Annotated in this window: 26 protein-coding genes; all 26 read left to right on the plus strand. The window is 51.1% G+C overall.

The window, feature by feature from the left end; all coding sequences use genetic code 11:
* The coding region (gene porU / locus KOO63_06840) for a type IX secretion system sortase PorU (protein ID MBU8921518.1) at nt 1-3,965 on the plus strand (3,965 nt) is incomplete at its 5' end.
* Between the two features lie 123 nt (nt 3,966-4,088).
* Nucleotides 4,089-5,102 (plus strand): PorV/PorQ family protein, encoded by a 1,014-nt coding sequence (locus tag KOO63_06845; GenBank protein MBU8921519.1) that lies wholly within the window; start codon nt 4,089-4,091, stop codon nt 5,100-5,102.
* A 27-nt stretch (nt 5,103-5,129) separates the two neighbouring features.
* Complete coding sequence (locus tag KOO63_06850) at nt 5,130-8,396, plus strand: immune inhibitor A (GenBank protein ID MBU8921520.1); 3,267 nt, start codon at nt 5,130-5,132, stop codon at nt 8,394-8,396.
* Nucleotides 8,397-8,411: 15 nt separating this feature from the next.
* Nucleotides 8,412-9,359, plus strand: a complete 948-nt coding sequence (locus KOO63_06855) for a hypothetical protein (GenBank protein ID MBU8921521.1) — start codon at nt 8,412-8,414, stop codon at nt 9,357-9,359.
* Between the two features lie 11 nt (nt 9,360-9,370).
* Nucleotides 9,371-10,210 carry a hypothetical protein gene (locus KOO63_06860; protein ID MBU8921522.1) on the plus strand — a complete coding sequence of 280 codons (840 nt, stop codon included), beginning with the start codon at nt 9,371-9,373 and terminating at the stop codon, nt 10,208-10,210.
* Nucleotides 10,195-11,196 carry an NHL repeat-containing protein gene (locus tag KOO63_06865; protein ID MBU8921523.1) on the plus strand — a complete coding sequence of 334 codons (1,002 nt, stop codon included), beginning with the start codon at nt 10,195-10,197 and terminating at the stop codon, nt 11,194-11,196. Before KOO63_06860 ends, KOO63_06865 begins: the two co-directional genes overlap by 16 nt.
* A complete protein-coding gene (locus tag KOO63_06870) occupies nt 11,193-14,621 on the plus strand; it encodes a hypothetical protein (GenBank protein ID MBU8921524.1) in 3,429 nt (1,142 codons plus the stop codon). The genes KOO63_06865 and KOO63_06870 overlap by 4 nt, the downstream gene beginning before the upstream one ends.
* 7 nt (nt 14,622-14,628) lie before the next feature.
* Nucleotides 14,629-16,287 (plus strand): hypothetical protein, encoded by a 1,659-nt coding sequence (locus tag KOO63_06875; GenBank protein MBU8921525.1) that lies wholly within the window; start codon nt 14,629-14,631, stop codon nt 16,285-16,287.
* A gap of 104 nt (nt 16,288-16,391) precedes the next feature.
* Nucleotides 16,392-17,666, plus strand: a complete 1,275-nt coding sequence (gene thiC, locus KOO63_06880; GenBank protein ID MBU8921526.1) for a phosphomethylpyrimidine synthase ThiC — start codon at nt 16,392-16,394, stop codon at nt 17,664-17,666.
* Between the two features lie 20 nt (nt 17,667-17,686).
* Nucleotides 17,687-20,047, plus strand: a complete 2,361-nt coding sequence (locus KOO63_06885; GenBank protein MBU8921527.1) for a hypothetical protein — start codon at nt 17,687-17,689, stop codon at nt 20,045-20,047.
* 183 nt (nt 20,048-20,230) lie between these two features.
* Nucleotides 20,231-21,886: a urocanate hydratase gene (gene hutU, locus KOO63_06890; GenBank protein MBU8921528.1), complete on the plus strand. Its 1,656-nt coding sequence runs from the start codon at nt 20,231-20,233 to the stop codon at nt 21,884-21,886.
* A 122-nt stretch (nt 21,887-22,008) separates the two neighbouring features.
* Complete coding sequence (gene hutI / locus KOO63_06895) at nt 22,009-23,307, plus strand: imidazolonepropionase (GenBank protein ID MBU8921529.1); 1,299 nt, start codon at nt 22,009-22,011, stop codon at nt 23,305-23,307.
* Nucleotides 23,304-24,707 (plus strand): tetratricopeptide repeat protein, encoded by a 1,404-nt coding sequence (locus tag KOO63_06900; protein MBU8921530.1) that lies wholly within the window; start codon nt 23,304-23,306, stop codon nt 24,705-24,707. The genes hutI and KOO63_06900 overlap by 4 nt, the downstream gene beginning before the upstream one ends.
* Nucleotides 24,708-24,718: 11 nt before the next feature.
* Nucleotides 24,719-25,555, plus strand: a complete 837-nt coding sequence (locus tag KOO63_06905; protein MBU8921531.1) for a PHP domain-containing protein — start codon at nt 24,719-24,721, stop codon at nt 25,553-25,555.
* A gap of 36 nt (nt 25,556-25,591) precedes the next feature.
* Nucleotides 25,592-27,460 carry a Plug domain-containing protein gene (locus tag KOO63_06910; GenBank protein MBU8921532.1) on the plus strand — a complete coding sequence of 623 codons (1,869 nt, stop codon included), beginning with the start codon at nt 25,592-25,594 and terminating at the stop codon, nt 27,458-27,460.
* Between the two features lie 414 nt (nt 27,461-27,874).
* Nucleotides 27,875-29,554 carry a type IV-A pilus assembly ATPase PilB gene (gene pilB / locus KOO63_06915; protein MBU8921533.1) on the plus strand — a complete coding sequence of 560 codons (1,680 nt, stop codon included), beginning with the start codon at nt 27,875-27,877 and terminating at the stop codon, nt 29,552-29,554.
* A 36-nt stretch (nt 29,555-29,590) separates the two neighbouring features.
* Complete coding sequence (locus KOO63_06920; protein MBU8921534.1) at nt 29,591-30,673, plus strand: type IV pilus twitching motility protein PilT; 1,083 nt, start codon at nt 29,591-29,593, stop codon at nt 30,671-30,673.
* 29 nt (nt 30,674-30,702) lie between these two features.
* Entirely contained in the window at nt 30,703-31,911 is a 1,209-nt protein-coding gene (locus tag KOO63_06925) for a type II secretion system F family protein (protein ID MBU8921535.1), read from the plus strand.
* Nucleotides 31,912-31,979: 68 nt separating this feature from the next.
* Nucleotides 31,980-33,689 (plus strand): PAS domain S-box protein, encoded by a 1,710-nt coding sequence (locus KOO63_06930; GenBank protein ID MBU8921536.1) that lies wholly within the window; start codon nt 31,980-31,982, stop codon nt 33,687-33,689.
* A gap of 17 nt (nt 33,690-33,706) precedes the next feature.
* Nucleotides 33,707-35,086, plus strand: coding sequence for a sigma-54 dependent transcriptional regulator (locus tag KOO63_06935; protein MBU8921537.1), 1,380 nt, complete (start codon nt 33,707-33,709; stop codon nt 35,084-35,086).
* Nucleotides 35,087-35,375: 289 nt separating this feature from the next.
* Nucleotides 35,376-35,813 (plus strand): type II secretion system GspH family protein, encoded by a 438-nt coding sequence (locus tag KOO63_06940; protein ID MBU8921538.1) that lies wholly within the window; start codon nt 35,376-35,378, stop codon nt 35,811-35,813.
* Nucleotides 35,814-36,082: 269 nt separating this feature from the next.
* A complete protein-coding gene (locus KOO63_06945) occupies nt 36,083-37,084 on the plus strand; it encodes an ABC transporter ATP-binding protein (GenBank protein MBU8921539.1) in 1,002 nt (333 codons plus the stop codon).
* On the plus strand, nt 37,081-37,854 hold the full coding sequence (locus tag KOO63_06950; GenBank protein ID MBU8921540.1) for an ABC transporter permease: 774 nt from the start codon (nt 37,081-37,083) through the stop codon (nt 37,852-37,854). Before KOO63_06945 ends, KOO63_06950 begins: the two co-directional genes overlap by 4 nt.
* The gene (locus KOO63_06955; GenBank protein MBU8921541.1) at nt 37,854-38,570 is read left to right on the plus strand and encodes a hypothetical protein; all 717 of its coding nucleotides are present in this window, start codon (nt 37,854-37,856) and stop codon (nt 38,568-38,570) included. Before KOO63_06950 ends, KOO63_06955 begins: the two co-directional genes overlap by 1 nt.
* Entirely contained in the window at nt 38,567-39,334 is a 768-nt protein-coding gene (locus KOO63_06960) for a prepilin peptidase (GenBank protein ID MBU8921542.1), read from the plus strand. The genes KOO63_06955 and KOO63_06960 overlap by 4 nt, the downstream gene beginning before the upstream one ends.
* 375 nt (nt 39,335-39,709) lie before the next feature.
* Nucleotides 39,710-40,459: type IV pilus assembly protein PilM (pilM, locus tag KOO63_06965; protein MBU8921543.1), on the plus strand; the 750-nt coding region annotated here is incomplete at its 3' end.

Consider the following 40,459-nt stretch of genomic DNA (forward strand, 5'->3'; position numbering starts at 1 on the left):
GCATGAGAAAGATTCAAACGACTCTGTTGTTACTTCTCATCCCAACGATCCTGTCAGCTGGAGAATACAGGATTTTACATGAGGATAACTCCAGCGTCACAGTAGAATTTTCTCCAGCCCGGCCGCTGGTCGAGCAGATGGGGGCCGTAGAGGGTGGATTCCTTGCCAGGATCGCCGTAGAGGGATACATGCCTGAGAGAGTGGAAGGAAGACCGGTCCTTCCCGTTCAGAGATATTTTTTCCAGGTGCCAGCAGTAGAAGGAATCAGGTTTCAGGTATTGGATGTCGATCTGGTCATGCTTGACGGCATCCTGCCTGAAGTCTGGTTTTCCGGGAAAGTCGACATAGATGACCACTTGAGAGCTCTTCGTGACAGGGATGTGATGAAGGGTATCGAGCACGCGATCCTGGCTGGTACCGGCACGATGAGCAGGAGAAAGCTAGCCCTTGTAGATATATACCCGGTCATATGGGATCCTGGTACGTCATCGCTGGGCTACGCGGAGCGTATAGTTGTCAGGCTGTCCTTTGCTCCGCAAGAGATATCAGGGAAGACTACAGGCAGGAGAGGTTTCGGTGACAGTCATATAATCAACGCCGATCAGGCTGCAGGCTGGATAAAGCCAACTACGACCGAATCTTCTGCATTGAGGACCCCGTTTGAATTTTCGCTCGCCGACGACTGGCTCAAATTGAAAATAGCGGATACAGGAGTCTATGTGGTGACCTATACTGATATCCTTTCCGCGGGTCTCGATCCGGGTGAAATAGATCCAGCCACTATCCGTGTCTTCACTGGCGGTCCTCTGCAGCAGCCTGCTGCGGCTGATGATGGTGGGAGTTTTGAGGATGACTACCATCTCGATGAATGCGCGGTGCTCTACAGGGGAGACAACTCAGGTTCATTTTCTCCCGGTGATTCGATCATTTTCTACGCTCCCGGGATCGAGGGATGGATGAACGATCTCGATCCATCCGCCGATGTCATAGAATGGTATGAGCACGATTATGCTGAAAATTCTAACTACTGGCTCTCATGGGGACATGGCTTTGCGGGACAACCTCTCAGGATGGAAGAGCGGGATGTCAGTATTGCCGGTGTAACCCCGGATCTTGATGTAACTACATATGAGGAGAGGATACACAGGGAAGAGGATAATCTCTATGATCCGAAGTACACTGAGGACAGGTGGTACTGGAGATCCCTCGGAGCCGGGAGTTCATCGTTTACCGACAATTTCACTCTGGACAGCGTGGTGGGGAATGGCAGGTTCCGCACCCTCGGTTACGGTCCATACAACTCATATGACATTATCAATCCGACTTACTATATCAACGGGGCGGAGGTAGGGACACTGGCCTGCTCGGTGGCCATCTACTCTTTTGATCCAGAGACGCTCGATGTTGCCATCAACAACCTGGTGAATTCGACAAACACGTTCAGAGTCGTCAAGGAACCGGGCGATATGGTCTATGTCCTCTGGTACGAGATCTATTACGAACGATATCTGAACGCGACAGGTGGGGAGTTGAATTATTTCAGCCCGGATGAGATCGGGCAGGCACGATTCCAGTTGAACGGATTCTCGACGGGTGAGAGGTTCCTCTTTGATGTCACTTCGTTCAAGTCTCCAGTATTATTGACGCATTTCAGCAGCACCGCAGAAAATATAACATACATTGACGGATTATCCGGTTCTCCGGCACATTACTTTGCGATGCAGGCCCATGCTCTCAGACATCCGGAGATAGAGAGATACTCCCGTTTAACGGGCAGCCTGGTCTCTTTGAGAGATGAACCGGCCTGCCCGAATATGGTGATCATCTACAACAGCAGGTTTGAGGCGGCGGCGAGCGAGCTCGCTTTGTACAGGTCATCGCACCTGCCCCTGGTGGAAGACCCGCTGGTAAAAGCCGTGGATGTCCGGCAGATCTATGATAATTTCTCTGGCGGCATGAAAGACCCGGTCGCGATCAGGAACTATCTGAAATTCCTTTACGATAATTTCGATGATGGGATCGAGTCTGAGATAAAGTACGCCCTTCTGATGGGTAACGGTACTTATGATACGAAAGATATCCTGGGAACCGGGATAGACTATGTGCCCCTGTATGTAAAAGATTATGGGCGAGAGATGGTCGAAGACGACGACTTTTTCGCGAGACTCGATGGGGACAACGACAGGCTAATAGATCTCGGCCTTGGCAGGATGACGGTCCTTTCGGCATCTGAGGCTTCTGCATGGGTGAGAAATATCATCGCATACGAAGCGGATGTCGAACCTGGAGCATGGAAGAACAAGGTGATGCTGGTCGCCGATGATGAATTTTCCGCAAACACGAACTGCGACTACAGTTTTATGATAGACACTGAATACATGAGTCAGGGATACACATATTTTCCGGATTTCATCGATTTAAAAAAGATATACCTTCATCATTATCCGTTCAGTGGTGATCTGAAGCCTGAGGCGTCAAACGACCTGCTGGACGGATGGAACGATGGCGCTCTGATCGTAAAATATACCGGGCACGGATCTCCCCAGCAGATGGCCGATGAGCGCGTGATGCAGAAATCCGATGTATATTCCCTGAGAAACGGGGACAGGAGGCCACTCTTCCTGGCATTTTCATGCTCGGTAGGCAATATCGAATCTCCATATCAGAGGAGTATCGCTCAGGAGATGGTCGTACGGGATGACGGTGGCGCGATTGCGACGATCACAGGTACAGGAGGCACTCTTGGAATACCAAACAGGGAACTCTGTTTTTCCCTGTTCAAGACTTTGTTCACATCAGAGGACAGCACCGGAACATGGCCGTTGGGGACTACGATGATGCTGGCCAAGCCCTGCTGCGCGGTTTTCGGGGACGGTATGAATAATTCCCAGTATATTCTTCTCGGTGATCCGGCTATGATGCTGGCTATGCCCGGTTATACGGTCGAACATGAAGTGAGCACCATTGACACGATGCTGACCGGTGCCAGGTATACTCTGGACGGCAGGGTCATGTCAGGAGGAGCCGTACTCACCTCGTTCAATGGTAACGCCGACATCATCGTACAGGAATCATTCGAAAATGTTAATGATGGACCGATCACATGCTATTACGGGTATGAATTGAAATATTACCTGCCCGGCAAGGAGATATTCAGAGGGTCGGTCGATGTAAGCGCGGGACGCTTCAATATCGATTTTGTCATTCCAATCCGATGCAAGACGGGCCCTGAGGCGAGGGTCAGGTCGTATGTGACCACAAATGGTGAGGACGGTGTAGGCGCAGAAGATTCCCTGTTAATAGTGAGCAACCCGGATATTCCCCAGAATTCGGGGCCACCATCGATAAATATCTTTTTCAGCGGACAGGCAACGAAGGTGAAACAGGGTGCCTCGCTGAACGTGGAGATCTCCGACGATGACGGGATCGCGATCCTTGGCAGTGACCCGCAGAGCTCCATCTTTCTCGAGTTCGATCGGAGCGGCTACCCGATATTTGTCACCGATTATTTCACCTATGATCATGGATCTTCGACAACTGGCAGGGTCGAATATCCCCTGCATTCAGGATTCAGCCCGGGCCCCCATTCAGTTATCGTCAGAGCGTTCGACAATCTGGGGGAATCTTCCACCGATACGCTCGCGTTCGATGTGGTCGAGGAGGGGCTCTACACGGTAAGCGATGTGTTTAATATGCCGAATCCCTTTACGGAAACTACGAATTTCGTCTTCCAGCTCAGTAACGACGCGGATGTCGTCCTGCGAGTGTACAATGTCTCTGGAAGAGAGATATGGAGCCGTAAGACCTATGGGGAGGAAGGATTCAACAGTATTTATTGGGATGGAAGGGATTATGGAGGAGACAGGCCCGCGAACGGGACTTATCTCTATCTCCTGGATGTTTCATTCAGAAACTCTTATAACCGCTGTGAAACTGTTTCAGGAAAGGCGGTTTTGCTACGATAAGCTGTTAACGAGCTTTTGATTACGGATGCAGGTATTAGCTTTCCGCGTGTGCCAAAAAGCTTGACCCGGGTCCGTGTGGAATATAGTTTTATAGAAGGAGTCTAATACTAGAAGGAGATAAATATGGTTAAGGTTTTCAGGACAATATCAGCCGTTTTGCTTATTTCCGCCCTATGCGCAGGGCAGGCGCTGGCCCAGGGAGAATCGGGTGCGAGTAGTCTGATCATTCCTCCCAGCGCAAGGGCGAACGCGATGGGGCAAAGTTTTGTTGCTCTGTCCGAGGATGCTACGAGTCTTTGGTGGAACCCGGCCGGAATGGCTTTCCAGAAAAGAGCCGTGGACTTCATGCATACTCAGCTGGTTCCCGACCTCGCTTCGGATGTCTTCTTCGAATACCTTGGAGTGATATACGAGATCGAGGGGCTAGCCGTTATCGGTGCTAATATCCAGTATCTTACATATGGTGAGTGGGAAGCGACAAGCGAGACAGGAGAGGATCTTGGAACTGCCAAGTCTTATGAGTTCGTTCCCACCATCGGTGGAGCCATAAGGATAACAGATAATCTGGCTGTCGGGTTGAATCTTAAATTTATCTATGTGAATCTGGCTCCCGCCTGGGCGACAGTCGAGCAGATCGACGGAACGGGCCATTCTGTCGGAGTCGATTTCGGTGTGCTTTGGAAGGTGCCTGATTTCAGTGTTGCCGGATATAAGATCAGCAGGTTGAGGCTCGGATCCAGTGTAGTGAATATCGGCCCGTCGCTGACATACAAGAACCGTGACCAGGCCGCCCCGCTTCCGAGGAATCTCAGGGTGGGTTTCGCTTATACTCCGGTACAGGACGAGGGTATGGAGATCACTATGGTCGCCGATGTCAACAAGTCTCTCGTCGACTATTTCACAGATGAAGATTACAAGCGATCGAACACTTATCATGTGGGTGCGGAATTTGTTTATGCGGCTCTTCTCGTGATACGCGGTGGGTATATTCAGGACAAGGATGGGGATATCAAGGCTCCAACCTATGGCTTGGGATTTCTCATGCTCGAGAATAAATTGAGGATCGATTTCGCCAGTATTCCCCAGGCGTCAGATCTCGAGAGGGTATATCGCTGGTCGGTCGGATACAATTTCTAGATCCACCCCTGGGAAAGGTTCAGCCACTTGGCAGCGGTTAGCTATAATATGCGGACAGGCCTGGCACTGTTTCTGTTGACCATCTTTGCAGCTTTGTTGTCCGATGCATATGCTTCGGGCAGGAAAGCTCCCGTCCTCAGAAGATCGGATAACGGGACCTTCGTCTATTCAGGCGAGAGGAAAGACGTTCCGGATTACGACAAGCCACCGAGAAAAATATTCGATTACGACGATGTATCCCGTAGACTGGCAAGTCGTGCGATGTTGACTAAGGGGGGCGGCCCCGGAGTGGTTGAAGGGACCATACGTGTTGTCGTACTGAGGATCGCATTCAGAAACAACAGCATGCCCGGACTCACCAGTATATCTACCGATGGAGATTTCGATCTGACTCCCGGCGGCACATCGCTCATCGATCCGACTCCTCATAATTCAGTATATTTCAGCGGACATATGCAGGGCCTCCATAATTATATCGATCTTCAGTCCTGCGGTAAGCTGCAGGTCGAATGGGACATCCTGCCGCAGGAGGAGAACGGTTCCTACAAACTATCTGACATAGCCGATTACGGGCCGGGCAGCGGTGGAGGATGGACGACTCCCCAGCTGGCTCACTTTCTTTATGACGCGGTTGTCACAGCCGACCAGGAACTGGCTGATCAGGGATATCCCGTCAGGCTTTCAGATTACGATGCAGTCATCCTGGTGCATGCGGGCGCCGATCTCCAAAGTGATTATTATTCGGACAGCCCTAACGACATCCCCTCGTTTTTCGCGCGACTTGGTGATGTGGACCAGATACCTATCGAGGGCGGCTCGACGATAATATCGGAAATATCAGTTGTGCCTGAGACAGCTACGCAGGATGGTATCCACGGGAGCCAGGCGTCCGTGCTGGCCCATGAATTCGGACATGTCCTGGGGCTTCCAGACCTCTACGATGTCTATTATGGAATGCCGATCGTGGGAGTATGGGACCAGATGGATTCCGGCAGCCAGGTCGGGGTATACCTGATCGATGGTGATGAGGAGATATATGTCCTCGGTATCCTGCCCGCCGGATTCGGTGCCTGGTCAAAATACATGTTGGGATGGCTCGATGTCGACACGGTCCAGACTTTCGACAATGAGATAGCTCTCAGTGCCCTGGAGAAATGCCCATCGCGAGCTGTCAGGGTCGATATAACCGGTGATGAATACTATCTGATAGAGAACCGTGCCGCGGAGACGGACGACATATATACTCAGCCCGTCTGGGATCCCGTATCAGGAGTCGTGATCGGCTGGGGCAACTGTCTGAATTGTGATGAGGGTGAAGTAGATGAATACGAATGGGAACTTGTCAACACCTACGACATTCTGTTGCCCACCGAATCTGATTATCCTTCGAGCGACGGGGGGCCAGGCTTGCTCGTCTGGCATATAGATGAAAGTTTCATTGCCGACCGGTGGTATGAGAACGAAGTGAACTCCAGATGGCCTTTTGGAGTCTGGCTGGTTGAAGCGGGTGGAGAGACAGACCTCGGCAATCCATATTCCGGTTACAGGATGGGGTGGTTTGACGACGCGTTTTATGCCGGCAACTCCGAGGTGATGTCTGACTCGACTTTTCCTTCGGCGTGGAGTAACTGGGGTGTGCCCTCGGGAGTAAGGCTCGAGAATGTATCGGGTAGAGATACATTGATGACATTCGGCGCGGGGGTAAGGGATATCGATTATTCGGAGCCTTTTGTCCCGGCGACCACGATTCCCGATGGAGGAGCGCTTCACCTTGCGGGCCAGAACAGATCGGTCCTGGTCGACGCTTTCGGTGGAGTATATGTCACGGGCCATGATGAGATGGTGGCTCATGTAGCTGTTCCTGCTATGACACCGATGCTTCTTGCTCCGGGATTCGATTCTTCTGACGGGGCGGATGCGGTTATTATCGTTGGCGCGGATGGGTTGTTTCATGCATTGAGTACTTACGATTGGGAAGCGATCAACGATTCATGGCCAGCTTCGTTCGGAGCGGGACCTGTCACTCATCCTGCGCTGTTTACCGCTGATGAGGATGTAATGATCGCGGCAGTCTTTGATGACGGCAGTATGCGGCTGACAGGCAGATCCGCTGTGGATGAAGTCGATCCGTACTATTTACCTGACGGTATGAGTTTTTCCGGAAACCTTGTCATAGAAGATGATGGGACAGGAAATTCGACACATATGGTGATTCTTGTCACAGGCCAGGTTACAGGGGAGACAAGATTGTCCCGTTTTTCTCCTGTTGATGGCAATATTGTACAATTGTTGGGTTGGGATCCCGTAATCCCGCTATCACAGACCGATATGTCAGGGAGGATCGTTCTGCTCGGTGGAGATCTCGATCCCGCTGCCGATGGATATGAATTCTATGTAGTGGCGATGTCGACCGGCAGGGTGATATGTTGCGGCCAGGACGGAATCATATCGGACAGAAGTCTTGGGAAAGCTGTCATAAGCGTACCCGCCCTTCAGGATATGAACGGAGATTCATATATTGATATCGTAATGACCGACGGGATCAATATCCATGTCAGGGGAACCACAGGATCAAGCATCACGGGATGGCCAAGGAATATCAACGATATGTTCGTGCTTCCGATGGAAATCAGGATAACAGCGGCGTTGACAACCGCATCTTCATCGGAGGGAGCCTGGGTAGCGGTCGGTACAGACGCAGGCATCTTCTTTATCCTGGATCACATGGGCGAACTTGTCCCTGGCTACCCGAAGAGAATAGCCTCCAGTCTGAATCAGCCTGTAGAGCTGACAGTGTCCGGAGAAGAGGGACAATATATTTATCTGGATATGATCTATAATCATGGAATAAATGAATTTTACGATTTCAGGCCTCCAGGCGGCTCAGTCAAGTGGCGCAGGGGTGATTTTGGACCTCCGGACCCTGATATCTCCTGGCCGATGCTTTATGGCGATACAGGACGTACAGGCTTCGCGTCCGGTTCAAGCGGGTTCGATACTGCCATTCCTGCCTGGACCGAACTGGAAGAAGGGATAACCATTTATCCGAATCCTTCGAGGACGGGTAAAGTCTCGGTCCATTTCAGTGCGCCTGAATCCGGCAAAGCCAGTATAAGGATTATGACCCTTACCGGCGAGTTAATCTTTGAAGAGACAAAACAACTCTCCGGGGGAGAAGATGAATTTGAGATTTCGATGTTGGATAAGGCTTCCGGTGTATATATCTGCAGGCTCGAGATAGAGGCTGGCAGCAGAAGCGTGAGTATAAACAGGAAATTCGCAGTTATCAGATGACCGTGGAGGAATCAGATGAGGAGTGATCATAGAATCCTGCTGGTAGTGGCTGTATTATCCCTGATGGCAATAATTCCCCATCCGATATTTGCGATCGATGGTGAAAGGCCCATGGATGCTACTTCATCGATATTCAAAGAGGACAGGGGGTTCGACCTCGAGAGATACAAGAGCAGGGAGACTCTCAGTCTGGGTGGAAGGAAGCTCGACAGGCCAATGGCTTCGAGAGCAGATGTCCTTGCCCCTGCGGGAGTGAGAAGGAGCGCTATGCGGCCCGGAGGCAAGAGGAAGATGGCAATCTCTGTGCTGGCATCCGCTCTTCTTCCCGGACTCGGAGAATTGTATCTTTACCTCGATTCCGGAGAGAAGAAAGCGCTGTACAGGGCCCCCGTGTTCATGGCTCTTGACGCCTATCTCTGGTATGGTTACAAGGATAATTACGACAGGGGCAAGGATTTCAAAAGAGAATACGAGGCATACTGCGATGCCCACTGGAGTGAAGAGAGATTCCTCGCGCAGCATCCCGAATGTATTGGGTACGGAGGGTGCGATGACTGGGAGATGTACAATGAAATCGGGCCTGCGAGTCAGGATTTTTTCTTTATCTATATACCGAGGGACCTGGACAGGGAAGAATATTACGAGAACTGCGGCAAGTATGATGCTTTCGTCTTCGGGTGGGACGACTGGGACGACACTGGATGGGACTATCAATACGAGACTTTCCAGCCATGGACTCCTCACAGGACTGAATACTGGCGCATCAGGGACGAAAGCGATAAGTACCTGGTCAGGGCCGACCAGCATATCATGTTGGCGATAATAAACAGGGTCGTCTCGATGCTCGACTCCGCCTGGCTGGCATATACGATAAACAGGGGCAGCGTCGATGACGGCGGACTGACTCTCGATTTCACGCCTGGACGGGAAATGTCCACTGTGGGAATAAGCTACCGTTTTTAGGGGGTTTCAGTTTGAGAACGATGATCATTATGATGATTCTGTTTACCTGCTCTCTTTCGGCTGCGGAAGCGTCTAATGTTTTTTCCGATCCGGCTTCAGGTGTCGATGAGGGTTTTGATAACAGCGGAGTCAGACTTGAGATTGCCTCTCCGTCGGTGATAGCCTGCGCGGGACCTTTTTCCATGTCAGTGGGGCAGGATCCGAAAGAAAAAAATCAAGGTGGTCTTTCCGGTCTCTACAGATCACCGGCAAAAGAAGCCGGATTGTCATTCCTTCTTCCCGGACTGGGACAGCACAGGATGGGAAACGATCTCAGGGCGAAGGTATATTTCGGACTGGAAGGAGTCGGTTGGGTAGCAGCTGGAGCTTTCTTCTACCAGTCGCTCGTACGCCGTGATGAGTATGAGGAGTATGCCGATGTCTATGCTGGCCTGAATGGGTCGGGGTATGGTGAGAGTTATTACGAGACGATAAGTAACTACATCAGCAACGACGGGCCGGGAGGCTACAACGAATATGTGCTCAGAGAGGCCAGAAACCTATATTACCCGGACAAAGCCGCGATGGATGACTATTATGAGGAAAACGTGATCACTGGAGATATGAGCTGGAGGTGGGAGACAGACAAAGCCTACTATAATTACAGGGAACTCTTCGCTGGTAGTGATACATCCAGGAGGCGTGCCGTATATGCCCTGTTCTTTATCGTCGGGCTAAGGGTCGTCAGTATGGTCGATGCTCTCAAACTTGCAAGGGATTCCAACGAAAGAATGGACAGAGAGCCGGGAATATCGATCCATGTCGAACCGGAGCGTGGCGGGTTCAGGATGTCCTTATGCCGTTCGTTCTGAGAAGGACCCGGACTATCAGACTCTTGTCCGGCTCCTTTATCATCTTTTTAATTCTACTGCTGACATCTGATCAGTCAATGCCCGGGCCCAGGATTGCCTCGACCCGGTCCGATGACGATCCTGAGATAGCCGGGAACGAGTATATATCCGGTGAGATGGAGCTCTTTCTGTATAAAGAGACGATCGTTCTCGGAAAAGGCATTCTTCGAGAACCTCTTGGACTGGATGTCTCACCGACAGGAGAAATCTTTGTAGCCGATGCAATGACTGGAAAGATCTTTATCTTTGCTCCGGATGGTGCCGTGGTAGAATTCGAGGATCCTCCCCTGGGCAGTTCGATTTATCCGATAGACCTTGCTGTCAACGGCACATTCGTATATGTGCTCGACTACTCCGATAACAGGCTTCTGCGTTATGACCGGAACGGTACGTTCCTTGACGTCCTGATCTCATTCGGACTTTACGACAGAATGAGGCCTTCTTCGGTCAGTGGCGGTGGGGGAGGGCGTCTTCTGACTACGGATATGAAGAACCATGGATTGACCATATGGACTCCCCTTCTTGATATCGAATTTTTGTGGAATGAGTTCGGGTTTATGGAGGGGGCTCTCGACAGACCGGCAAAGGCCGTTCTCCTTCTGGATGAAAGAATAGCCGTAGCAGAGACTGGAAACAAAAGGGTGCAGATATTTTCGCCATCAGGCAGATATGAGTCAATACTTGTACTGCCGGATGATACAGGTTTCGAGAAACCCCGTTCCATCTGTGTCGGCAGGGATGGAAATATTCATGTAGCCGATACGGATGCGGGCGCGGTCTTTATCTTTTCCCCGGATCTTTCCTTTCTTGGAAAGATAGACTCCTTTGGCGGAATGAAGATATCTCCATCTGCAGTAGCCGTCGGCTGGAACGGTGGACTGTACATAGCCGATATAAGATCCGGCTCGATCCTCGTCATGAAACGGGTTGATAGCGTCGACGAATGAAGACTCTGATAAATATCAATATATTTATGGCAACCGCCTTGATCCTGATCTGCTCCGGTTCGCAGGCCTTTGCCAGCGATACCGTTCTTTCTACGGACGTTCCCGGAAAACTTGTCAGAATACCACTCAGGTACGCTTACAGGCAGCAGGCTCTGAGAGTCCTCGAGTCTGGGGAGGACAGGATAGACCTTGGCCGGTCATTCCTCATCCCCGGGAGTGATTCTGTATGGGTAGATGGCCGCCTTCTAAAGAGGGAGATCGAATACCGGATCAATATTCTCAGGGGTTCTGTCATCCTCGTTTTGCCCCCGGTCGGTGGAGAAGTTTTCAGGGCGACCTGGTCGAGGTATCCATTTTCATATGCTCCCGTCTTTGCATCGCGTTTTCCAGGGGAGAAGCCTGCATCGGCGGTAGATCTTCCTGATGCGGTCGACTCTGAAAGAGAGAAGAGTCGACAGGCCAACCCTTACAGACTGAACCTTTCAGGAAGCAAGACCGTCGGGTTTTCAGTCGGGTCCAGCAGGGGGTTGGGTATCGACCAGAGCATGAAGGTGACCATGGCCGGCAAACTGGCTCGAGACCTTGAGGTGAAGGCCTTTCTTACAGACGACAATCTTCCCGTACAGCCGGAAGGAAATACCGAAGAACTCAAACATCTCGACAAGATATATGTACAGATCAACAGCAAGCATATGGAGGCAAGGCTTGGTGATTTTCCTACAGGACTCGAGTGGTCCGGATTCTCCAGTTTTAAGAGGGAATTGAGAGGAGCGTCCATAAAGGTGGATGTCGGTGGGCAGGAATTCACGGTCGGTGGAGGAATCGCACAGGGAAGATTCAAAACGGCCGAATTCCGCGGCAGAGATGGCGTTCAGGGGCCATACGAGCTTCTTTCCGCGAGGCGGTTCAACGGGATCATTATCCTTCCTGGTTCTGAGAGTGTCCTGCTGGATGGAAGGGAGATGAAGCGGGGTAATGAAAACGATTTCACAATCGATTATGTGCGGGGGACCATCACATTCACGGAGAGAAATACGATCAGTGTAGATTCCGAGATCATCGTTGATTACCAGATGGGCGAAGATGATTATGAAAGAACCACTGTCACGGCTGGATGGTCCGCTCCGTTCCTCGACGACGCGGTCAGGCTCAGGACCTTCTTCTTCCGTGAAGGAGACAGTTCCGGTAAGCCGATCCGTGGCAGCCTGACAAGAGAAGAGACCGCTGTTCTTGAGGCAGCCGGAGATGACGCGGGGTCTGCTGTCACAAGTGGAGTCGAGGAGGTGGAAGACGCTGAAGATGCCTACATCCTGATTCCGGCCGGCACTCTCCCTGAGCATTATCAATTTATCGAGATCGGTGGGAGATACAGGTTGAGTTTCCACGAGACCCGGCCGGGCGAAGGAGATTATGAACCTGATGGATTTACGAAAAGGGGAGAAGTCAGATACAGATATGTCGGAGCTGGAAACGGAAGTTTTTCGGTCGGCAGGCCTCTTCCCCTGCCAGAGATGAAACAGGTGTTCACCCTGGGGTTTGAAGCCAAAAAGGGAGTCTTATATCTGGATGGAGAGGGAGACGTCAGTCTCTATGACAGGAATACTCTTTCCGGGGTCGATGACGATGATAACACCGGTGGAGCCATGAGGGTCGGAGGAGGCATCAGAGGCCTCTCCATGCCTCTGGGCAAGCTTGACATCAAGGGTGAATATTCGATGCTGGAGGAGAGGTTCGCGCCGGCGGATAAAGCGAGATCATCGTACTTCTATAGAAACTGGAACCTCGAAGATGTTCCCCTGGAAGGAAAGGAAGAGATCAGCGGAGGATCGATCTCCTGGGTGGCCGATTCACTGTGGGACATAAGCGGTAGTTACAAAAGATTGGTGAGAGGCGATTCTCTGTCTGCTGTAAGGAGCGATCTTTCTGCAAATATCGGAGACCTGCGTAGACGAGGGATTTCAATAAATGCCTTTGATTCGAGGACCGGTGATGACAGGGACAGAAAGTCCGCCGAAGTCGATGCATCGTTCTCCTTCTGGCATCTGGCACCTCGGTTCCGGTTCGATACCGAACGATACCGGGCTTTCGATCGGGCGGCGGCGGATACGGGAAGGTACTACTATGAGAATTCATTCGGTCTGGCTGGAAGAGGACTGGGGGGGTACAGGGCAGATCTATCCCTGGTGACAAGACGTACTGACCTGATGTCGACCGCAGGCGAGATATGGTCGCGCGCCAGGGAGACCGATGAAATAAGACTTGATGCCGGATATTCCGGCGGGTCGAGAGTCGTGGACCTGTTTATCTCCCACAGGACCACACGTGACGCCTCTGGAGGCGAAAGCAAGCACGATCTTGCAAGGATCAGATACCGGGAGGTACTGAGATCAGCGGGGATAACGAGCGATATTGGTTACAGGATCAGTTCGGGTGAGGACAGGAGACTGGAGAAGACTGTAATATTCGTGGGAGAGAACGAGGGAGACTATGATGAGGAGGGAAGGGAAGTCGGGCAGAAAAGGGGAGATTATATGGTGCTGTACCTGGCCGGTGGGGAAGTCGAGGCGGTCAGGACCGTAGAGCTTACATGGCGGATGAGTTATGGAAGCGGGATCAGGGGAATTTCTTCAGGGTCGTACGGAAACGGGATCCTCGGTGTTATCAGAAGGAATCTTTCGGTGGATCAATTCGTCTCGGTCCTGGAGAAGTCAGGGACAGACGAGCTGTTGAGACTTTATCTCCTCGATCCTGATATTCTTCAAAGGGACGATCTCACTCTCTACGGAAAAAATAGTTTGAGGCAGGAATGGTCTCTGCTGAACGACGTCAGCAGATACGATCTCAAGTTCGTCTTTTTCCGTGAGGATGAAGAGGATAATCGTTCAGGTGATGTTTCAACCTCAAGGTATAACAGGGAGATCGAGGTGCAGCTTGAAGTCGCAGCCGGTAACGGTCTCTCTTTCACTCTCGAAGCGGGGAAAAGACTGAGAGAGAGAGAATCCGGGGAACAGACATCACAGAGATACAGGGTGGAATCGTTATCAGGCGCTTTGATCACCGGCTACCGGCCACGCCCGTCAGTAAAGATATCCATGGAGCTTGGAAGCGAGAACAGGAAAGACGAGGTCTCGGGAGCCGGGCAGACATCCTGGTCGGTTACTCCTGCAATGAACGCGTCATTAGGGAGGAAGGTCAATCTTACCTCGATGCTCAAGTTTACCTATACGTCGATTGACGTAGGTCAGACCAAGCCTCTTTTCTTTCTTGAAGAAGGGATGAGGGAGGACTGGAACGTGATCGGCCAATACAGGTTCACAAGAAACCTGAGTTTTGGCCTTAACTATAACGGCAGAAGAGAAAAAGATTATGTGGGGGAGGTGAAGACCATCCATGCGCTCAAGATGGAATGCCGAGCATTTTTCTAGGATCATAATGGGACTGGTCTTGACTCTGATCCTTTCGGAACCTCTCCTGGGCAGTGGAATATCAGGGGGGAGGATCGAATGGCATGCCGAAGGAAGGCTGTTGGTCGAAGATATTACGAGTGGCACTCTTCTCTCGCCTGGATCGACATTTTCGGATTCATTACTTCGGGTGGAATTTGCCCGGATCGATTCCATATGTTTTGCCGCTGGATATCTTGACTGTGAGGTCGAGATAGATACGATCCCGGGTTCCGATGGCGACAAGATACGGATCACCCTGTATTCCGGAGAGAAGGCAAGGGTGGGTCGTATCAATGTGACGGGACAGGGCGCGATGAGTGAAGACGCGATTCTTGAAGTCCTGGGAATCACGTCAGGGTCGGAGTTCGATCCTGTCCGGCTGGAAGTGGCGATGGGAAGGTTGGTGCGGACATTGAATGAAGATGGGTATCCGTTCGCCCAGGCATGGATCACTGGAGTCGGCCATGAACCGGGGAGTGGGACCATCGATCTGTCTATCTCCCTGATCGAAGGAAAGTCAGCCTTCGTATCCGATATATATTTCGAGGGTATTTCCAGGACAGACTCTACCATCGCATTAAGAATTTCCAGACTGAAAAAGAATGTCCGTTTCGATGAAAAAGCTCTGAACAGGGCGCGAAAATATCTGGTTTCGTCCCGTCTTTTCGAGAGAGTGGGTAAGGCTCGGGTCACTGGAACCACGGGGAACAGAGTCGATCTTGTTATTCCCGTAGAAGACAGGAAGAGAGCAAACTATTTTTCCGGAGCGTTTGGTTTCTCCAGGAAGGAAAACGGAGATTACCGGATGAACGGTGCCGTGCAACTTGAATTGAAGAACATAGCTGGCACTGGTCGTAATGCCGGGTTCGACTGGCTCAACGACGGCCTCGGGTATTCGAGGACCAAACTGGTCCTGATGGAACCCTTTCTCTTTTCGACTCCCATGAGCCTGGATCTTGAGGTCGGGCAGACGGTAAACGATACGTTGTACGATATGGTCTCTGCCGGTGGGTATATCAGTTTTCCTATAGGGCCAGTCTGGTCTGTGAGTGGTGGCCTGGCTGGTGACAGGACCACCTTCGGTGATGGTTCCGGGCTGGAAAAGAGTTCACGAAAGCGTTACAGGATTGGCCTGACGGGAGAACCAGGGACATGGTGGAGGTTGAGGATCGACCTCGAAGGAGCAATGAAGACGAACAGCTTTGTCGATGGGAACAGCGAGGACGAAACTCAGTTGATCTACTATTTAGAGTCTTCAGTCGAGGCAGGTTTTTCAGATTCACAGGCTTTCTTTGCCAGAATGGCGGCAAGTGGGATCGTCTCATCGGGTGATATCACTCTTTCAGAGATGTTCACGCTTGGTGGGGCAAGGACATTGAGGGGATACAGGGAAAACCAGTTCCGTGCCGAACGGACAGGATTTATAAATCTCGAATACAGATTTGGAGGAGAGAGCCGGATATTTCTGTTTGACGATGTCGGCGGTTTTTTCAGGGAGTCTGAAGGTTGGACAGTAAAGAATGGTTTTGGATTCGGTATCAGGTCGACTTCCAAAGCGGGCACTGTGGAACTGAGTTTCGGCCTCGGAGACAAGATCTCACTGAACGAGACGAAGATACATATCTCGCTGATAGAGGTTTTCTAGCCGGGACCATCCGGTAGTCTGCCCCTTATAAAATGATTCCGCTGTACAGACCAGGTACTGTCGTATATAATGGGCGCCCTGAACACCGAGAGGAGGCCGTGGATTTGACAGAATACGAGATAGCGAAATCGGGCAGGATCAGCGATGCTTTAAAGGCAGTCGCCGAAGAAGAGAATATCGATCGGGAACAGCTCAGAGAGCTTGTGGCGACCGGCAGGGTGATCATCACGGGGATGGCTAGAAAGCATTCCAGGGTCATTGGTATTGGAGAGGGCCTGACGACAAAGGTCAACGCTAATATCGGTACCAGTCCCGACCACACCGATATGGACATAGAATTAGAAAAACTTAAAACGGCCATCGATGCCGGCGCCGACGCGGTGATGGACCTTTCGACCGGAGGCGATATAGGAGCGATCCGTCGACTGGTCCTCAAGGAAAGCACAGTGGCGGTAGGCACAGTGCCGATCTATGAGTCGATCGTGAACGTGACCAGGTCGGGCAGGGAAGTGGCCGACTGCAAGGTAGATGAATTTTTCTCTGTAGTGGAAGATCAGGCCAGGGAAGGCGTCGATTTTATGACCATTCACTGCGGCCTGGTAAAGAGGTTGGCTCATGAAGTAGCCGGCCGGAGAACCGCTGGTGTGGTAAGCCGGGGTGGGTGTTTCCTTCTGCAGTGGATCATGAAGAACAAAATGGAAAATCCGTACTACGAACATTACGACAGGCTACTGGATATAGCTCATGAATACGATTTTGCTCTGAGTCTGGGCGACGGGCTCAGGCCGGGCGCAATAGCTGATTCCACAGACAGGCCCCAGATAGGTGAACTTCTCGTGATAGGCGAGCTTGTCGAGAGAGCCCGCGAGAAAGGTGTCGCAGTCTTTGTCGAGGGCCCGGGACATGTGCCGATCAACGAGATACAGACCAACATGCAGATTCAGAAGAAGGTCTGTAAAGGCGCTCCCTTCTACGTTCTCGGACCTCTTGTGACTGATGTGGCGCCGGGGTATGATCATATAACGGCAGCGATCGGAGGCGCAATGGCTGCATGGCATGGAGCAGATTTCCTCTGCTACGTAACGCCTGCAGAACATCTCAGGCTTCCCTCTGTCGAAGATGTCAGAGATGGGGTCTTCGCGACCCGGATAGCGGCTCACGCCGGTGATATCGGCAAGGGGATAAAAGGTGCGGCTGATTGGGACCGCAGGATCTCCAGGGCAAGGGCTGAGCTTGACTGGGAAAAGGCACATGACGAAAGTATAGATCCTGTAAGGGCCAGGAAGATTTACGACAAAAGCCCTGACGCAAGTGATCAGTTGTGTACGATGTGTGGCGAGTTCTGCGCGATCCGGGGGAACATGCGAAGCAGGGAGTAAATGCCTGTCGGGGTGGGCTGATGACTGTGGGAAAGAATGGGGAAAAGGCAGGAACAGGTCAGGATCTCGAGAGGACGATCGAGGTGTTTCGTCCATTTGTGCCCTCTGCTGATGCCCATGAGCAGGCTGCCGACCTCAAGAAAATTATAATTAATAATCTTTCCCGAAGTCCCGTGCCCTTGGTCACGATTATCGACCTGGCCCGCCGTTCAGACTTTCCAGGACAGGGATTGATCGAGGAGGCTGCTTCGGCGCCTTGTGGGAGCCAGGTGGAAGTGGGAAGTCTATCAACGGCACCTGCATCCGAACAGGCCCGATATTCCGGTATCGATGAGATCGATACTTGTTTTGCCTACATCTCGGGACGTCTCGGTGAGGTCCGGGATGGACAGATCGAAATGGCCCACACCGTCCTTGACGTCTTTGAGAACAGTGGCACGGCTTTTATCGAAGCAGCAACGGGAACCGGCAAATCGCTTGGCTATCTCGTTCCCTCCATCCTTCATGCAGCACAGGCAGGCGCAAGGGTGATGATATCCACCCATACCAGGAACCTCCAGGACCAGCTCCTGAAAGGAGAGATGGTCCTCCTGAAACCGCTCGCTGGAGCGGAGCTCAAAGTGAGGCGACTGATGGGCAGGGAGAACTACATCTGCGCGAGAAAACTGACTTCCCTGGTCATGAAGCGTGGAATTGATGATCCGTGGGGAGGGCTGGCTCTGGCACTATCCGCGGCTCTTTGTGGTGAGGGGATAGTGGAAAGTCTTCCCGCAGATGCTGGTCTGGAGCGGTCGTCGCAGATCTCCGCTCCTTCCAGATGCAGGATGAAAGGCTGTGACAGTGGAGAGTTCTGTCAACTTGTGCAGGCGAGGACAAGAGCAAGATCCGCTTCGATTGTGTTCGTCAATCACGCTCTTGCGCTTACCGATTATCTTCAGGGAGGCGCGATACTTGGCCCCTACCAGTCGATCGTATTCGATGAGGCTCATCATCTGGAAGACTGTGTCATGGACAATCTGTCGGTCAGTGTGACCACCTCCGACCTGGACAGGATATTCGACCAGTTGACGCCGGTCAGCCCGTCATCCGAGCGATGGAAATTTCTGGCCGGAGAACTTTCCCCCGGCGGAGACGGGGCTGAATGGAGAGACAGGATCGTCGGGATATCCTCATCATATTCAAGACTGGATTCAATGATATCCCGTTTTTTTGAAGAGATATCGGAGGAGCTGGGTGCTGGAAACAGATACCGTTCAATCAGGACAAGGTATTATGATGGCAGGGACGCCTTTGGAATGAGCCGTGATACAATCAGCGACATCCTCTCTAATATAAACGAGTTAAAGGAATTACTTAAACCATTTGCAGCGGCAAAGGTGACAGCCGCTGGACAACAGCTCCAGCAGGAGACTGGTATTGCGATCGATGAACTCAATGCGCTTGGCGAAGAGCTGGATTTTCTCGTCTCTGCTTCTGACGAGGAAAGTGTGTTCTGGATCGAATGGTCTCCGGCAGGTAAGGCGGTAGCCTTGTGCGGCTCCCCACTTGAAGTTGGAAGAAGGTTTGCCGATTTCATCCTTGAAAGCTGTGAGTCGGCTATATTCACATCGGCCACGATCGCCCAGAACGATTCATTCGACTTCATCAGGGAAAGGCTGGGAGTACGTTATTTCGGCCGAGAAGTAAAAGAACTGGTGATCGATTCTCCATTCGACCTCGAAAGTAACTGCAGGATCGTACTGCAGACCGATCTTGGCGATCCGAACGGCAACGGTTTCGCTCTTGAAGTAGCCGAAGAGATTGCTCTTCTTGCCAGGTCGACCGGGGCGGCCATAATGACCCTGTTGACGTCATACAGACTCTGCAACGCCATTGCCGGGCATCTAGGCAGGATGGAACTTCCTGGCCCTCTTTTCGTTCAGAAAGGAAGTGGGAACAGAGAGCTTCTCGCCAGCAGATTCAAGCAGTCCGAGAATCCTGTCCTGCTCGGTGTGGCGAGTTTCTGGGAGGGAGTAGATTTTCCGGGTGAGCAACTTGAGATGTTGATAATACCCAAATTACCATTTCCAGTACCTACAGACCCGATAACTGAAGCGAGGTCGGACAGGTTGAAAAGATTCGGTGAAAATCCTTTTACAAGTCTTCACCTTCCCATTGCGGTGCTTCGACTCCGGCAGGGAATAGGAAGGCTTATCCGCAGAGCCAGTGACAGGGGGGTCGTTGCGATCCTGGACTCAAGGATGGCTACGCGGCAGTACGGAGGAGCAATATCCTCTTCACTCCCTGTCGAAGTGCTCAGAAGTGGTTCGATGCATGAGACAGCCAGGATGGCCTCGGAGTGGTTGGTTGGTATGAGCAGAAATGGAGGGAGCAATACTTGAGGGCAGGGTTGTCCTGTCCGGGGAATAGTGGCTAAATGATGGGGATGCCACCTTTCCGGTTGATATGGGAGTGAAAAAGATGTAATCTTGTCCGATGATGGCAGGCTTGTGCGGTGGCGATGTATAGTACGTATTAACAATGTGTTGCAGTGTTTGTTAAAACCTGTTTCGGAGGTGAGCCCGATGTGTTCCGAAGTGATCAGAGCTCCAAGGGGAAGTGAGATCAGCTGTAAGGGATGGTTTCAGGAAGCAGCGATGAGGATGCTGATGAACAATCTGGACCCCGAGAATGCTGAAAATCCCGATCAGCTGGTGGTTTATGGAGGTACGGGAAAGGCAGCCAGGAACTGGGAAAGTTATCACGCGATCATCGATTCGCTGAAAAACCTGGAGAATGACGAGACCCTTCTAGTGCAGTCCGGCAAGCCGGTAGCTGTATTCCCAACACACGAGGGTGCGCCAAGGGTACTTATCGCCAATTCTCTGCTCGTTCCTAAATGGGCGACGTGGGAGCATTTCTGGGAGCTGGAATCGAAGGACCTCATGATGTATGGGCAAATGACAGCAGGCTCCTGGATGTATATCGGGACACAGGGTATCCTGCAGGGGACATACGAGACTTTTTCAGAATGCGCGAACATGCATTTCGGCGGTAGCCTGGCAGGTCGTTTCGTCCTCTCGGGTGGGCTTGGAGGGATGAGTGGAGCTCAGCCACTGGCAGTTACGATGAATGGCGGAGTATGTCTCATCGTCGAAGTGGATGTGGAGCGGATCAAAAGAAGACTCGATACCAGGTATTGCGATATCATGGAGACCGATCTCGACATTGCCCTTGGGAAGATCGATGAAGCGGTCAAGGCAAAGAAGCCCCTGTCTATCGGACTCGTTGGGAATGCTGCGGACGTTTTCCCCGAACTTGTAAAAAGGGGTATAGTTCCCGATGTCGTTACAGACCAGACTTCGGCCCACGATCCGCTGAACGGTTATGTTCCGAAGGGAATGTCGCTTGAGGAAGCACTGAAACTACGATCGGAAGACCCGGACCGGTATATCAAGGAAGCGATAGACTCGATGGTCCATCATGTCCAGGCGATGATCGACCTTCAGGATAAAGGCTCGATCGTATTCGATTATGGTAACAATATCAGGGGAATGGCGGAAAAGGGTGGATTGGAGAACGCTTTCTCCTTCCCCGGTTTCGTACCTGCTTTTATCAGGCCGATGTTCTGCATAGGGAAGGGGCCCTTCCGATGGATCGCCCTTTCCGGCAGAAAAGAGGATATCTACAGGACCGACGATCTGATCCTGGAACTCTTTCCTGAGAACGAATCTCTCTGCAGGTGGATACGCCTGGCCAGGGAGAGGGTGGCCTTCCAGGGCCTGCCTTCAAGGATATGCTGGTTGTCATACGGAGAAAGAGAGAAATTCGGGCTTGCTATGCATGACCTGGTGGCCAGTGGTGAGATCAGTGCTCCGATAGTAATAGGCCGTGACCATCTTGACAGTGGTTCTGTGGCTTCACCCTACAGGGAGACAGAGTCGATGAAGGACGGAAGTGATGCCGTGGCCGACTGGCCGATACTCAACGCTTTGCTGAATACGTCGAGCGGCGCCGCGTGGGTCTCGGTGCATCATGGTGGTGGAGTAGGTATGGGACTTTCGATTCACGCCGGTCTTGCTGTATTGGCTGACGGAACGCCGGAAGGGCGTGTAAAACTAGCGCGTTGTCTCAATAATGACCCTGGCACAGGAGTTGCAAGACACGCAGACGCGGGCTATGATATAGCCATTGAAAAAGCTAAAGATGCGGGGCTAAAGATCCCTATGCTGGGAAAATAGAATCCTCTCCATCGGCTCAGGCCGTGGAGTGTGTGTAGAAGCTGTCAGGATCCGCACGTGTAAGTAATAGCAATTTGCCTGGATTATCCAGGCGACGGTTATCATTCTGCAAGGAGAGGCGCTTGCCTGAGACCATCGATCTTTTACTGCTTGGCGCCGGTCAGCTGGTCACCTGCGGGAGGTCCGGAAAGGGACCCCGGCGAGGTCCGGCTCTGTCTGATCCGGGGATAGTAAAGGGTGGTGCCATTGCTGTCAGTAAAGGCAGAATATTTGCCATAGGCAGTGAAGATGAAGTTTTAAGCGTGATCGACGGCGCTCAACCCGCAAAGACTATTGATGCCGGGGGTCGGGTAGTCATGCCCGGCTGGGTAGAACCCCACACCCATGCTGTCTTTGCCAGTTACCGGGCTGACGAATATGAGGCCAGGATCAAGGGTGACAGCTATCTCGATATTGAGCGAAGAGGCGGCGGGATCAAAAAATCTGTAAGGGACCTGCGGGCGATGGACGAAAATATCCTGTTCGAGAAGAGCAGGAGACGGCTCATGAGGATGCTTGAAGAGGGTATCACAACGATCGAGATCAAATCGGGATACGGTCTGGATCTCGAAAACGAGATGAAGATGTTGCGAGTCATTGACAGACTTGGCGCCGAGACGCCTCTGGACGTTGTGGCGACCTTCCTGGGCGCGCATCAGGTACCCCCTGATTTCAATGATACAGACTCCTATGTCGATGTGGTGATAGATGAGATGTTGCCGGCTGTTGTGGACAGTGGGCTTGCCAGGTTCATGGACGTTTTTTGTGAGAAGGATGTGTTCGATGCCGCACAGACAAGACGGCTTCTGGAGGCAGGCAGGAATCACGGTCTTGGACTCAAGGTGCATTCAGACGAAATATTCGCTATTGGCGGTACAGAAGTGGCCATCGAACTTGGCGCGGTCAGTGCCGACCACCTCACAAAGATCACTCCTGACGGAATACGGATGCTTGCTGAAAGCGGGACGATAGGTGTACTTCTTCCTTCGACTTCATTCGGGCTGGCGTCAAGACATTTTGCTCCTGCGCGAGATATGGTGGAGGCAGGAGTGGCGATAGCGCTTTCGAGCGATTTTAATCCGGGCAGTGCTCCATCGAGTTCTATACAACTGGCTGTCTCGATTGCATGTTCACAGATGAGGATGGTTCCTGCAGAGGCTATAAACGCTGCAACCATCAATGCTGCCTGCGCAATCGGTATGGATTCGGAAATAGGGTCTTTAGAAATCGGGAAAAAAGCCGATATAGTATTGTACGATAATGAAGATTACCGCGAGATTCCATCCAGGGCAGGGTCGAACCACGCTGTCCTCGTCATAAAGAATGGATGCGTGGTCTGGGAATTGAGCGATTTCAGAAGCAGAAGTGAGGTCGGGTTGTGAGTAAGGTTAGTCAGCTGAGACAAAAGGCACAGACTTTCCTCAAGAAGGGGAAGATCGACAAGGCGATCGAGGAGTACAAAAAGCTTCTCTCGGTGGAGTCGCGCAATCCAAATCTATATAACGAACTGGGTGATATATATCTGAGGGCAAGTGACAGGGTCCAGGCAGTCTCCGCTTTTGAGAAGGCTTCGGCCAATTACGAGAAAGTAGCCCTGTACAATAACGCAGTGGCCGTATGTAAAAAGATATTGAGAATAATACCGAACCGGCTCGAGACGATTTTCAAGCTTGGAGAGCTCAAGGGTAAGCAGAAACTCCTGGGAGAAGCCGAGAATTATTTTTCGCAGTATTTCGATGCTATAATCGCAGACCCAAAATCGGCCGGAGAAGAGATACAGGAAAGAATAGAAGGTGTCCTGGAACTCATTCCTGATTGTGAGGGAATCTGGTCCAAAGCTTCGGATGTCTTCAGCCATCTGGAGATCAAATCCCGTGCTGCAGAGATCCTTGCGGAACTGATCGCCAGGAACTCACTCAGTGGTGACCCACAGAGGATCAATTTCTACAGGTCCAGGCTGGATCTACTGAAACAGGCGTTGAAACGTGATGAGATCGAGAAAATAGATGCCATAATCTCCGTTGCTGCAGCTGATACTCCAAAGGTGGAGACTCCCGGCACGCCAGATACTTCCGGCCCGGAAGCAGACCTTGACGGTGCGGGCATAAAACTGACAGATTATGCGAGTGAAGTAGCCAGTGACCAGAATGCTGCGATGGGTGAGCCCGCGGCGGTCGAGGCAGAGCATGTCATCGAGGAGGAGCCAGCAGCAGTCGAGACAGAGCATGTCATCGATGAGGAAGCTACAGCAGGCGAAAACGAATATGCTATCGACGAGGAAAATGACAGCGGTGCGGTAGATACTTCAGGCTCCGGCGACCTTTCCGACCTTCTGGAGGAAGAGGACGCAATAATCGAAAACGAATCTTCGATAAAGAATCTGGCTGAAGAGATAACCAGCAATGTGGAAGAAGATGATTTCAGGAGTCATTACGATCTTGGAATGGCATATATAGAGATGGGATTATTCGGTGATGCGGTTAAAGAACTCCAGATCTCGGCAAGGTCCGAGCAGCTTCAGCTTCAGAGTCTTGAAATGGTCGGCCTTTGTTTCCTCTCGATGGATACACCTGGACTTGCGGTAAAGCAGCTTGAGAGGGGCCTCCAGATATCGAAGCAGTCCGGGGGAGAAAGCATGGGAATCCATTATAATCTGGGACTGGCTTTTGAAGCTCTCGATGACCCTGAAAAGGCGAGGGAGCATTTCGAGGAAGTATACATCGTCGATGTGACCTTTCGTGATATCTCCGAAAAAATGAAGAAATTCAGCACTGTTTCCTGAAATGGATCAGGATGAACCGACCTGAAAAAGTCTGCGACCTTCATCTCCACTCATTCTATTCAGATGGGAGCCTTTCTCCGACCGAGATCGCCTCACGAGGGAAAAAGGCCGGACTCGCCGCGATTTCCATAACCGACCATGATACGCTGGCAGGACAGAATGAAGCTCTTCAGGCAGCGAAGGATCATACTGTGGAAGTACTGCCTGGAATAGAATTCAGTGTGATGATCGACAAAAAAGAGATTCATATCCTCGGGTATTTAATTGATATCTCCAATCGGGAAATAACAGGTTGCTGTGATGGCCTCGAAGAAGCCAGACGTGAAAGGGCTGTACGTATAGTTGAAAAACTCCGCGGCCTTGGCCTGGATATTTCGATGGACGAAGTGTCCGCGCTCTCCGGTCTCGGGACGATCGGGAGACTTCATATCGCACGGATTCTCCTGTCAGGTGGATATATTTCTAATATACAGGAGGCTTTCATAAAATATCTGGGCGATGGTAAGGCCGCTTTTGTCCCGCGTAAGATACTGTCGCTTACCGACGCGACGGGAGTGATAAGAAGAGCAGGCGGCGTTGCCGTCTGGGCGCATCCGGGAAGTGCAATCAGATCTACCGGAATGATTCGAAAGATACTCGATGCTGGTATATCGGGAATAGAGGCATATCATCCTAACCATACGCCAGATATTACGAGGGATATACTGGCGACCAGTGAAAAATATGATCTGGTATGTACTGGAGGATCGGATTTTCATTTTACAGAAGCGATGAAGGCTGATATCGGAGGTGTCTATATTGAATATGGCGTCGTCGCCAGGCTGAAAGAACTTGCCGGAGACATTTGACTTGACCCCGAGGAAACATCCTCTTAAAGTCCCGCTATGAGAACAGTTATCAATCCAGGCCTTTTTTCCATCCGCAGTCGGGAAGTTGTATTTCTTTTCGCGGCACTTCTTATTGCAGGTGTTTTTCTTGTCGCTACGGATGCTGAAAGCCGGGGAAGCTTTCATGGTTCGGTCGTGGCGGATTCTCTGGCATTTCCAGGAGAAGTCTTCGTCATATCATCCGATGAACTGGCAGACCGAAGGATCAATAGCCTGGAGGACATTCTCGACCTGATACCTGGAGTCTCATACAGTCGGAGTGGTCCGACTGGTTCGGCCCTCTATATCTCGGTCGAGGGGCGCCCGATGACGGGAGTCCAGCTGTTGCTCAACGGACATCCATTTTCCGATCCCTGGGACGGCAGGCCTCTTGCGAGGTTCATACCGATGTCCAGGTTGAGGCAGGTGGAGATCATATATTCATCATCTCCTGCCATTACAGGAAGATCCGGTAGCGGAAGCGTGATAAATCTGATAATTGAGGAGGGGGGCAGGAAGGGGCCGCTGGCGGTAGGCGATTTTTCCAATGGCCGGGGAAATCGGCGATCGAGGCGGTTCTGGTTTTCAACTCCCGAGTCGTTCATCAATCTTACGGTCGCCTATGATGAATACCTTCAGGATGCATCCGAGGCCATTGTGTCAGAACCTGGATATCTTATCGGACAATACAATTCGAGATCGTTTATGAGTGAACTCAGGATCATCACCGACAACGACGAATCTCTTCTTCTTCATATACAGAGATATGAGGACACATATAGAGGGACATCGAATGTCCCGGCTCTTCCAGGTGAAAGCGATTCAGGAGAGGATATCAGATACAGTGGAGTCGATTCCCGGATCGAATTGAGAAAAAACGGGTTGGAGCTTTCAGTCGGGCAGCGGCTGGTAGAGATGAAGAGAAATACAGGGATCACTTCAGGTCTTGTTCTGAGCGCAGGGGGAAGGTGGCATATTTCTTCTGGAGGACTCGATCTGAGAATGTTCCTGACAGGTGAAAGGGTTGCTTTTGAGAACAGGGTCTCAGGCAGTTATTTTGGGCCCGAATACAGTGATCTCAGGGGAGGGATCTCGGCTGGTGGAGATGCTGGTGGAGCAGGAATCAGGTGGCGCGGGGGGATTTATTCAGGACACCACGACAGGGTGGGATACTGGACGGGTGGGGAGGCAGGCCTGACCAGGGGATCTCCCGACGGTTTCTATCAGAAAGTGATGTTGTCAAGGCGTCTGACACTACCGGTGGCTGAACAGCTTTTTCATCCGGCGGTGGATCCGGGATTGTCCGGAACGGAACCGGCAATAGCTGGCAATCCTGATCTGACGGCAGGAGTGATGGATGAGATCTCCGCGGGGGTGGGGTTCTACGGGAAGCTGAGTCTCGATCTCTTCGCCAGAAGAGAACGGGAAAGAAGCTTCTACAGTGAGGAAGACCCCCTCGTCTGGAATTCAGGTGGAGAAAGTGAGGTGGCGGGTGGCAGGCTGAAATATTCGGATAACGGGAGTAGATTCGGGATCGATTACGGATATTTGTTATCAGCAGAATATTTTTCGAACAGAAGTAAATTTACATACGGAGTTCCTGAGTACCGTCTCCTTGGCGGTATTTTTCTCAAGAGACTGTCTTTCAAGGACACAGAGACCATCACGCTCAGGATGGATTCAGTCGCGAATGGCGAGAGGGACTGGCCCGGAGCAACGCTTGGAAGATACACTGTCCATAACCTGAGTTTTTCATGTACTGTCATGTCGGCTGTCATACATCTTCAGTACAACAATATCTTTGACACCAGGTATGAGACCATACCAGGGTATTTTATGGATAGACGGCATTATCGTTTCGGATTTATCTGGTACATCTTCGATTGACAGAAAAAAAACCATGCCGGAGAGATTTGTGGCAGGTAATTTCTATTTTGCAATCCCCTTCAGATGTCTTTGCATTGTGCGATTTCTCTTGCAAGCTGCATAAATCTGAGACTTTTTATTACATCTCACGTTAATCTCCCCCACTCTGTAACTAATAATATTACAGCATGTTACGATAAGTTTGCCCGGGATTCTGGTTCCCCGGCCAGTCGATTTCAGGGTGATTTCAGGCCGCAGAACCTGTTTTAAACAGTGATGTTAGACTGAATCGGAGCAAATGGCATATATATTGCGATTCGGAATTTTTTGTTCAGTACCGTGAAATTATTGCCGATACATGATAGTGCGTCATAAGTCCAGTGGTTAGAAAATTGCATAAGAAATCCGGGAACCCAATTGAGGGTGGAGGACTGTTTGAAAGACAATATAGCCAATCAGTTGGTCGAGTCCAGTCTGATCAGTAAAGAACAGATGGATCTCGCGCTGCATGAACAGGGAAATTCGGGTGGAAGCCTGGGGTATAACCTCGTCAAGACAGGGGCTATTTCGGAGAAGGCATTCTCGGAGTTTCTCTCACAGCAGTTTCAGGTACCTGCTGTCGATCTCGACGAGCTGCAGGCCGATGAACATTCTGTTGAACTTATTCCAGCCGAAGTCGCGACAAAATTCCAGGTAGTCCCGGTCGAAAGGGAAGGCAGGGTCCTGACTGTGGCTATGGCCAATCCGGACAATATCTTCGCGATCGACGATATCAAATTTATCACCGGACTTGAAGTACGTCCCGTCGTTGCGACAGAGACATCGATCAAAAGAGCAATCGATCGTTTTTATGACAGTGCAGATTCCCTCGCCGAAGTAATGAGGGATATGGAAGAGGATTTCGAGATCGTGGAGGAGATAGAAGACGATCTCGGACTTGCCGAAGCACAGAGCGAGGACGCTCCTGTCGTCAAGCTTGTCAATTCACTGATCTCAGACGCGGTAAACAAGGGTGCGAGCGATATACATGTAGAACCTTTCGAAAAAACATTGAGAGTACGATTCAGAATAGATGGACAGCTTCACGAGATGATGTCACCTCCTCACAAGATGAAGGGCGCGATCACATCAAGGCTGAAGATCATGGCCGAACTGGATATCGCCGAAAAGCGTATCCCACAGGACGGTCGAATCAGGATAAGGATCGGCAGCAAGAAGATCGACCTCAGGGTCAGTACCCTGCCTACGATCTTCGGCGAAAAAGTCGTGATGCGAATCCTCGACAAGAGTAACCTCGAGGTGGACCTGACCAAGCTTGGGTTCACTCCCGAATCACTCGAAAAATTTCTCAAAGCTATAGAATCTCCATACGGAATGGTCCTTGTGACGGGCCCCACAGGTAGCGGTAAGACTACGACACTGTATTCTGCGCTGGCAAACATCAACCTTCCACACCACAATATCATGACCGCCGAGGATCCGGTCGAGTACAACCTCGAAGGTATAAACCAGGTAATGGTCCATGAAGAGATCGGGCTGACTTTTGCTTCGGCTTTGAAGGCTTTTCTGCGGCAGGATCCCAATATCGTGATGGTCGGTGAGATCAGGGATCTCGAGACCGGTTCTATCGCGGTCAAGGCTGCGTTGACCGGCCATCTGGTCCTCAGCACTCTTCATACTAATGATGCTCCAAGTACTATCAACCGTATGATCGACATGGGGATCGAACCGTTTCTTGTGGCCAGCTCGACCAACCTTATCCAGGCTCAGCGACTTATCAGAAGACTTTGCGAACAATGTAAAAAACCGGTAGAGATCCATCCGGAGGCTCTTCGCGAACTTGGGATCCCGAACGAGGAACCCTTCCAGATATTCGAAACTGAAGGATGTCCGAAATGCAGCGGAACAGGGTACAAGGGAAGGCTTGGTCTTTATGAGGTCATGCCGATCTCACCGGAGATAAGAGAGATGATCCTCAATCGCTGTTCGTCTATGGAGATCAAGGATCAGGCGGTCAAAGAGGGTATGCTCACTCTTCGTGCCGACGGGATAATCAAACTAAAGATGGGTATCACTTCCCTCGCGGAAGTACTCAGGGAAACGACAAACAAGTAATCCGGGCCATTGACCCGGGTAGGGGAGAAACAGGAAATGCTGAATCTGAGAGACCTGCTCCAGGAAATGATCGAGAAGAAGGCAAGTGACCTTCATATAACTGCCGGCGTGCCGCCGATGCTGCGGGTGGACGGTGTCATTCACAAGACCAATCACCCGGTGACTACGCCCGAGATAAGCAAACAGATCGCTTACAGCGTACTTACCGAGGAGCAGCAGAAACGTTTCGAGAATGAGAAAGAGTTGGACTTTTCATTCGGTGTACAGGGTCTCTCGCGCTTCAGGGCAAATGTCTATCAGCAGAGGGGCGTGACAAGCGTCGCCATCAGGCAGATCCCCTTCGAGATCCTCGACTTTGGTAAACTCGGTCTGCCTCCGGTCGTGAAGACTTTTGCTGACAAACAAAAGGGCCTCATCCTTGTGACAGGCCCTACGGGAAGCGGGAAATCGACCACACTGGCAAGCCTGATAGACAAGATCAATAATGAGCGGCAGGCGCATGTGATCACCATAGAAGATCCGATAGAGTATATCCATCAGCACAAACAGTGTATTGTAAATCAAAGAGAAGTCAGAGCCGATACAGAGACTTTCGCTTCAGCCCTCAAACATGTATTGAGACAGGATCCCGATGTCATCCTTATAGGAGAGATGCGTGATCTCGAGACGATGCAGGCAGCTCTGACAATAGCCGAGACGGGCCATCTCGCTCTGGCTACCCTCCATACAAACTCGACATTCGAGTCGATCAACAGGATAGTCGACAACTTTCCAGCTGCACAGCAGTCACAGGTAAGAGCACAGCTCGCGTTCGTTCTGGAGGGAGTGCTTACCCAGCAGCTGATACCGCATATTTCAGGCAGGGGAAGGGTTCTGGTCGCCGAGGTGATGATGTGTACTCCCGCAATCCGGGCGGTCATCCGCGACGACAAGATACACCAGATATACGGCCTGATGCAGGCCGGCCATAAATACGGGATGCAGACCATGAATCAGGCTCTTTTCGCGGCCTATTGTGACCGGAAGATCTCACTCGAAGAGGCGATGAGAAGGACTTCAGACTCGGTCGAACTCGAGCAGATGCTTGGCGAAAGAGCTGGAACCGGGATGAAGTACTAGATCCTCTACGTTACCTAAGGGGGAACGAGATGGCGACGACATTCATATGGAAAGGCAGGACACCGACAGGAGAAGTATTGTCGGGAGAGTATACTGCCGAGAGCAAGACGGAGTTGATAAATCATCTGCGTAAGCGCAAGATTATCATCACTCATATCAGGAACAAACCGAAGGATATCCAGATCAACTTCGGCCTGAACAACAAGATATCGGTGAAGGATATGAGTATCTTCACAAGGCAGTTCGCGACGATGATCAATGCGGGACTTCCGATGGTGCAGTGTCTTGATATCCTCTCGAGCCAGCTTGAGAAACCACGCTTCAAGCAGATCGTGACCGAGGTGATGAGCGATGTCGAGTCGGGAGCGACCCTTGCTGAGGCATTGAACAAACACGATGATTTCGGTGAGCTTTTTGTCAACATGGTCGATGCCGGCGAAGCAGGTGGTATTCTCGATATCATCCTCACCAGGCTTGCCCAGTATCTCGAGAAGGCAGACGCGCTGAGAAGGAAGGTCAAGGGCGCGATGACTTATCCGACCATCGTCTTCTGCGTTGCGGGCGGTGCCACCATCTTCATGCTAATGGTGATCATTCCGACATTCGCGAAGATGTTCAGCGATTTTGGTGGGGAGCTGCCTCTGCCTACACAGATAGTGATGATGCTCAGTGATTTTCTTCGGGCCAACTGGTACCTCCTCCTCGGAGGGCTTATCGGTTCGGTCATCGGAATAAAGAAGTATTACAAGACCGAGAGCGGACATTTCCGGATCGACCAGATGATGCTCAGGCTTCCCATTCTGGGCAACGTGGTCCGTAAGGGCGCGGTCGCCAGATTCACGAGGACACTGGGGACTCTTATCTCAAGTGGTGTCCCGATACTCAACGGCCTTGAGATCACGGCACGTACTTCCGGCAACAAGGTCATAGAAAAAGCGATCATGGATACGAAACAGAGTATCAGTGAAGGTAATACTATCGTAGACCCGCTCAGAAAGTCCGGAGTGTTTCCTCCGATGGTCGTACAGATGATCGGAGTAGGTGAGCAGACCGGTGCTCTTGATGAGATGCTCGACAAGGTGGCGGATTTCTACGATGACGAAGTAGATACTGCAGTCGATGCGCTTACAGCGGCTATTGAGCCGATAATGATAGTCGTCATGGGATTCATAGTCGGTGGAATGCTGATCGCGATGTATCTGCCGATGTTCAAACTCGTCACTGTAGTTGGCGGGTAACAGGTTTCGGAGGTTACAAGGCTATGAGCCTCTTTCCGCGTGCATTTCCTCTTGATGAGGAAGGAAAGTTGAAAAGACTGATCCTGCTCCGGATGATCATGTCCACGCTGATCATCGGTGCGGCGATAATGGTAAGGCATCTGCGTGCAGGAGCCGGACCGGTCGTGCCGTTTTACAGTATCCTCGGACTTTACTATCTGAGTAACGCGGCAACCTGGTTCGCAATACTTAATAAAATAGAGATCAAGCTTCTTGTAAGGTTAATGACGGCCATCGATATAGCCACGCTGATGATCGTCACTCACTATACCGGTGGTGCCTCCTCGTATTTTACGATCCTCCTTGTTCTGCCCATCGTGATTTCCGGTGAATATTTTCAGGTCGCGGGTGGACTGACAGCGGCAGGGCTGGTGACATCGCTGTATTTTTCATATTCATTTCTGGAGATGGGTGGGATCATCGAGATTCCCGTGGGTAACTGGACAGGGAACAGCGCCGGGATGGATATGGTCGGGCAACTTCTCCGGGGATATCTCCATATGGTGTTGTTTGTCCTGACGGGCCTTCTCAGCGGATATATATCACAACACATCCTTCATAAGGGCGAGCAACTGGCCGACAGGGAAAAACAGATCCGACAGATCAAACTCGATACAGACAGTATTCTGATGAACATGAGCAGCGGACTGGTCGTGATCAATATGGGTGGTGAGGTCCTCTCCCTGAATCCCTCGGCCATGAGTATTCTGAAGCTCGATCAGGATGAGAAGTACAAGGGGCAGGCAGTCGATATAGTACTCAGGCATATGCCGGAGTTGGTTGATGAACTCGAATTTGTGCTGGAAAGCGGAATGCCCAGAAAGAGACATGAGGTCGAACTGGCCAATGCTGATGGAAGCATGCTTCCACTTGGGATCAGCATTTCTCTACTCAAGGACGAGTCTGGAGACACGCGCGGTGTAATAGCTATCTTTCAGGATCTGACCGAAGTCAAGGAGATGCGTGAGAAGATGCGCCAGGCCGATCGCATGGCGGCCGTAGGTGAACTTTCGGCGGCGATAGCTCACGAAGTCCGTGCTCCACTTGCTTCGATCTGTGGATCGATAGAGATGCTGAAAGGTGAGTTCGAGCTTACTGGAGATAATGCCGAGCTGATGGACCTGATCATCAGGGAATCGGACCGCCTGGACAGGATCATCTCGGATTTCCTCGAGTACTCCAGACTTCGCAAGCCATCGTTCACTCCGACCGATATGGATAAATGTCTGAGGGATACGGTACTTCTGCTCAAACATGCTCCGAATGTGAGTTACAACGCGAAGATTCATTTCGACAGGAAAACCCCCGGAGCCAGGATATACGCTGATGAGGAACAGATACGGCAGATCCTGCTCAATCTGGGGATCAACGCCTGTCAGGCCATCGGGAGGAATGGAAACCTGACTATTTCCTTGAATAAGGTTATGAGCAGGTTGTCAGAGAATGGACACGAAGAGGAATGTGTCCGGATAGACTTCGAGAACGACGGGCCCGAGATACCGGAAGAGGTGCTGCCTCATGTCTTCGAGCCTTTCTATACAACCCGTGAAGGCGGGACAGGACTCGGACTGGCGATCGTCGCGAGAATTGTGGAGAGCCATTCCGGTCTTATCAATGTGCGTAGTACGAAAAATGAAAACACGGTTTTCTCGGTAATACTTCCCGTGTATTCGGTACGCGCCGATGACGATCAGGAGATCGTCAATGAAGAAGAATCCAATTATTTGCAGGGTGTTTAAAAGGGGGGTCCCGTTTAATGGCAGGAGAAAAGATCCTGATAGTAGATGATGAAAAGAGCATGTGTCAGTATTTGTCGATCATGTTGAAAAAGGAAGGATATGCAGTTAAGACTGCTAATAACGGCAAGAAAGCGGTTTCCGAGATAAAAAGCTCCAATTTCGATGTAGTCATAACCGATATAAGGATGGAGGGGATGGACGGCATCGAGGTGCTCAAATCGGTGAAGGAGATCGATTCGACTCTGCCCGTGATAATCATGACGGCCTATGCTTCCCAGAAGACGGCGATCGAGGCTCTCAACATGGGGGCATACCACTATCTTGTCAAGAGAGCTGCCAAGAATGAAGAGATCAAGATGGTGGTGCGGAACGCTCTGGACATGCACAAGGTCAAAAGCGAAAACAGATTTCTCAAGAAACAACTCAAAAGAAAAGACTCTCCGAGGGAGATCATTGGCAAGAGTGAGGAAATAGAAAAAGTATTCAGGCTTATCGACAAGGTCGCCGACACCGACAGCACTATTCTGGTATGTGGGGAAAGTGGTACTGGCAAGGAACTGGTCGCCAGAGCGATTCATTACAGGAGCGGCAGGGCGGGTGAACCCTTCGTGTCGATCAACTGCGGAGCCCTACCGGAGAATCTGCTCGAGAGTGAGTTGTTCGGTCATGTGAAGGGATCTTTCACCGGAGCCATCAGGGATAAGGATGGTCTGTTCAAGGTGGCAAGCGGAGGTACGTTCTTTCTCGACGAGGTGGGAGAGACCTCTCCGGCAATCCAGGTCAAGTTGCTCAGGGTCCTCCAGGAGAGAGAGATCATACCTGTCGGCGGAACGACTTCGATAAAGGTCAACGCGAGGCTGATAGCGGCCACCAATGCAGATCTGGAGACCGCGGTCCAGGAGGGAAACTTCCGGGCGGACCTCTACTACAGGTTGAATGTGATTCCCATAGTGATTCCGCCTCTTCGTGACAGAAGTGACGATATTCCCCTTCTGGTGAATCATTTCCTGAAGCTCACTTCAGAAAAAACAAAGAAGGAAAAGACTATCTCCGATGAGGCCATGGATCTACTCAGAGGATTCGAATGGCCGGGGAACGTCCGTGAACTGGAAAACATCATAGAGAGGGCAGTGATACTTCAGGACGGAGATCATGTAGAGGCCTGCGAACTGCCCGACAAGATCCGCCTCCACTCGCGGGAGAAAAGAAAGATCTGTGTCGACAAGGCTCAGATGACCCTCGAGGAGCTGGAGAAGGAATACCTCATATCGGTACTGGAGGAGACCGGATGGCAGAAGAAGAAGGCCAGCTCTATCCTCGGTATCAATGCCTCGACTCTCTACAGAAAGATACAGAGGTACGAACTGGAGCGTGAAGGAGAGAAGGTGATCAGCTGAACGGGACTTTATTTCCGTCCGGCCGAATAAATTGCAATGAGAGAAAGCATTAAGGCAAATTACAACCCACAGCGGGAAAACAGATGAAAGGGGGATGTCATAAATTGTTGATTGTCAACGGATACGGTCTTTGAGCAAGCAGATCCATCTTGGCATGTTACTTGCGAATTGACTGATTGTCCGGTTGGCACAGAACCGGTTCAGAAGAGAGATCAGCGACTCTCCGGGGTCGTAGACTAAAGGTGTCGGGACGAAACAGTCCCGAATAATTGTACCAGGGAGGTGCAAGATGAATAACAAGGGTTTCACTCTTATCGAGCTTATGATCGTAGTGGTCATTATCGGTATTCTCGCTGCTATAGCGATTCCGAACTTCATCAACATGCAGTCAAGGGCCAAGGAAGCCTCTGTCAAGTCGAGCTGTCATACGCTCCAGCTTGCCGCTGAGGATTTTGCCGTACAGAACCAGGGTGTCTATGCTGCGCTCGCCGCGGACGCTGTTCCGAACGGTGACACGATGGTGGATCTGCTTCCGGGCGGAGTCCTGATGACAAACTCGTTCACCAAGGCTGTTGCTGAGCCGTCCGTATGGGGTGGCGCTGGCGCGACTGCCGGCCAGATCGGCTATCAGGCTGTCGTAGTCAATACTTCCAACGTTGGTTACACCATCACGGGTGTTGGCAAGGACGACGGTACGACTGTTATCACTCTGACCAGCGGTCAGTAAGGGATAACCTTATTTCGAATACTTGAGGGCGGCTCACGCGGGCCGCCCTTTTCTTTTTGCCTGATCGATACTATCTGGAATATTTCCATTTCCGGGGGCATGAATTCTGCAAATACAACTTATTGCATTGATTTATAGCTGCGGGTGCCTGAAATTCTGCCGATCCTGAGTCCTGAACTGGAGCCTTGTCAGATTTTCAATTGAGTTAACCCTGTAGCAGAGCGAGAGTTAACGGTTAGTGGAACAAGCAGAAGGGAAAGGACAGGAAAGTGTCAGTCGAAAGGGAGACTCTGAGAGTAGATGCGATACGAAAGACCTTCCGGGGAGAGCTTGGTATGGCCTCGAAGGAAGTCCTTCACGGTGTCTCGTTTGAGGCGCATAAGGGTGAGATCCTTGGATTCCTGGGACCGAACGGGACAGGAAAGACTACTACGATCAAGATCATCCTCGGCCTCATGAGACCGGATTCAGGAAAAGTCACGATATTTGGAAAAGAGGCAGGTGACAGGATGGCTCTTGCCAGACTCGGGTATCTGCCCGAGAACCCCTATTTCTTTCCGCATCTGACTCTTCGTGAGTTTCTGAAGTATTGTGGCAGCTTGAGCGGGATCGATGACGATCTGCTCGGCATCCACTGCGACGAGATGATGTCTCTTACAGGACTCGCAGAGAGTGCCGACCGCAGATTAAAGGGGTTTTCCAAGGGGATGACCCAGAGAGCCGGACTGGCCCAGGCGATACTCCATGACCCTGATTTCCTCATCCTCGACGAACCATTTTCCGGGCTCGACCCCCTGGGCAGGAAGATGGTCAGGGATATTCTGCTGGATCTTAAGAATAAGGGGAAGACGATATTCTTTTCCTCCCATATCCTGCCTGACATGGAAGCGCTTTGCGACCGAACGGTGATCATCCGTGACGGAGTGATTGTTAGAAACGTCAGTATGGATGAGGTTTTTAACATGGCTGGAAGTGGCACAGAAGTAATAGCACGGGAATGCAGTGAAGATATCATGGAAGGAATTACAGATTACATTGACAGGGCGGCCAGCAGGGGCAGGGAGACATTCATGCATGTCAAAAAGCAGGAGTATCTTCGGACAGTCATCCAGCACCTTTACAATAATGGGGCCGAAGTCCTCAAGGTCGTTCCCGAACAACCCTCTCTGGAAGAAATATTTATCGGTGAGATCTCCGGTGGTCCAGCGGAGGTTGGAATGAAGGTGAACCAGAGGGCAGCGGTGCTTCCCGGAGGAAAGGAGGCCCCATGATGAACAGGATATCATCTATAGCGGTCAATACCTTCAGGGAGTCGGTCAGGGAGAAACTGTTGTATATCGTGATCCTCTATGGAGGAATACTGCTTCTCAGTACATTTATTCTTTCTCCCCTGTCAGTCGGAGCGGCAGGCGGGAAGATAATCACCGACGTGGGGCTCGCAGGCATTTCGTTGCTCGGTGTCCTGACCGCAATAATGGTCGGAAGTACCCTTGTTCACAAGGAGATCGAGAAGAAGGCAGTCTTCATGGTGATGACCAGGCCTGTATCGAGGCAGGAATATCTTGTCGGGAAGTTTTCCGGCATGGTCATGGCGTTGGGACTTCTGATGATCATAATGACCGCCGTTATGGCAGTGATGATATTCATCGGGAGGGGAGTGCCCGGAGGGCCGGTTTTTCTGGCAGCTTACCTCTCTCTTCTTGAGATGGCCGTCATGTCATCGATTGTGATATTTTTCAGCACTTTTACGACGCCGATCCTGACGTCGTTCTTTTCTATATGTATTTTTGTGGCGGGAAACCTCAGTGGAGATCTAAGGGCCTTCGCGAAGAGATTCGGCGGCCCGTTAGTCGGATACATCACTGAAGTGTTTTATTATCTTCTTCCGAACCTCAAGGTATTCAATCTGAGGAATGAAGCTGTGCATGACCTCAGGTTCAGCGGGAGTGATATCGCGCTTGCCACGATCTATGCGGTGATTTATTGCGGCGCTGTCCTGTATTTTTCTTATCTGGTGTTCAGGAGAAGGGAATTTTCCTGATGAGGATCATCCACCTGGTAATAGTATTTGCCGTTATCGGTGTAATGGTGATATCTGCTAGGAGCGTCGAGACGATCGCCCAGCAAAAGACCGCTCTCGAAGTATCATACCTTCCATCGAGCGAGTTCATGCAGATGGCCTCGCTGGGATACAGGAACCTTGCTTCCGATCTGCTATGGTTCAAGGCCGTTCAGTACTACGGAGGATATGTACTTGCACAGAACGGCATCAGGTTGTTCAGCCATCTTGCTGACGTGATCACCGATCTTGACCCGAAGTTCGTTGGCGCCTACAAGTTGAGCGCGCTGATCATAACGGAGGATCTCGGTGAGTACGAGGAAGGGGTGAAATTGATGGAGAAGGGGCTGAGGAACAATCCCGACGATTACTGGCTCACATATGAGATGGGATTTCTTCATTATCTGGGTGGACGCGATTACGCTGCTGCCGAAAAATATTTCAGGCTTGCAGCGACCATCCCTGGTGCTGATGAGAGAGCGGCCCGATTTGCGGCCGACGCTGCAAAGAAGGGCGGCGACTACGAATCAAGCATCGAACTCTGGGCCGAGTTGGCCGATAACAGCGATGACAAGTATATACGCGATCTTGCCAGGAAGTATATTGCTGAGATAGAGGCCAGGATGCATGCTGAGAAGACCGACATGGGTGCGGGAAAAATTGAAACCGGAAACCGGGAAGGAAAGATCGAAGAATGACTGATGCAGTGATATATGTTTTTGTCGCGGTCTTTGGCCTGATGACAGGGAGTTTTCTCAACGTCGTCATTTACAGGTTGCCCGTCAAAAAGTCGATAGTCAGGCCAAGGTCAGCATGTCCGTCCTGCGGCCGGGTAATAAAGTGGTACGAGAATATCCCGGTATTCAGCTACATGTTTCTGAAAGGAAAGTGCAGGGGGTGTGAGGCTTCGATATCAGTCAGGTATCCGGTAGTCGAATCGATCGGCATGATTCACGCTGTCCTCTCACTCTACGTATTCGGATATAGTATCGACATGGTCTTCGCGTATGCCTTCCTGATGGCGCTTACCGCGATAACCTTCATCGACTGGGATCACAGGATCATCCCGGACGAGATCAGCCTCTCATTTATCATCCTCGGCCTTGCCTGGAGTCTCTTCAGTCCCCGGCTCGTCTTTTCGCAGTCATTACTGGGTGTTATCGCCGGTGGAGGCGGGCTCTGGCTTGTAGGAGTGATTTACAGGTTTCTCAGGCACACGGAGGGCATGGGTGGAGGAGACGTCAAGCTGATGGGAATGATCGGAGCATTTCTGGGTGTCAAGCTCGTACTGCCCGTAATAGTGATCGCCTCATTCTTCGGTTCGATCTATGGTGTCTACCTGCTCAGAAAAGGCGGAGAGGGAAAGACGGCAGTCGCTTTTGGATCATTCCTGGCCCCCGCGGCCGCTGTCTGCCTGGTTTTTGGTCCCTGGCTGCTCGACTGGTATTTCGGCAGGTTCTGATACCTGAACAGACCCCTCATTTTTCCAATATATTCCCAAAAATGGCAGGTTTTTTCTAATGTTTTGCCTGTTTTCAGACGATTACCAATAGGACAAGTTTCCTATTGGAAGGCCAGTGGCAGATTGCAAGTAGAAGTGCAAATGAAGGGACAGAAATTTCACCGTAAAACAGGTGGTGGCGTGTAATCTCTTGTGTAGTAGACGCTTATGGTAATAGTCGGCATGGTTCTGTTGGCACATTTGTTGCGTGTAAAGGATTCGAGGAATAAAGCCGTACTATTTTGCATTTAATGGATGTTTATTGAACGATTTTCTGTAAATCGTGGGAAAAGACTAGACACATAGCTGAGTTAACTCGAAAAGGTTGGTGCGAGAATGATCTCATTACCTTTCAGAAAAAAGACTTCGACGGTCGGATTGGATATCGGCTCGAGTCTTATCAAGATGATCGAGATCGATCATTCCGGGGATGTTCCCAGGATAGTGCACTTTGGGATGAACAGGTTGTTGCCTGAGGCTATCGTCGAGGGCGAGATCATGGATCGCAACCTGGTCATCGACGGAATACGGGAGTGTATGGAACAAGCTGGTATAACCTCGACGGAAGTTGTATCGGCTGTATCCGGGCGAGCGGTCATAGTCAAAAAGGTGGTCATGGACAAGATGGCTCCCGAAGACGCCCAGGAAGCAATATTCTGGGAAGCTGAACAGCATGTGCCTTTCGACATCGATGATGTATGCCTCGATTTTCAGATTTTGAAGGAAGATATCGGAGCCAACCAGATGGAGGTCCTTCTGGTCGCGGCGAAAAAGGACATGGTCAACATGCATGCCAGTCTGATCCGAGAAGCGGAACTTGTACCCAAGGTGATCGATGTCGATTCGTTCGCAGTGCAGAACTGTTTCGAGACGAACCAGTTCACCGATGATCTCGAACTGAACGAGGACGACGAAATGCCTGCGGGTGATGACGAGAAAGTGATAGGGCTGATAAATATCGGCAGTGATGTGACGAACATAAATATCATACAGGGCAGCAGTCCTCACTTCACCCGTGACATCAGTGTAGGGGTGAGGAGCTATATAGAGAACCTCCAGAAAGATCTCTCTATCAGCTATGAACAG

The sequence above is a fragment of the Candidatus Latescibacterota bacterium genome, from assembly GCA_019038625.1.
In the GTDB taxonomy this organism is placed as follows: domain Bacteria; phylum Krumholzibacteriota; class Krumholzibacteriia; order Krumholzibacteriales; family Krumholzibacteriaceae; genus JAGLYV01.

What these genes read in the sequence shown, in the direction of transcription:
- hutU (MBU8921528.1), top strand. Translation starts at nt 20,231, where the DNA reads ATGTGTTCCGAAGTGATCAGAGCTCCAAGGGGAAGTGAGATCAGCTGT.
- KOO63_06955 (MBU8921541.1), top strand. Translation starts at nt 37,854, where the DNA reads ATGAGGATCATCCACCTGGTAATAGTATTTGCCGTTATCGGTGTAATG.
- KOO63_06855 (MBU8921521.1), top strand. Translation starts at nt 8,412, where the DNA reads ATGAGGAGTGATCATAGAATCCTGCTGGTAGTGGCTGTATTATCCCTG.
- KOO63_06845 (MBU8921519.1), top strand. Translation starts at nt 4,089, where the DNA reads ATGGTTAAGGTTTTCAGGACAATATCAGCCGTTTTGCTTATTTCCGCC.
- KOO63_06910 (MBU8921532.1), top strand. Translation starts at nt 25,592, where the DNA reads ATGAGAACAGTTATCAATCCAGGCCTTTTTTCCATCCGCAGTCGGGAA.
- KOO63_06960 (MBU8921542.1), top strand. Translation starts at nt 38,567, where the DNA reads ATGACTGATGCAGTGATATATGTTTTTGTCGCGGTCTTTGGCCTGATG.
- KOO63_06885 (MBU8921527.1), top strand. Translation starts at nt 17,687, where the DNA reads ATGACTGTGGGAAAGAATGGGGAAAAGGCAGGAACAGGTCAGGATCTC.
- KOO63_06935 (MBU8921537.1), top strand. Translation starts at nt 33,707, where the DNA reads ATGGCAGGAGAAAAGATCCTGATAGTAGATGATGAAAAGAGCATGTGT.
- KOO63_06925 (MBU8921535.1), top strand. Translation starts at nt 30,703, where the DNA reads ATGGCGACGACATTCATATGGAAAGGCAGGACACCGACAGGAGAAGTA.
- KOO63_06870 (MBU8921524.1), top strand. Translation starts at nt 11,193, where the DNA reads ATGAAGACTCTGATAAATATCAATATATTTATGGCAACCGCCTTGATC.
- KOO63_06950 (MBU8921540.1), top strand. Translation starts at nt 37,081, where the DNA reads ATGATGAACAGGATATCATCTATAGCGGTCAATACCTTCAGGGAGTCG.
- KOO63_06865 (MBU8921523.1), top strand. Translation starts at nt 10,195, where the DNA reads ATGCCGTTCGTTCTGAGAAGGACCCGGACTATCAGACTCTTGTCCGGC.
- KOO63_06920 (MBU8921534.1), top strand. Translation starts at nt 29,591, where the DNA reads ATGCTGAATCTGAGAGACCTGCTCCAGGAAATGATCGAGAAGAAGGCA.
- KOO63_06940 (MBU8921538.1), top strand. Translation starts at nt 35,376, where the DNA reads ATGAATAACAAGGGTTTCACTCTTATCGAGCTTATGATCGTAGTGGTC.
- KOO63_06875 (MBU8921525.1), top strand. Translation starts at nt 14,629, where the DNA reads ATGGGACTGGTCTTGACTCTGATCCTTTCGGAACCTCTCCTGGGCAGT.
- KOO63_06905 (MBU8921531.1), top strand. Translation starts at nt 24,719, where the DNA reads ATGAACCGACCTGAAAAAGTCTGCGACCTTCATCTCCACTCATTCTAT.